This window comes from Hymenobacter properus, from assembly GCF_015694735.1.
GTDB classification, from domain to species: Bacteria; Bacteroidota; Bacteroidia; order Cytophagales; family Hymenobacteraceae; genus Hymenobacter; species Hymenobacter properus.
In genome coordinates this window covers 111,896-168,074 of record NZ_JADQDP010000001.1, presented here as the reverse complement: position 1 = coordinate 168,074, position 56,179 = coordinate 111,896, and the positions used below count along the sequence as shown (strand labels likewise).

The following is a 56,179-nucleotide window of genomic DNA, read 5'->3' as shown; positions in this document are numbered from 1 at the left end:
TACAGCTTCGCTTGCTCCTTCCAACGTAATTGAATCAGGCTGTTATAATCACCGCTCCGTCTTTTGGGAATGGGGTGGAGATAATAACAGCCTGATTCTGTTATGAGCGTGTGGCGGCTGTAGGGCGCAAGTCCTCCTGTTGACGAAGAGATAACCTGAAAATGCTTTGGACTCGCATGTAGTAGTTGTAGCGAAAAACCTTTGCCACTATTCGCCAGGCACGAATCAATACTACTTTGCACCACCAAGTCGTTGAATTGTTGCAAATGCTTTTTTTGCATTTGGACGCTCAGCTCCTTCTGAAACTTTAAGGCTCCGACGAACCCCATATCTGGAAAGCAAGCAATTACGTTTGGTGGCGGTGGCTTGATAATAATTTCCGAAGGCAGAAATTGGTAACCGCTTTTTGCCCAACCGTATCCAGCGCTGATAAAGCCACCGGCAAAACCCAGAATTAATATCAATGGGAACGTTACCCAGTTTGATGTGAGGATTTTTAAATACGGTTCTTGTCGATTCTTCCTTTTCATAACCAAAGCAGGCCAAGCAAATATTACATGGGACGAATTTGGGGTATCATGCTTCAAATCATAGCTATGGCAGCCGTATCAACGTTTGCTTTGTTCTTTGCTGTATTTGTTTATGCCCACGTTTATGGTCCTTATGCCAAACGCAAAGCAGTAGAGCTTCGCATTGAGCAGTTCAAATAGGAAGACGCCGAATCAGATTTATTTGCCTTACATCTCCGGATTCATTCGCATGCTCACCACCCGGAAATACCTGCTCGTCGCAATCGGGCTATTGCTTGTTACGGTAGCCTTGCGGCCCGTGCGGCGCGCCTACAGCCACCGCTTTGGGCAGGCCGCGGCCGACCGCAAGCTGTTCCACGACGGGGACTTAGTTTTTCACACCAGCCGGTCGGAACAGAGCCAGGCCATTCAGCTGGCCACGCACTCGCCCTGGAGCCACTGCGGGCTGCTTTATCAGGACAAAGGGCAGTGGTGGGTGCTGGAAGCCATGCAGCCGGTGAAGGTGACGCCGCTGATGGAGTGGACGGGCCGCGGCCGGGGCGACCACTACGTGGTGAAACGGCTGCGCGACGCGGCTACGGCCCTCACACCTGCCGCCTTGCAGGAAATGAAAACCGTGGGCAAAGGCATGGTCGGCCGCGACTACGACGGCACCTTCGGCTGGTCCGACGACCGGATTTATTGCTCTGAATTGATTTATAAAGTGTACGAGCGCAGCCTGCACCGCCGCCTGGGCACTTTGCAAAAGCTAGGCGACTTCGACCTCAGCCACCCCGCCGTGCAGGCCAAGCTGAAAGAGCGGTACGGCGATAAGCTGCCGCTGAACGAACCGGTGATTTCGCCGGGCAGCATCTTTAATAGCCCCGAACTGGTTACTGTGCTCAGCCGTTGAGAAAGCAGTCGGCTGCAACTTTGGCCGCGCGAGCCGACCTTTAGCGCTGATTCAATCCGATTTCCGTTTGCTGACCACCCAATACTCTCCCTGGCTCATCCTCGTCTGCCTGCTGGTGGGCGCGGGCTACGCCGCCCTGCAATACTCGGCCAAAGCGACCTGGAGCCGGCGCCTGAACTACGCGCTGGCGGCGTTGCGCTTCGCCGTGGTGAGCTTTCTGTGCTACCTGCTGCTTGGGCCGTTCATCAAAAGCACTACCACGCACACCGAGCAGCCCACTGTGGTGCTGGCCGTCGATAACTCGCAGTCGGTGGAGCTGTTCACGCCCAAGGCTGTGCTCGGCCAGGCCACCAGCGGCCTCGCCCGGCTGGCCGAAACGTTGCGCGGTAAGGGTTTCTCCGTCGAAACCCGCACGCTGACCAGCGCACCCAACCGCCCGGCCCGGCTCGATTCGCTGCGCTTCTCGGCCGCCAGCACCGACCTCGACCAGCTGCTTAGCGGCACCCGCGAGGCGTATGATGGCCGCAACCTAGCCGCCACTGTGCTGCTGAGCGACGGACTCGTGAACCAGGGCCGCAGCCCGGCTTACTCCGAGTTCAGCTTCCCGATTTACAGCGTGGCCGTGGGCGACACCGTGCCCAAGAAAGACTTGCGACTCACCGGCCTCACCTACAACCGGGTGGCCTTTAGCGGCAACAAGTTTCCCATTGAGGCCGAGCTGGGCTTTGAGGGCTACGCGGGTGGCGCAGCCACCGTGGAACTGCGCGAGGGCGGCCGGGTGCTCGATTCGCGCCGCGTGGCGCTGCCGGCGGGCCGGCGCCGGGTGCGCACCACTTTCCAGCTCACGGCGCCCGCACCGGGCAAGCGTCGCTACGAGGTGCGCATTACGCCCCAAGTGGGCGAGTTTACGGAGCTGAACAACGCCCGCACGGCATTCATTGAAATTGTGAAGGGCAAGCTGCGCGTGCTACTGGCTGGCGCTGCCCCCCACCCCGACCTCAAGGCCCTGCGCGCCGCCATCCTGGCCAATGACAATTTTGACCTTACGCTAGCCATTTCCGGCGTGCTGCCGCTGAAAGCCGATGCTGATTTCGACGTAGCCATTCTGCACCAGCTGCCGGCCCAGGGCGGGCTAGGCAACGAGATTCTGGCTCAGGTGAAGGCCCGCAAAACGCCTGCCTTCTACATTTTAGGGGCTCAATCGGACCTGGCGGCTTACAACCAGCTCGGTGCCGGCCTCACCATTCAGCCGCGCGGGGCGCAGACCGATGAGGTGACGCCCGTGCCCAACCCCGGCTTTGCCCGCTTTGCTACTGACGAGGAAGCCGCCCGCCGCTATGCCGAGTACCCGCCCGCACCCGTGCCTTTTGGCGACTACCGCCTCGGGGCGGGGGCCGAGGCGGCCCTCTGGCAGCAGGTGGGCCGCGTGCGCACCCAGAAGCCGTTGCTAGTGTTCGGTGGCCCCCAGGACCGGCGGCAGGCCACCCTGCTCACCGATGGCAGCTGGCAGTGGCGCCTGAGCGAGGCCGTGGCCCACGACGACCGGCCCGAAGCCTACGACCGCCTCATCATCCGCACGCTGCAGCTGCTGACCCAAAACGCCAACAAAAAGCGCCTCGACGTGTACCCTACGCAGGACGCTTTCGGCACGCAGGATGACGTGACGCTAGGCGCCGAAACCTACAACGCGGTGTTCGAGCGCCTCTACAACCAGAAAATCGACCTCACCCTGACCGACGCCAAGCAGCAAACCCGCCGCTTTTCGTTCGCTAACGCCGAGGACGGCTCGCCGCTGCACCTGGGCCCGCTGCCGGCGGGGCTTTACAAGTATCAGGCCCGCGCCACTTTGGGCGGCCAGGCTCAGCAGGATGCGGGCGAGCTGCTGGTGCAGGCGCAGCCCCTGGAAGCTCTGGAATCGAAGGCCGACCACAACCTGCTGGCGCAGTTGTCGCGCCGCAGTGGCTCGCGGCTTTACTATCCCTCGCAGCTCGACCAACTGGCGCAGGACATCGAAAAAGCGGACTACAAGCCGGTAATTTCGGCGGAGGAAGACCTGAAGGACCTGATAAATCTGAAGTGGATTTTCTTCGTCATCCTGGCCTTTTTGACGGTGGAGTGGGTCGTGCGGAAGTACTCGGGCAGCGTGTAAGGATAAGAAACTGAAACGTCAAGCCGAGCGCGAGGCATCTCGCCTGCGCCGTTTGTCATCCTGAGCGCAGCGAAGGACCTTCTCACGCTTGAGTTACTTACTCTGACGTGAGAAGGTCCTTCGCTGCGCTCAGGATGACAGGCGAGTGGATTACTAACCCACGCAAGATGCCTCGGCTGCGCTCGGCATGACCTGCTTCTACATGACGTGCTTCTAAACTTATTAGGCCCGAATAATCGGCTCATCCGTAAAGTAGAACCGACGCGAAATCGTCCTCACTGCTACTTTATCGAACCGACCATGAAAATACGAGCCATCATCACGGGCGCCACCGGCATGGTAGGCGAAGGCGTTTTGCTAGAATGCCTGGACAATCCCAACGTGGAACAAGTGCTGGTGCTCACACGCAAGCCCACCGGCCGCACCCACGCCAAAATGCGTGAAATTGTCGTGCCCGATTTGGCCAATCTGAGCGCCGTCGAAAGCCAGCTGACCGGCTACAACGCTTGCTTTTTCTGCGCGGGCATCTCCTCCGTAGGCATTTCCAAGGAAGAATACGAGCGCATCACCCACGACATGACGCTGGCCGTGGCCGAAACCCTCGCCCGCCTCAACCCGGACCTGACGTTCATCTACGTATCGGGCAGTGGCACCAGCAGCACCAGCAGCCAGCATTGGGCCCGCGTGAAGGGCCGCACCGAAACCGAGCTGCTGACCTTGCCCTTCCACGCGGCCTACATGTTCCGGCCGGGCTTTATGAAGGCCACGCCCGGCCAGCGCAATATTCTGAAGTGGTACGGCGCCATTGCCTGGCTCTACCCGCTGGCCCGCAAGGTGACGCCGCAGTACGTAAGCACCATGCAGGAAGTAGGCCGGGCCATGATTAACGCGGCCGATTTTGGCTATTCCAAACCGGTATTGGAAGTGCGCGACATCGTAGCGCTGGCCCGCGCCCGGGCGGTTGAAGGAAGTTCCCTGTCATCCTGAGCGCAGCGAAGGACCTTCTCACGCCAAAAAATTTCAACGTGAGAAGGTCCTTCGCTGCGCTCAGGATGACAACCGATTCTAACTGCCACACCCCCATGCGTAAACCTTTTAAAATCTTCCTCATGACGACTGGCGGCATTCTTGGAACCCTCCTCATTGCGGTAGTGGCTTTCACCAGCCTAAGCCCGCAGTTGGGCGGCAAGCCTACCAAGGTCGATAAGGAGGTTTACATCAAATCGGGCCACTACAACGCGAAAGAGGGCGAGTTCGTGAACCTGATTCCGACTCGGGAGATGACCGGCGGCAGCATGCCTTCGGTGATGTGGAAATTCCTGTTCCACAAGTCGAAGCAGGCTGCACCGCCCGGCCCGCTCCCCACCCAGCCGCTCGATTCGCTGGCCATCACTCAAAAACCGGCCGAAATGGTGCGCGTGACGTGGTTCGGCCACTCGGCCAGCCTGGTAGAAATTGCCGGTCAGAACGTGCTGCTCGACCCCATGCTGAGCGTGGAAATGGGGCCCGTAAGCTGGGCCACGCCCAACCGCTACAACCGCAGCCTGGCCATTGCGCCGGAAAAGCTGCCCCCCATCGCAGCCGTCCTCATCTCACACGACCACTACGACCACCTCGATTACGCCACCGTCCGCAAAATCAAGGACAAGGTGGGCCACTTCTACGTGCCGCTGGGCATAGGGCCGCACCTGCGTCGCTGGGGCGTACCGAATGCGAAAATTGTGGAAATGAACTGGGGCGACAGCGCCCGCGTGGCCAACGGCCTCACGGTGCGCTGCACGCCCAGCCGTCACTTTTCGGGCCGCGGCCTGGGCAACCGCAATTCCACGCTGTGGTGCTCCTGGGTGATGCAGGCGCCCGCCAAGCGCGTGTTCTACACCGGCGACGGCGGCTACGGGCCGCACTTTGCCGCCATCGGCCGGCAGTACGGTCCCTTCGACCTCGCACTGGTGGAGTGCGGGCAATACAACGAAAGCTGGGCCGATATCCACATGAAGCCCGAGCAGAGCGTGCAGGCCGCCCGCGACGTCCGTGCCGCCGTGATGTTGCCCGTGCACTGGGGCGCCTTCACCGAGAGCCTCCACGCCTGGAACGAGCCCGTGACCCGCGCCACCGCCGAAGCCGCGCGCCTGGGCCAGCCCATCACCACGCCGCACCTGGGCGAACCGGTAACTTTGGGCACCGAGCTGCCCAAGTCGCGCTGGTGGGAGTAGTAAATAGAGGAGAAAGGAACGTCATGCTGAGCGCAGCCGAAGCATCTCTCCCGCTGAAGTAATCATTTACTCTCGCGGTAGAGATGCTTCGGCTGCGCTCAGCATGACGTTCTTTTGTATGACGTTCTAAGCTGAAAAATGCGCTATATTCTCCTCAACAAGCCCTACGAAGTCCTCACCCAGTTCACCGACGAGCACGGCCGCGCCACGCTCAAGGATTTTGTGCCCGTGCCCAACGTGTACCCCGTGGGCCGGCTCGATTTCGACAGCGAGGGCCTGCTCCTGCTCACCGACGACAAGCAACTCCAGCACCGCCTCAGCGACCCCAAATTCAAAGTTCCGAAAACCTATTGGGCCCAGGTGGAAGGAACAGTGTCGGAAGCGGCCTTGCAGCACCTGCGCCGCGGCGTGCAGATAAAAGACGGCCTCTGCGACCCCGCCAGCGCCGCCGAAATACCGGAACCATCGGGCCTGTGGCCACGCAACCCGCCCATCCGCTACCGGGCCAGCATCCCCACCACCTGGCTGGAAATCCAGATTTCGCAGGGTATGAACCGCCAGGTGCGCAAGATGTGCGCGGCCGTGGGGCTGCCCTGCCTGCGGTTGGTGCGGGCGGCCATCGGCCCTTTGGAATTGGGCGAGTTGCAGCCCGGCCAATGGCGGGAGCTGGCGGCAGGCGAAGTAATGGAGCTTCGCAAAATAAGCGGCACCATCCGGCGTTTCTAGCCCCTAAATGAAGAAACGTTTCCGCTTTCGTCGCCTTGCTATTCTGCTGCTAACCGGCTTCGTCCTGATGAATGCCGTGGCCTTTTTCCACGCCTGGCGCTTCACCCACTTCGCCAACGAGTCTGGCCTGCACTCGCCCAACCCCGAGCAGCTCAGCCCTGGCCAGAAGCTGTGGCTGCTGCTCACCGGCATCCGCAACCCCAAGCCACAGAACGGCCCCCTACCCGCCTTCCTGGTCAAAACCGTCACCATCAAAAGCCCCAACGGCCCACTCGAAGCCTGGCTGGCCCCGCCCGACAGCGGCCGGGCGCGCGGCACCGTGGCCCTATTCCATGGCTACACCAGCAGCAAATCGCACCTCACCCATGAAGCCGGATACTTCCGCCGCCTGGGCTACAAAGTGCTACTCGTGGACCAGGCCGGCAACGGCAACTCGGCCGGCTTCCGCACCACCGTAGGCTACCGCGAGGCCGAGGACGTTGCGGCAGTATTTCACTGGCTAAATGATTCTACCACTAAATCGTCCGGCTCCCCCTCTCTACCGGAGAGGGGGCCGGGGGGTGAGGCCCAACGTGAGAACGAGCTAATCCTCTACGGCGTCAGCATGGGCGCCGTGGCCATTATGCGAGCCGAGGCCGAATTGGGCGTGCGCCCCACCGCCAACATCCTCGAATGCCCCTACGGCAACATGCGTCAAACGGCCTACAACCGCTTTGCCTCCATGCACGTGCCCGGCTTCCCCATGGCCGATTTGCTGGTGTTCTGGGGCGGCGTGCAAAACGGCTTCTGGGCCTTTGGTCTCAACGCTGAGCACTACGCCAGCCAAATCCATACGCCCACCCTCCTGCTCTGGGGCACTGCCGACCCGCGCGTGACCCGCGCCGAAACCGATGCCATTTTCGCTAATCTGGCTGGACCGAAGGCGCGGCACGATTTCGAGGGCGTGGGCCACGAGCCGTACTGGAAGCGCTACTCGGCGGACTGGGAGCAGCAGATTCAGAGGTTTCTGGGGCGCTACTACATAGCCGTCAATCGTAAGACCATCCTTTATCAATACTGATAACAATTCCAGCAGAATCAAGGCTTACCGAAGAACGGTACCAAGCAAAATCGTTCCAGTTGTTGCTTCCGGCTAATCTTGCAGTAGTGTACAGTTTTCCGTCGTTGGTGTACTCCCAAAGTTTATAAACACGAGTATCGTAATGAGCACGCATGAGATTGTATAGCTGGGCACCCATATCGTGCTTGGCATCGGCCTCACTTGCTATAAGTTCCTCTGCTTCAGTTTTGTAAGGATTTATATTTTCAAAAAGAGGTAATCCCACCAATTGCCGGACGTTGTCTTCGCTCATCCCGATTGTCACTTGTTCAAATTTGTCGGGAGAATAATCCTGCGCAAACTGTGTGTCGATGTATGGAGCAAAAATGTTATAGGATTCACTGGTTAATCCCATCCCCAGCCCGAAAAGAGCCAGAAAGCCCAATGTTCCCACTGGGATTGATGCCCACTGTACTACCTGAGTTTTGTTCATTTCAGCAAAGGCGCTAAACAGCCCCACAAATAGCCCATTAAAACTGCTGCAGTGCCTAAGCTAAAACTCAGGAGCAGTGACTTCAGCCATCTATCGGATGTAGAACCGCGCAACCAAGGCCGCACCCCTAATGCAAGAAGTGCAAGCGGCAACAGTGTAAAAAGTGCTAACATCGACGGTAAATAAATTTTAACAATTGGCAGCTACAACGCCATAGGTATAGAAAATCGTGTGGCCTGCTTATGCTGTTGCAGCCCCTTTCCCGCCCCCTTGTCAGGAAAATTCTGGCCGTTTGCAACAAATCCCGCCACCGCGTCGGATAACCTCCGCCTTGGGCGCCGAATCGGTGACAAACTGTCACCAAAACGGGGCTGGTACGTTGCTTGTAATCCCCGGTCAGCGGCTGCAAAGCTGCTTTCACCTGACATATTCCACTCTCAATCTTAACCAACACACCCCTCCACATGGGCAAAATAATCGGCATTGACCTCGGCACCACCAACTCGTGCGTGGCCGTGATGGAAGGCAACGAACCCGTTGTCATTCCGAACAGCGAAGGCCGCCGCACCACCCCCAGCATCGTCGCATTTCTCGACGGGGGCAAGGGCGAGCGCAAGGTGGGCGACCCCGCCAAGCGCCAGGCCGTGACCAACCCCAAAAACACCATCCAGAGCATCAAGCGCTTCATGGGCCGCCACTTCAACGAAGTGACCGCCGAGCAGAAGCACGTTTCCTACGACGTGGTGGCGGGCCCCAACAACACGGTAGCCGTGAAGATTGGTGACCGCAACTACACCCCGCAGGAAATCTCGGCAATGATTCTGCAAAAGATGAAGCAGACGGCCGAAGACTACCTGGGCACCACCGTATCGGAAGCCGTAATTACGGTGCCTGCTTACTTCAACGACGCCCAGCGTCAGGCCACCAAAGAAGCCGGCGCCATTGCCGGCCTCGACGTGAAGCGCATCATCAACGAGCCCACGGCTGCCGCGCTGGCCTACGGCCTGGATAAGAAGCACAAAGACCAAAAAATCGCTGTGTATGACCTTGGCGGTGGTACGTTCGACATCTCCATCCTGGAGCTCGGCGACGGCGTGTTTGAAGTGCTGAGCACCAACGGCGACACCCACCTCGGTGGTGACGACTTCGACCAGGTGATTATCAACTTCCTGGCCGACCAGTTCAGCAGCGAAAACGAAGGCCTCGACCTGCGCAAGGACCCCATGGCCCTGCAGCGCCTGAAAGAAGCCGCCGAAAAAGCCAAAATCGAGCTGTCGAGCTCGAACGAAACCGAAATCAACCTGCCCTACATCACGGCTACGGCCTCGGGCCCCAAGCACCTGGTGGTGAAGCTGAGCCGCTCGAAGTTTGAGCAGCTGGCCGACGACCTCGTGCGCCGCTCGATGGACCCGGTGAAAAAAGCCATGCAGGACGCCGGCCTGAGCACTTCCGACATCGACGAGGTTATCCTCGTGGGTGGTTCGACCCGCATCCCCCGCATTCAGGAGGAAGTGGAGAAGTTCTTCGGCAAGAAGCCCTCGAAAGGCGTGAACCCCGACGAAGTGGTGGCCATCGGCGCTGCCATCCAAGGCGGTGTGCTGACTGGCGAGGTGAAGGACGTACTGCTGCTCGACGTGACCCCGCTCTCGCTGGGCATCGAGACGATGGGCGGCGTGATGACCAAGCTCATCGAGTCGAACACGACCATCCCGACCAAGAAATCGGAAACCTTCTCCACGGCTTCGGACAACCAGCCCTCGGTGGAAATCCACGTGCTGCAAGGCGAGCGTCCGCTGGCTTCGCAAAACCGCACCATCGGCAAGTTTCACCTCGACAGCATCCCGCCGGCACCGCGCGGCGTGCCGCAAATTGAAGTGACGTTCGACATCGACGCCAACGGCATCCTGAACGTGACGGCCAAGGACAAAGGCACCGGCAAGGAGCAGAAAATCCGCATCGAAGCCAGCTCGGGCCTCAGCGAAGCAGACATCAAGCGCATGCGCGACGAGGCTGCCGCCAACGCCGAAGCTGACAAGGCCGAAACCGAGCGCATCAGCAAGGTGAACGCTGCCGACTCGATGATTTTCCAAACGGAGAAGCAGCTGAAAGAGTACGGCGACAAGCTGAGCGGTGGCAACAAAACCGCCATCGAAGGCGCACTGGCCGACCTCAAATCGGCCCACGAAGCCAAGGACCTCGCCCGCATCGACACCGCCATGGAGGCCATCAACGCCGCTTGGCAGGCTGCCTCGCAGGAGATGTACGCCGCGGGTGGTGCTGACGGCCAGGGCGGCCAGCCCGGCGGGGGCTTCCCCGGCGGCGACGGCGGTGCCCAGGGCGGCCAAGGCCAGCCCGCTGGCGACCACGTGACCGACGTGGACTACGAAGAAGTAGACGGCAAATAATTCCTGATTATTGCCTGATTTGAAAAGGCCGGAAGCAAATGCTTCCGGCCTTTTTTTATGACCAAGCTATTGGTAGCTGTCGTAGCTTTTCGGCAGCCAAGGCAAGCCGTGGCTATTAGTAGCCCCGTTGTTTACCTCTTCGATATAAATAGGCTTGAGGTGCAACTGTAGCTTGCGTGTCCTGGGTTTATAAGTTTCACCGCCAGCGTCTGTAACGACAATTTGCTTACCCGTAAGCAAATTGGTGCTGTAGGAAGCACTCAGCCCGTTTCCATTCGAGTCCACCACTTTCCGCTCCTCGCCAATGAACCGGCAACGCCCGGTTTGCAGCACTATTCGGAATAACTGCGTTCGGGAAACGTAATAGCGGGAGCCGCCGTCCTGCTGAATACGAAGCACTCCTTGCACCACGGAGAGATGCGGGCGGCCGGTTCGGGGCCCGAAATCCGTGGGCTCCATAAGCACGTGCAGAGCATATGCCACCCGCCGCCAGGAGCCATCGGCTTGGCTTAGCAAAACCACCAGGGCCCGGGGCCCACCCGAGAGGTAATCAACTGATTTCCCTTGTTGTAACGCAAGCACTTTGTCCGGACGCTGGTCGCCGTTGAGGTCGGCCGTAACGGCATCCTCCAGCAGCCATCCTCGTGGCACAAAGGAGGAAGGCTGACTGGCCACCAGGGGAATGCTAATCTGAGCGCGCTGAACCTGTTGAGCCTGCACAGGGCCCGCCACCCACAGCACGGCCGCAACTCCGAGCCACCCGGGTGCTTTCATGCTACTAAGTTAAGCTGTGTTTATTCAGCAGCATTGCGTCGGATTTTATGCTTCCTTTGCGCTTTGCAGTAGCTTGCTTACATGCTCGATTTTTTACCCTTTCAGTCGTTTCCGTCAGCCGAGGCGGCGCAGCCCTTGCTGACGCTTTTGCGGCAGCATGAGATTCCCTTTGAAACGGCCACGGATACCGGCGAGCTCGTGTTCAACCCTGCCTTCACATTCCACAACACCTACGCCACCTTCGTGGTGAAGCTGCACGGGGCAGATTTTGAATACGTGCGGCGCTTGCAGGAAGACGCCCACCGCGACGCCCTCGCCGCTCTCAGCCCCGACCATTACCTGTTCAGCTTTACCGACGCCGAGCTGTTCGACCTGCTGGCCAAGCCGGAGGAATGGAGCCCGCTCGACGTGACCTTGGCCGGACAGTTGCTGCGGCAGCGCGGGCGCGACGTGTCTGCCGACGCCATCCGGCTGTTGCGCGAGCACCGCGTGGTGGAGCAAAACAAGCCGGAGCTGAACAACAAAGGCCGCATCCGGCTAGGCTATCTGTTTGCGTTGCTGGGCGGCTTTGGAGCTATTTTTATGGGCTGGGAACTGTATTCGCACAAGAAAACCCTGAACGATGGCCGCCAGATTGCGGGCTATTCGGCCCACGACCGGGTGCACGGCCTGCGCATCATGACGCTCGGCACAGCCAGCTTCATTCTCTGGATTGCAGTGCGCCTGTGGCTGCGGGCGCAGTAGCCCGCCCGGCCTACCTTTGCAGCCATTGGCGCGGCATTCGCGTAAGCAGGCCTCAAGCGGCACACCCCACCTATTTCGACGCTGATTAGTTCTTTTTCACTTATGACTTTCTCTTCCTACCTGGCCCCCGCCCGTGCCCTGGCTTTGGGCTCCCTGCTACTGGCTGCTGCTTCGTGCAGCGTGAGCGAACAGGTGAAAGACAAGCCCACCGGCAAAAATGTCTCGGCCGAAGCCCTCGAAAACGAGGCATACACGTTGATGCAGTACCGCCTCAACTTTATTGACGAAGCGAAATTGGGCGGCCAGGACATCCTGTTCGTGCGCCAGGCTTCGGACATTGCATCGGCCCAGCAGCAACAACTGCAGACGGCCCTGGCAAAAGGCAACCTGCCCCTGCACCTTAAGATGCGCGTGTATGCCAAAAACCCCACCGCCACCAACGTGCAGCTCAAGCAGCTCGACTACAAGCTGCTGCTCGACGGCAAGGAACTGACTACCGGCACCACTGGCGCCAACACTCAGCTCGAAGCCAGCGCCATCGAGACCCTGCCCATCGACGTGGACATAAACGTGAAGCCGGCCCAGCTTAGCGGCAGCACCCCGGCGGCTTTCGCGGCAGGCCTTACCGATTTTACGGCCGCCAACCGCCGCCTGACCGTGCAAATTCGGCCCCAGTACGTAGGCGCCAGCGGCCGCCAGGTGCCGGCGTCCAATTTCGAACCGGTGCAGCTCGTGACGGTGAAAAAGGCTGTCTCGGCGAAATAAGTTGGCCGGGCGACTGGCCCAGAACGGTTATAGCGTAACGTCATGCGGCGCGCCGCCGAAGCATTTCTCCCGCATTAGTAATTGATTTACTACAGCGGTGAAGATACTTCGGTTTCGCTCCGCATGACGTTCTTTTTTGTTGCAAAAGCGAGTTTCACCAGACTCAAAAAGCGCAAGAAACGGGTGGTGAGCGGTGACGGTATGGTGGAAATTTGCATCAAATCAATTCCCTGCCCCATGACCGACTACCAACGCATTGAAGCTGCCCTCATCTACGCCCAGGCGCATTTTCAGCAGCAGCCCGACTTGGAAGCCATGGCCGCTCAGGCGCACTGGAGTCCGTTTTATTTCCAGCGTAAGTTTCAGGAATGGGCGGGCGTGTCGCCTAAGAAATTCCTGCAATACCTTAGCCTCGACCATGCCAAGCTACTGCTGAGCCGGCAAGCCTCAGTAGCAGAGGCGGCCTACGAAACCGGCCTTTCCGGCCCCAGCCGTTTGCACGACCTGTTCGTAACGCTCGAAGCCATGACGCCCGGCGAATACCGGCACGGCGGCGCGGCCCTGACCATTGGCTACAGCTTTGGCGACAGCCCATTTGGCCGCTACCTGGTAGCTTCCACGGCCAAGGGCATCTGCAAGCTGGTGTTTCTGACTGACGAGGAAACCGCATTGCAAGAGCTGCGGCAGGAATGGCCCAACGCCACCCTAGTGGCGGAAGTAGCCGCTGACCACGCGCGAGTAGCGCGGTTTTTCGCCCGCGACTTCACTCCCACCGACCGGCTTCATCTGCATCTGAAAGCCACAGCTTTTCAACTCAAAATCTGGGAGTCGCTGCTGCGCGTGCCGGAGGGGCAGCTACGCACCTACTCGCAGCTGGCTGAGGCGGCCGAAAACGGCGCGGCTGTGCGGGCCGCCGGCACGGCCATCGGGGCCAACCCGGTGGCCTACCTCATCCCCTGCCACCGCGTCATTCGCGGCACCGGCGCGCTGGGGCAATACCGCTGGGGCGCCCCACGCAAGGCCGCGCTGCTGGGCTGGGAGGCGGCGCGGGTAGCTGCAGCAGTTGCGGAAACCCAGGTTGGCTAAAGTACCGTCAGTCGCTTGCTCACAACTACCGCGCCTGCCTGCACGCGCACGTTGTAGATGCCCGGCGCCAGGTCAGTAGTGGGCAAAGGACCGTCAACCAAGCCGCTCTGTACCGTTAGCGACGCCGATGTAACAAATTGGCCTAAAGCATTGAAAATGCTAACGCTTGCTTTGCGGGCATCGGCAGGCACTGGACACCTAATTTGAACCGAAATGTTCTGAAAAGCTGGGTTTGGATAAAACGTGGCCGCGGGGCGCGCCAGCGCCGAAGCAGTGGCCAAGGCCGCGCTGTTTAGTCGCACGCCCACTATTCCCCCTAAGTATTGGGAGGATAGGAAGTCCAGGTCGCCGTCGTTGTCTACATCGGCCAGCGCCATGCTCATTGCCTGAATGCCTGACGGAGAAGCCGGGCCCGCCGTGGGCACCGAGGTGATGCCACCAAAATGGCCAGCGCCATCATTGCGCGCAATATCCATAAACATTGGACTGCCAATTTTCGGAACTAACAGGTCCAGGTCGCCGTCGCCGTCAATGTCGCCCAGGGCCAGGCAAGGGGCGGTGGCTCCAATGGCAATTTCAGTGGTACCCGAGAAATTTCCGTTCCCATCATTCAGGCGCACACTCACCCGGTTGGTGCTTCCAAGCCCAAAATTGACGGTTGCTGCATCCAAGTCGCCATCGCCGTCCAGGTCGCCCAGGGTTAATCCCAAAGGCCCTGAGAAGCTTGGGGTGGAACCCAGGGCAAAACTCCCGTGGCCATTGTTTAACAGCACTCGGCTAGGGGACATGAGGTCCAAATCGCCGTCGCCATCCAAATCACCCATTACACCCGCCGCCGCAGGAAGGGCTACCATTCCCGTAAAGCGGCCGCTGCCATCGTTGAAAGATATCCAGCCGCCGTTTATCACCAAATCTAAGTCAGCATCCCCATCCATGTCCCCTAGAGCCACGCTTACATTGCTCAGCGACAAACCTATATTGATGACGATAGGGATAGCGAAATTGGCGTTGCCGTTGTTTAAGCAAATGTTTACCGTGCTGCCGGCCGTGCCAGCGCAAGGGGCAACAATATCCAAATCACCATCCCCGTCCACATCGGCCAGGGCCACGCCGTTGGGCGCATAGTCCACGATTACATCTGGTGCTGGCGAAAAATTACCGCTGCCATCGTTCAGCCGGACTTTTATTTTATTATCTGCAGAAAAACTAGTGCCCTGCGAATTGGTAACGAAATCTATATCGCCATCGCCATCCAAATCCCCGGCTTTCACATCCGGACCATAGCCGGTTGTGTTTGTTGCCACATCACTCCCCGGCCCAAAGTTTCCGCTTCCTCCCGTGGCTGCCGCCGTGAACTGATATACCTGCGGCACCGCCCCGGCACCTGCCGTGCTCTGCACCGTCGCCGGCACGGTCACCGTCACGGTTTCGCCTGGGCTGAAAGCGGCCGCCTGCCCGGCGGGTGTCGTGGGCGTCAGCGTGACGATGCTACCGCTGGTGCTAACCGTGGCAGTGCGCCGCCCGCGGCTCTGCGATGCATGGATTTTGATATTGTCCGCCGTGGAGGGGTTGAGAGTCTGTGAGAAGGGAATAACAACTGGAGCAGTGCGCGGCGCGGCCACAGCATTTCGGGCTGGGCTGAGGCCAGCGCTTACCACGGCGGGGCTTTGCGCCATGGTAACGGTGCTGCCAAAGCAGCCGGCCAGAAGAAGGTAGTGGAAAGGGCGCTGGGAGAAGTGCGTCATGGAAGGCAAAAGCATTTGCAATTCAGGCAAATGTAATGGCATGAAGCGGGTTATCTTGTCTTTAAAACCAAACGCCCCGCCTGGCAAAACCAAACGGGGCGCGGGCTATTCAACGCGAAGCTTTCGCTACGAAATCCACTTGAATTTGTATTCCAGCTTGGGCACGGGCATGCGGTCGGCCACGCGGCGCAGGCGGTTGGGCAAGGCCATGATGTAATCACGGGCGCGCTCGGCCTCGCCGTTCAGGTCTTTGATGTGCTCGATGTCCCACTCCTTGATGAGCGAGTCGAGGATGTCGGTGTAGTCGGCGCTGGTGTACACGCCGATGCGCTGGGCGGCGTCGGTGAAGTGGCCGAAGGTTTTGCCCATTTCCACGCCCATTTCGCGCATGTAGTGGGCCGGCATCACAATTTTCTTGCGCATCATGTCCTCAAAGGCCAGCATCATTTCCGAGGGGTCGAGCTCGAAAATCTTGCTCACGAAGGCCTTGTACACGCGGGCGTGGCGGGTTTCGTCGCCGGCAATCATGCCGCAGATTTTGGAGAGTTGGTCGTCGCCGGCTTTGCGGGCGAGCTGGCCCACGCGGCGGTGCGAGATGTTGGTGGCCTGCTCCTGGTAGCTCGTGTACACGAAGGCGCGGTAAGGGTCGTTGGCCGTGCCCAGGTCGAAGGCGTCGTTGATGAGGTACTGGGTGCTCACCTCGAACTCGCGCATGTTCACGCGGCCCGAGAGGTAGAGGTAGCGGTTGAGCAGGTCGCCGTGGCGGTTTTCCTCAGCCGTCCAGCCCCGAATCCACTCGGCCCAGCCGTTGTTGCGGTCGCGGTTGATGTTATCAAGCTCGTGGAACCATGCCTCGTAATTGGGCAGCGCTTCTTCGGTGATGGTGTCGCCGATGAGCACGGCCAGCAGGTCGTAGCTCAGGCTGGCGGCCTTCTCACGCAACTCCTTCACCTCGTCGAAAAACGTGTCGCGGCGCGAGTCGGGCAGGTAGTCGGCCGGCTGCCAGCTGTCTTCCACACTTTTGAGGAAGGTGCTCATGTTTTCTTTCAGGTAGCCCTCCATTTGCTGGAGGACTTCGCCGCGGGTAATCGAGATGGACGTTTGCATGGGGTGTGGCGAAAAGCGTGAAGGGGTGATGAAAGAACGCCTTTCGCGCAACAAAGGTCCGGCCGAACCGTAGGGGGCCGGGTATAAGATTATGGCATTGGCAGTGGTAAAACCCTAAAAAGAGGGCTTGATGGGCTGCTAAATCATTGTTTGGGCTGCGGCACGATGCAGTAATAACGCACCATGCCGCGTGGGGTGTACGGAAGCATAGCAGCATCTTGGGCGAGTTGTACGCCGGCATTGGCGAGGCGAAAGCGCCGGTTGAGCCACTGGGCGGCTTCGGGCGTCAGCAGCCACTGTACCTGCGGCTGCGGGCCTTTGCATGGCCGCTGGGCCAACCGGCGGAGGCACTCGGTTTGGTCGGCGGCCCCTGTTAGCGCCTGGCGTAGCTGCGTCTGAGAGGCATCGGACGCAGGCCAACCCGTGAGTTGCAGCACGGGGCCCGGGCCAAGGGAATAAGTGCGAAACGGTGAGAGGCTTTTCAGCCAGTCGTTGGTGCCAGCTAGCACGCGCACCGGCCGTCCCAGCCGGCTCCGATGTTGAAATAGGCTTATTGTCATGCTATTGCGGGCTTTCTCACCTTGCAATACCTTTTGGCGATGCCCGGTTTTGGCCGCATACAGAAACACAACGAGCAGCAAAGCCGCGACGCCAAGCCCGCGCGCCCACGGCTGCATCAGTGGCTTAAGATGCCTACTGGTTTGGGTGGGGGGGTCATTCGGCGTGGCGGTTTGCAGCGGTTTCAGCCAGAAAACCGCGTTGGTCAACAGCCAAAAATCCAGCAGCGGCAGGGCCACGCGAGGCGGCAATTTGAACAAGCCCGCCAGCAGCAGCAGTCCGCCCACAAAGCCGCCCTGCACCAACCAGAACCAACGGTTTCGGCTTCGGCGCTGCACCGCCACGACCGATGCGGCCAGCGCCAGCCACAGCGGGAAGTAGTCGCGTAGCATTTGCCCTGCTCGCAGGGCCAGCTTGGCAGGCATTTCCCGGCCGAAGAAATGCCCGGCATCAAACTGATAAGCCCGTTGAAGTAGCCCTTCGTTCACCACGGTGGAGTCGCCCAGCAGCCAGAGGTCCACGGCGGCAGTGCCGAGGCTATCGGCCGGCGTGCGGGGCCGGGGCTGCAACTGCCCATAATCGAGGATTCGGGTCAGCGCCGCGTCCCGACGCCGGGCTGCGGCTTCGGCAGGCGTCTGCTGCCAGTGCAGCAGGCCGGTGGCCAAAAGCAGCCCCAACGCTGCGCTGCCCAATACCGGCGCGGCCTGCCGCCAGCCACCGGCCAGCAGCAAAGCGGCCGGCACCACCGCAACAGCTCCCAGCACCGCCAAACCGGGCCGCACCAGCCAGGCCGCACCCAGCACCAGCAGCCCCAACGCCAGTGCCCCACCCCGCCCCGGCCGCTGGGCAGCAAAGAGCACGCCCGCCCCGGCCAGCAGCAGCGCCACCCGCGCGTGGCTAAACCATAGCCAATGCTCCAGCCAGGCCAGGCCGAAAAACAGCGTCAGCACCAAAACCAACAGCGCCGGCCGCAGGTGCGGCCGCAATAGCCGGTCGAGCACCGCGAAAACCAGCCCGGTTGCCATTGCCAGCAGCACCCCCAATAGCACGCCCAGCCAGCACACAGCCGCCCCATCCGCATAGAAGGCCGCCAGCAGATGCCCGTAGCCATGCATGTACAAAGGAACCGAGGTGATGGGCTTAACCGCCAACACGCCCGAGAACAGCCAGGCCAGGGTTTGGTCGTCGCTGGTTTCGGTGTAGCTGCCGAGGCACCGCACCGTAGCCGCTATAAGCAGCAAGGGCAGCAGAACGACGCGTGCGGCTTGGCCAGAAAACCAGTTCATGGGCGCAAGAACGGGATGGTTAGCGGTTAGTGGTCAGCGTTCAGTGGTCAGTCCCCTTATAAGCACCTGACGGCCAAACCGCAACTAACTGTTAGCCACTGACCACTACCCCAGCGGCAGACGCGCCAGCAGCCCCAGCAGGCGGTCGAAGGGGCGCCGGTGTCCGCTCAGGCCCAGCAGCGCGTACAGTTCGCGGCCCTGCGCGGCGTGGCGGTGCCGCAGAGCTTGGCGCAGCTCCCAGCGCAGGCGCACGGCCAGCGCCTCACGCTCAGCAGAGGTGCGGCACAGGTCCAGGGCTTTATCGCACACGCGGATGGTGGAAGCCAGGAAGGGGTCGTGACGGCGGTAGGCTTTGGCGCTCATGCTGCGCGGATGCTTGCGCTTGCGCGTGGTCACGGCGTCGAGGTACAGAAACTGCCAGTCGCGGCTGGCACGCACCCAGAAGTCGAAGTCCTCGTAGGTCAGCGTTTCATCGTAGCCGCCCAGCGCCTCCAAACAGGCGCGGCGCATCATCATCGTAGGCGTGCTAATGAAGTAACGCCGCAGCACCTCGGCAAATACCCAGCCGCTGGCCGGCGTGGGCCGGCGGTTGGTGGCATCGAGCTGCTGGTGGTGATACCCGATAAGCTTACCGTCTTCCGTAATAAGCTCCGCATCGGAATACACCATGCCCACCTCAGTGGGCGCGCTTTGGAAAGCCTGTACTTGCTGGGCCACGCGGGCAGGCAGCAGCACATCGTCGGTGGCGAAGTCGATGACAAATTCGCCCCGGCTCTGGCGGAAGGCCTGGTTGAAGGCACGGCAGTTGCCTACGTTTTCAGGTAGCAACAGCAGGTGCCAGGCGGGGTTTTGGGCGGCGTATTCCTGCAGGATGGCCGGGCTGCCGTCAGTGCTGGCGTCGTCGACCAGCCACACTTCCAGATGCGGGTAGGTTTGGGCCAGAATGGAATCCAGGGCCTCACGCAGGAAGGGCGCGTGGTTGTGGCACAGGGCCACGATGGTGACCAGCGGCGCAGGGGCTGCGCTTGCGGACGCACTGTTCAACGTGGCACGCGGGACTAAAACTGAAGAATCGGGCATAACAGAGGCGAGCATGCAAAGCTATATTCTTCAATCGTCCTTCCTTCTTCGCAATTGTACGGCCACGCACGCGGCCAGCACCAGCCCATAGCGGGCGGCGTGCGCTAGCACCGCTCCTTCCAGCCCGTAGCGGGGCAGCAGTGCCGCCAGAAGTGCAGCCAGTGCGGCCGCCGAGGCCGCCTGCACGGCGATGTAGGGCCCGGTGCGGGCCCGAGCCATGAGCTGGAAGATGAACAGCCAGCTCAGAAACTTGGCCCAGTCGCCCAGCAGCTGGGGCGCCAGCAGCGCCCGGGCCGCCAGCAACCGTGGGGCAAACAGCAGCGGCAGCAACCAGTCGCGGCACACCCACAGCAGCCCCAACCCCACGGCTAACAGCGGCGCCAGTAGCGTCAGCACGCCGCGCAGGTAGCGCCGGGCCTCGCGGGGCTGGCCCGCCAGCGCCGCCAGCCGGGGGTAAAACACGCTACTCATCAGCGCGCTGAACACCATGGTATAGTTGTCCGACAGCTTAGCCACGGCTTGCCAAAGGTCGGTAGGCCCCGGCCCGAAAGCCCGCAGCAAGTAACTGCGCAGCGCGTAGTCCACAGCTTTGCCAAACAGCAGCGTGCTCACGGCCATGAGCAGAAACCGCCCCAGGCCGCGCAAAGCCACCCGGCTGATGGGCGCCCGCAGGCGCAGGCCCTGCAGCAGCCCCGCCCGCGCCGCCAGCGCTGCAGCAGGCACCAGCGTGAGGCCCTGTGCCACCAGGTAGGCCAGCAGCACCGTCGGCAGGGCATACTCAAACCACAGAGCTGCAGCCACAGCGGCCGTGCCCAGCACCGCCAGCGTTACCGACAAGCCGATGTAGGCACGCAGGCGCCCGGCGGCCAGCAGCGCGGCGCCCAGCAGCCCCTGCCCGGTGAGTAGCGCAATGCCCAGCCCAAATACCGCCAAGCTGCCCCAGTTCCAGGGTAGCAGCCCCTTGGTGGCCAGCACGGCGGCCCCCTGCAGCAAACCGACGGCATTCAGCGCCGTGGCAGCGCCCAGCCAGGTGCGGTAGCGCGGGCTGCCCGGCCGCAGCGGGGCCAGGTATTTCACCAGGCCCACGTGCACGCCGTCGTTGGGCAGGGTGGTGAGCAGGGCCATCAGGTTCTGGAATTGCGCCAGCAGCGTGAGGCCACCGGCCGGCGCGTAGAGGGCAAAGAGCTTGTTGACAATCAGCGAGCCTGCCGCCCGCGCCGCAACGGCCACGCCCGTGCCCAACGAGCCCCGCACGAAGCTGCGAATGGACGAAGCGGGCGGCGAAGCGGCTGGCTGAGTAGGCATGGAACTGCAAAGAACGCCATACTCCTACTGTAAAAGGTTAGCAGGCCCAGCTTTCCCACTCCCTGCCTTCCCATCTCCCCGTCTCCCCTTACAACTCCTTTTCCCAGCTCAGGCGCAGGCCGGCCACACCGCCCAGATGGCGCTTGAAGCGCAGCAGCGAGGCGTTGGGGCCGGTGTCGAGGGTGCTCGTGCCGAGGTCGAGCACGGCCAGGGCGCTGGCCCTCGCAAAGGCGTGCAGGCCTTCGTTCAGCATCACCACCGGGCTCAGGGCGTTGCAGCGCAGCGGGCTGGCGGGGTAGAAATTATACAGCACCCGCTCGCTCACCCGAATGGCCACCGTGAGGGCGGCCCATTCGCCGTCGGGCTGGCGCACCGAAAACAGAAAATGCTCGCGCGGAAATGCCCGGAACAGTTCCTGCACCCGCTCCAACGACAGAGACAGCGCCTGCCCCCGCTCCTGCCGGCAGGCTTGTATAAACTCGTAAGCCATTGGCAGCAAAAAAGGGGGCTCCTGCTCGAAGTGCAGGCCGTGGCGGCGGCACTTGTGCAGGCGCCGCCGCTCCGAGGGGTGCAGATGCGCCTCGTAAGCGCGGGCGGGGTCGAGGTGATAGTTCTGCTCGGCCAGGGCCACACGGTAACCGCGCTGACGCAGGGCCTCGGCCAGGGTGGCCGCACCGGCGGGGTCGTAGGCGAAAGGGTAGCCGCGCAGCGCCAGCCGGTGTACGCCCCGGCGCCGAAGCTCTGCTTCCGCCGCATCCAGCAGCCGGTGCAGCGCGGGCACGGACAAGCCCGCGGCCAGCTGCACGGCCCCAAACGGCGCCTGGGCGGGGCTGTGGGCCGTGGCGGTAGCCTCGTTCAGGGCCACGTGCAGCTGGGCCACGGTGCGGCCAGCGGCCACATCTTCCAGATAAAAGCTCAGCACCGGGCCTGCCCCGGCCTGCAAACGCTGGTGCTCGGGGCGCAAATACAGAAATGACTCAAACGCCAGTGGCAGCCGCGGCGCCGCGGGTCCGCTGTCGGCCATCCACACAGCCAGGGATGCCGGGCCTGGCAGGGCGGCGGCATCAGGAGCAAGGACGGATTGAGGGATTTTCAAATGCGGGTGGCGTGGTGGGCAGGGCAAAGTACGGCACGGATTGGCCGTCGGCGGCGCGCGGGCGGGTGCCATTTTCTAGGGTTAAGCTTATCGCGGCACATCTTCATGAGGCCGCCATGCGTAGGCTGCCACATTGCGCCTTTGCATTCAACCATTTCTGTTGCCTGCCCCATGAACCCGCTCAGCTCGTCATCGTCGGCCGCACCCAACCGCTCGCCCACGCTGGCCGAAGCGCCCGGCGCCGGGCCCATATCCATCACCGACCGCGAGGCCACCCGGCAGGCGCGCTACCAGCAGGTGGGCCAGCGCCCTGGCACGCTCAACATCCGCGAAGGCGCCCTCAAGCCACGCCTGTTTTTGGTGTCGTACAACGATGAAGTGTGCGCCGAGGACGAGTATACCGACCGCTACGACGACCTGCTCGAGCACCTGCGCCAACACCCCGAGCTCAAGCACTGGATTGACGTGCGCGGCTACGGCGACCTCCCCCTCATGGAGCGCCTGATGCAAGACTTCGGCCTGCACCCCCTGCAGATGGAAGACGTGCTAAATGACTACCAGCGGGCCAAAATTGAGGTTTTCGACGACCACCGCCTGTTCATGGTTTCGCGCATGACCGATTTTACGGCCCTGCTCGAAATCGACGACGACCAGCTGTCCATCTTCACCGGCCCGAACTACGTGCTCACGTTTCAGGATGACTACGACGACTGCCTCGACACGCTGCGGGTGCGTATTCGGGCCAATTTCAGCACCCTGCGCCGCCACCCCTCGCTCTACCTGGCCTACGCCCTCACCGACGTGGTGCTCGACCACTACTACCCCACCATGGCCGCCATCGGCGACTACATCGAGGAGCTCGAAGAAGCCATTTTCGCTGACAAGCGCCCGCGCCGCCTCCTCAACCGCATCCTGCGCATCAAGAAAGACGTGGTGCGCTTCCGCCGGCTGGTATACCCCGAGCGCGATAAGATTGCCGAAATCCTGCGTCTGCCCGAGGAAATCATGCCTGAAACGCTGAAAATCTTCTACCGCGACGCCTACGACCACGCCATTCAGGCCCTCGACCTGGCCGAAAGCTACCGTGACAACATTTCCTCCCTCACCGACTTATACCTCTCTGACCAAAGCAACCGCATGAACGAGGTGATGAAGGTGCTCACCATCATCAGCACCATTTTCATCCCGCTGAGTTTCGTGGTCGGCCTCTATGGCATGAACTTCCAGCGCCATGATGACCACGGCCACTTCCTGGCCTTCAACATGCCCGAGCTTTACAGCCCCTGGGGATACCCCATGGTGCTGGGCATCATGGCCCTGGTGGTAGGCACGCAGCTGTACTACTTCTACCGCAAGGGCTGGCTCACGAACCGGTGAGCCCCGCGGGCTGCCGGCTACCAGCCGGCTGTTCGCCCCAGCTCCGCCTGCACCTGCGCCACCCGCTCGGCCACCGTGCCTTCTACCAGCGTGTACGGGATGCCGAAGTAGTCTAGCTGCATCAGTATCATGCCGTGCTGGAAGCTGCGCAGGGCCTCAGGGCCGCGCCAGCCGTCTTGCTCAAAGGGCACGGTGGGGGCGCACACGAAGGTGTGGGCGTAGCGCTTCCCGCACACGGCAGCCATAGCCTGCAGGGCCGGGTCGCAGCGGTGGAAATAGTAGTAGGAATAAAGAGCCGTGGTGGCCGCGTTGGTGTCGCAGAAAAGCACGCCACGGGACTGCGCGGCGGCTTCGTCCTCCAGCTCGGCGTGGCGGCGGGCAATGTATAGCAGGTCGTCGTAGTCGAGGTTGCCGTTTTTCTGCTCGTGCAGGGTACGGCCGTATTCCGGCACCCAGACGGTACCACAGGCCTCAGCCAGCGCCGCGCAAAGCGTCGACTTACCGCTGCTTTCCGCCCCCAGAAAGACTACGCGCGGCACCGACGCGGGCGGCACCACGCCCAGCTGCGCCGCCACCAGAGGGTGCAGGTATGGGGCGTAGGCGGATGGATTACCGCGCATCTGGGTGCCGGAAATCGGCACTTGGCGGCGCGACTCATCCACGGTTACGTGCGGCACGCCTAAGTGCTGGGCGAAGCCTGGTCCGTATGCCTCGCTGCTGAAAATGACATCGACCCGGATGCCCTGCCGCGCCAGCCACTGCCGCACAAATTCGCGGTGCGTGTGGTCGTCGGCTGCATCGGGCGGCACTCCATCGGTAGCAGAGAGGGCGAAAATGCGCAGCGGCGTGTGCCCAATGTGCGGCCCGGCGGCGCCCTCGTCGCCACGGTAAAGCATCCGCAGCCATTCGGCGCGCACGGCCGCGGGGTGGCTGGGCGAATCAGGGTTGGCGTACACCAGCACCACCAGCTCGGCTACTTGAGCAGCGGCCGTTTCGAGGAGCAGCTGGTGGCCCCGGTGCGGTGGCCAAAATTTACCCACTACAAGGCCGGTGCGAGGAGGAATGGTCATGGATTGGCGGGCTGGTGGATTAGCGGATTGGTGGGCTAACAGGTTAGTGTGATAATAGAACTGTCATGCCGAGCGCAGCTGAGGCATTCCGTATGCTGATATAATTGTAATCGTTGTTGACGAAGGGAGAAATCTTCCTCCATTGTGCTCGGCATGACGGTTTTGACGATCCACTTATCCACTCTTACGCCAATGCACCTACTGCTGCCCTACGCGCAGCTCGGTACGGCGCATCTCGCGGCCCACAATGCGGACGAGCTGATATGTAGCCGTCGTCGCATCATAAGTTAGCCCTACACCGGTGCCGGAGCTGGGCAGGGCCTCACCGCCCAGCAGCTGGCCCTGGCCATTGTACAGAAACACCTGGCCCGGGCCGGGCTCCGTAATGGCCACCAGGCGGCGGTTGTTGCCGAAATCGAAGAACTGTACGGCTTTCGTGCCCGAAGTCACGAAGCGCTGGGTGATGAGCGGGGCGGCCTGCGTGGGCCAGTACACATCCAGTTGGTTGCCGTCTTCGCGCGTGAGCACAAAGCTGCGGCCGTGCTCATCGGGCACCAGGCGAAAGCGGGCAGTGCGGCTCCAGGTGGCGATGCGGCGGCGGCTGAGCACGTCGCCGCTCAGGTTGAAGCTCACCAGCTCGCCGTGTTGGTTTATCATGGTGAGGCGGGTGCGGGCCAGGGTGCTGCTGGCTTGCACCAGCACATCGCCCGCCAGCCGCGCGCCCATGCTCAGGGGGAAGCCCGGCAGCAGCGCGCCCTCGCCATCGAAGGCATACACGTAACCGTTTTGCAGCGGGGCCACCACCACGTCGCGCCCGCCCACGCCCAGCACTGCCGGCTTTCCGGCCAAGGGGAAATCGAGCCGCTTGGGTTTCCAGCCGGGGTATTGGCGCCCTTTGGCATCCAGCAACGTCAGCGCGTTGCCGGCCGTCACGGCCAGCAGGCGGGCGGGGGCGCCGGGGTTGCCGGCCGCGGCCAGCAGGGCCGCTACGCGCACGGTATCGGGCAGGTTCAGGGGGAAAGGCAGCACCTCACCGCCGTCGTTGGCCAGCAGGTGCACGCGGTGGCCGGCGGCCAGCAGCAGGCCGCCCGGCACGCCCCCGGCCGCCGGCAGCAGGCTGGCACCCACCGCCGGCCCGGCCAGCGTATCGGACCACAGCACGGCGTTTTCGGCGCTTACGTAGTGCAGGGCGTGCAGCGAATCCTGCACCACCACGGCCGGCACCCGCGTGCCCAGGGCCGGCAGCAAAGCGGGCGTGCCGGTCAGGCTGTGCTTGAAAGCGAGCACGCGGCCGTTGGCCGCGGCGGCGCCCGCCTGCGCGGTGGCCGGCCCCAGGTTGGGACGGTGCAACAGCAACTGGGTGAAGTACTGGGCCTCCGGAGCGGCTTCGTTTTCGGGCGGTACCAGCTGCAGGGCCATTTGGGGGAAGCGCTTGAACAAGGCTTCGTTGCGCAGCAGGCCGGCCCGGCGGTCTTCGGTGAGCACGCCCAGTAGGGCGTTCCAGCTGTTGCGCGTGTCGATGAACACGCTCAGACGGGCCCGGGGCAGCGTTTCCTGCAAAAAGGAAACCTGCGCCGGCGTCTGGGCCCAGGTATTGCCGGCCACCACGTCGGCCAGGTAGGCGTTCAGGGTTTGCTCGTCGGAGAGCACCAGGTAATCATCGACCAGCACCCCGGCGCCGGCCACGGCTTCCACGGCGTAGGGCCGGTCGGGGGCCAGCAATGGCCCCAGCGCCGATGCCTCGGTGAAGCCGGTGGGGTGAATTTCGTAGCGCCCCACGCGGGTGAAGGCCGGCGAGTTGCCCTGCAGCCGGCGCAGCCGGGCCAGCCAGTTGGCCGTGCGGGCCGGCGCCGGGCAGCGCACAAACGCCAGCCGCCCCGGCCGGCTGCCGGGCGCGGCGGTAGCCAGGTAGGCCACGGCCATCTCGCCCCCGAAGGTGGCCCGCAGGCTGTCGAGGGCGCCGGCAATACCCAGCGAATCGGCTGCGCTACCAGGCGCGGCGGGCCAGGTGCGGCGGGAGTTGGCCGCCAAATGCAGCAGCAGGGCCGTGCGTGTGCTCAGCAGGCCGGTGAGGCCCAGGGGCAGGGCCGGCTGCCCGCGCAGGCGCTGCTGCAGCGTTCCCTTGGCCGTTTCGGGGTTGGAAAAACCCTGGAACACCGACTCTCGGCCGGCCAGCTTCACCCCGAGCAGCCCTTGCGATACCAGCCCGGTGAGAATATCAAATTGCCCGTGTGCATCGCGTCGAAACAACACATCCAGAAACTGCGGCAGCCTTCGATAATTAATTAGCACCGAAGCATCTATCCCCTTTAGCTTCAACAAATCGGTGGAGTTGAAGGCAGCCAGTACCGTGGGGGCATCGGGGTGGGCCAGCCGCCGCACGGCGGCCTCCACCAGGCTGGGGTTGGCGCTTACCAGCAGGTGGTTGCGGTAGTTGAGCAGGGTGATGCTGAGCTCGCTGCGCTGCTCGGTTAGCACGGTCAGCTCCTGGTCCTGGTAGTCGCGGGTGCTGAGGCGGTAGCGGGCGTCGCGGCCCAGGGTTTCAAGCAGGCTGCGGACCTGCCGGTACTCGCTCACCCGGTTCAGCGGAATCTGGTAAAGCACGTCAAACTCGCCCGGCCCCGTCACGTGCAGGGAGGTGATGACCAGCTTGCGGCCCAGCAGGCTGAGCAGGCCGTTGCGGCGGCGGGCGTTGCTGCCAGCCAGGCTGTCGGCCAGGGCCAGGTGGCCTGCTGCCTGCTGGAAATAGCGCACGGCCGTCAGGTTGTCCCACAGCTCAGTTTCCTGCAGGTGGCGCACCAGGGCGGGGTGGTCGTGAGTGCTGAGCACCAGCACGGCATCGTCGGGCACCAGGGCGTAGGGGTCGACGGGCACGGCCGCCAGCGTGCGGCGGTAGTACACGTAGGTGGCCAGCGTGAGCAGCAAAACAAGAGCCGTGAGCAGCGCCAGAAGCTTGCGGGACATGCGGAAAGAAGCGGATGACGGGCGACGAAAGTACGGCCCCCGGCGCGGCCCGCCAGCAAAAGCGGCCGTATCTTTCGGTTCAACCCCAAGCCTGGCAAACGGTGATGAAGCTCCGGCATAGAAATTTGAAAGGCCTGCCCCGAACCCGCGGCCGCGTGCTGCTGCCGCTGCTGAGCCTGCTGGCCCTGCCCGCCTGTTTTCAGCTGCGCGAGCCCGAGCCGGCAGCGGCGGGCAGCGAATGGGTGCAGCCTACCCAGATTGACATCCTGCTCAACAACTTCATCACCGCCGTGCAGCGCGTGAACGTGGCCAACTACGAGCGCACCTTCAGCGGCCCCAACTACCGCTTCGTGCCCGACCCCACCAGCGCCGGCTCCTCGCCCGCCCTCTTCGCCAACTGGAGCGTGCCGGAGGAAACCACCTACTTCAGCAGCCTGCGCCGCCGCACCGCCACCAACACCAATAACACCCTCACCCTCAGCGACCGGCGCGACCAGCTTTATACTGCCGATTCAGTAGAAGTTTCGGCTCTGTACCAGCTCAAAATCACACAGCAGGACACGGCCTTTCATGCCGGCACGCTGCAAGGCAACATCCGCCTCATCCTGCGCCGCCGCAACAACGAGTGGCGCATTGTGGCCTGGCGCGACCAGCGCACCACCCCCGGCTTATGCTGGACGGATTTGAAAAAATACTTCAGCTCGCATTGAGGCGTGGGGGTGGGCTTGGCTGAGTAGAGACAACTGAACAAGTTGTCATCCGGAGCGCAGCGAAGGACCTTAACACGACACCACAGACCGCTCATATAATTTACTGCAAGTCGTTCGTTGGTGAGAAGTTCCTTCGCTGCGCTCAGGATGACGGAACCACTTAATTCTTCGTTATTTATTAGCCAACCCGTATATTTCGGCTCATGAAGCTCGGGCGTCCGTCGTATCCTGTTTTGCTGCTGGCTGGCATTGGGCTGGTGCTCACGGTGCCGGCCTGCAATCCGTTTGCGCCGGCCCTAGACGAAGTGCCCACCGACCAGAACGCGCTGCTGGGCAACCCCGTGACGGTGCGCGGCTTCTTCGACCGGTTCCGGGCATCGTATCAATTGCGGGATTCCACGCTGTACGGGCAGTTGCTGTCGCCCAAGTTCAAGTTTACCTACCGCGACTTCGCCGCCAACGTGGACCGCACCTGGACCCGCGACGTGGACGCCAACACCACTTACCGCCTGTTCAAAGCCGCCCGCTCCACCAATTTGCAGTGGACGCAGTACATGCCCAGCTCCGATACCCTGTCGTCGGACACGCTGGCCAATGTGGAACGCTCTTTCCTGCTCACCATTGAGCAACGCGATGACCAACGGTTTTCGGGCTCGGGCACGGCGCGCATCGTGCTGGTGCGCAAAAACCGCAACGACCCCTGGCGCATGCGCAGCTGGTACGACCGCAGCGAGTTTTAGCTGCTTATTACCATCATATTTTCAAGGCCTGCCGGTTTCGGCGGGCCTTTTCGTTTTCTTTGGCAAAATTCTCACCTCGCTCTATGACCGAACCTCAACCCGACCAGCCGCATTTTAAGCGCGCCATCAATCTTTTCGACGCCATTATGCTCGTCACGGGCAGCATGATTGGCTCGGGCATCTTCATCGTTTCGGCCGACATCTCGCGGCAGGTGGGCAGCGCGGGCTGGCTCCTGGTGGTGTGGCTGCTCACCGGCTTCATCACCATGGCCGGGGCCATCAGCTACGGCGAGCTGGCCAGCATGTTCCCCAAAGTGGGCGGGCAGTACGTGTACCTGCGCGAAGCCTTCGGGCGCCTCACGGCCTTTCTCTACGGCTGGACGCTGTTCCTCGTCATCCAAACCGGCGTTATCGCGGCCGTGGCCGTGGCATTTGCCAAATTCACCGGCGTGCTGCAGCCCTGGTTCAGCGTCAAGAACATTCTGTTTGAAACGAATATTGGCAGCTGGCATTTCACTTTTTCCTCGGTGCAGTTGCTGGCCATTTTGCTCATTGTGGGCATCACGGCGCTCAATGCCCAGGGTGTGCGCACCGGCAAGCTCATCCAGAACGTGCTGGGCAGCACTAAGCTGGTGGCGCTGGCGCTGCTCATCCTGTTCGGCCTAGCCCTTGGGCTCAACCACGAAGCCATTCAGGCCAACTTCGCCGATATGTGGGCGGCCATGCGCTACCCGGCCCCGGGCGTGAGCGCCGCGCCCCTGCCCATTGGGGGCGGTGCTTTGCTCATTGCCATCGGCATGGCCATGACGGGCTCGTTGTTCTCGTCCGATTCGTGGAACAACATCGGCTTCGCGGGCGAGGAAATCCAGAACCCCGAGCGCACGCTGGTGCGCAGCATGGCCATCGGCACGGCCATCGTCACGGGCCTCTACATCCTCATCAACGTGGTGTACTTGCTGGTGCTGCCCCTGCACGGCTCGCCCGAAGCCGCCACCGTGGCCGGCCGCGGCATCCAATACGCCACCGACGACCGGGTGGCCACCGCCGTGGCCGAGTCGGTGCTCGGCCAGAGCGGGGCCTACGTCATGGCCGTGCTCATCATGCTCAGCACCTTCGGGGCCAACAACGGCATCATTCTCAGCGGGGCGCGGGCCTACTTCGCCATGGCCAAAGACGGCCTGTTCTTTCCCAGCCTGGCCCGCCTGAACCGCGCCAACGTGCCCGGCCGCGCGCTGTGGGCCCAGTGCTTCTGGGCCTGCGTGCTCTGCCTCAGCGGCAAGTACGGCGACCTGCTCAACTACGTGATGTTCGCCGTGATTCTGTTTTACGTCGTCACCATCATCGGCATTTTCGTGCTGCGCCGCACCCGTCCCGAGGCGCCCCGCCCCTACCGCGCCTGGGGCTACCCGCTGGTGCCGGGCCTCTACATCCTGCTGGCTACTACGTTCTGCATCATCCTGCTCATCGCCCCCGATACCGCCGAGTTCTCGCAGCGCGGCCTGCTGCTGATGGCGCTGGGCCTGCCGGTGTACTTCCTGTTTGGCCGACGGTTTGGGCGCACGGCAGGCTAGCCTGGATTCATAAACAGCAAAAAAAGCGCCCGGACTTACAGGAAGTCCGGGCGCTTTGGCGTTGTATACAGCCGGGGTTAGCGGCGTTTCTTCTTGGCGCGGGGCGTGAGGGTTACATCCACAGGCTGGCTTCCGCGGCTGTGCACCTCCTGGTCCTCGTAGCCGCCGTAGCCGTAGATGAGCGTGTTGTCGCTACCAGCGGGCACCTCCATGCTGTAGTTGCCATTGGCATCGGTGCTGGTGCCCTTGCTGCTGCCCTTCAGCAGCACCGTGGCGCCCACCAGAGGTTTGCCGTTTTCGTCTTCAATTTTGCCCGACATGGTGACGGACGCGGGCGCAGCCGGGGCCGCGGCGGGCGCCGGAGCCGGAGCTTCGGCAGTTGCAACAGGAGCAGTAGCCGGTGCAGCTGCTGGAGCCGCTGCGGCCACAGGGGCCGCGGCCACTGTTGCTGTGGAATTTGCCGGGCGGGTTGTGGTGGTCTTGGCGGCGGCTTTTTCCTCCCTTACATAAGCGTCTTCTTGGTCGGCGGCCGGGGCGGCTTTGAGGCCAGCGGCAATGCTGTCCTCTGCCGTGGGAACCTTGGCGGTCACGGCCGCATCATCGAGCATGAAAGAGGGCGTGACGGAAGACAGGCCGCTGCCATGCCCCTTGGGCAGGGCGACGTAGCCCACCACCAAGGCCAGAATCACGCCCACCAGAATATAAGTCAGGCGGTTGTTGCCGCCCGAGGTCACGTCCTCGTCCTGCGCCTCCAGGTTGGGGTCGTAAGGCTGCTCTTCGGCTTTGGGTAAATTTTCCGGATTCATCGGCAATTGCGTTAAATAAAGTGGGTGGGGAAAGAAGTAGAACAGCCGCGCGTGGTATTCCGGCGGCCCTGGTTATGCCCGGCAAGTTAATGATTTAGCTCAGCATCGCGCAGCAAGCCCTTATTTTTTTGAATATATCGGGGAAGTAACGGGCCCGGGTGCGCCATCGGACCAAATAAAAGCGGGGCCAGCGCCTTCCGCCTGGAAGTGCACTGGCCCCGCAATGAGGCAGCTACGTTGGGCCAGGTCCGCGCCTAGTCGTCGCTGATGGTTTCGTTTTTGCCGGCCGGGGTGGCGGGGCCACTGGGAGCTTTCTCGCCAAATTCTTGGTCGCGGGTGCGCAGGTTGTGGTCGAGCTCGTAGCTGCCCTCGGCCTCGAAGCCCGGGCCCTGGGCCTGCTCGCCGGCGTTGGTGTGGTTGTTACCGCCCTGCGGGCTGGTTTCGGAGCCGCCAATGTGCAGGTTGTCGAGCTGGTCTTTCTGGTTGTCGCGTTGGGTGTAGCCGTTGGCGCCGGTGTAGCGCGCGGCGGTGGGGTCGCTGCTGGCTTTGTTGTTGCTCTGGTCCTGCTGGTACTCCTTCTCCTTTTCCAGCTGTTCGTTTTTCACGAAGTTCTTGTTTTCGGTAATGCCGGCGTTTTCGCCTTCATTGGGGTCGGTGCCGTCGCCGGAAATGTTGTCGGGAATCATGGGTTGAAAGGCTTGAGGTGAAAAGTAACTGGGCTTACGCAGGGCCCGGCATTCCGTTTCCCTTTGAGCGGTTCGGCGCCGCGTGGGCTACATTTGGTTTCAGCTTCGGCTTCAGCTTTTCGATTATGCATCTGGTCATTGTAGGCAACGGCATCACCGGCGTCACGTGCGCCCTCACCGTGCGGCGCCTGCGCCCCGATGCCCGCATCACGCTGGTGGAAGGCGAGAGTGCCCACCACTACGCCCGCACCGCGCTGATGTACGTGTACATGGGCCACCTGCGCCCGTCCGACATCAAGCCTTACGAAGACTGGTTTTGGGCTGAAAACCGCCTGGAGCTGGTGCACGCCACCGCCACGGCCCTGCACACCGCCGACAACCTGCTCGTCCTCGACAACGGCGCCACCCTCGCCTACGACCAACTGCTGCTCGCCACCGGCTCCGAAAGCCGCCGCCCGGCCTGGCCCGGCCAGCATCTGGCCGGCGTGCAGGGCCTGTACGGCCTGCCCGACCTCGAAGCCATGGCGCGCGACACCCACGGCATTGCGCGCGGCGTGGTGGTGGGCGGCGGCCTCATTGGCGTTGAGCTAGCCGAAATGCTGCATTCGCGCGGCATCGAGCCGGTGGTGCTGGTGCGCGACGGGCACTACTGGGCCTCGGTGCTCCCGCCCGAGGAAGCACACCTGGTTGACCTTCAGTTTGAGGAAAACGGCGTGCCGGTGCGCTACCACACCGAACTGGCCGAGATTTTGGGCGATGCCCACGGCCGGGTGCGGGCCGTGCGCACCACGCGTGGCGAGGAAATCGCCTGCCAATGGGTGGGCATTGCCACCGGCGTAGCGCCAAACCTCACGCTGGCCCAAACCTCGGCCGTGGAAACCGACCGTGGCATTCTGGTGGATGAGTTGCTGCGCACCAATGTGCCCAACGTGTACGCCGCCGGCGACTGCGCTCAGTTCCGCCGGCCAGCCGCGGGCGAGGTGCCCATCGAGCAGCTCTGGTACACCGGCCGCATGCAGGGCGAAACAGTGGCCCACACCCTGTGCGGGCAGCCCACGCCCTACCGGCGCGGCGTGTGGTTCAATTCGGCCAAGTTCTTCAACCTCGAATACCAAACCTACGGCCAGGCGCCGGCCGGCCCCACCCCCGGTCTGAACAGCTTCTACTGGGAACATTTGGGTAGCCGCGCGGCTTTCCGCGTCTACTTCCGGGCCGAGGCGCCGCACGCTGTGGTAGGCTTCAATGCCCTGGGCCTGCGCCTGCGCCAGGCCGTGTGCGAGCAGTGGATTCGGCAGCAGGCGCCGGTAGCCGCGGTGCTGGCCGGGTTGGGGGCGGCTAACTTTGACGCGGAGTTTGCGCCGCAACACGAGGCCGCCATCGTGGCCGCCTTCAACCGGCAGTTTCCGCAGCAGCCGGTGGCGCTGGCGCGGCGCAGGGGGCTGTTTGCCCGGTTTTAGATTTCCCGCTTAACCTGCTTATCCTGTGGATTTTTCCAAGCTATACCGCCCATCGGCCCTCAACAGCTTCCAGTTCATCGCCCTCACCGGCCTGCTGATGAGCGCCGGCGCCCACCTGATTCTTTACTTTTTTGTGGGCCGCATTCCTGCGGGCTTCAATTGGCTTTACGTGTGCTGGACGGTGTTTTACATCTTGGGCACGCTCATCAACTACTTCGGCAAACCCAACGACGGCCACCATCACCACCATCATTGATTGGAATGGAACAACTATCCGACCGTCATGCTGACCGTTTCATTCAGGATTGTTCTCTTCTATTCCCATGACTTTTTCCCCCGCGGCCCCGCCTCTGCCCGCCACTCCAGCCACTGAGAAGCTCACATTGGCGGCGGTGGCTGGCGGCTTGCTGGCCCTGCTGCTGGCCCTGGCCGATGCCGACGCCAGCCGCCAGCGGCTGTGGTTCTGGGCGGCCTTGGCGCTCATTGGCAGCGGCACGCTGGCCTGGAGCTGGCTGAAATTCGGCACCCACCCGGCCGGGGTGCAGCACGACAACCTGTGGCGCCGCGCCAGCACCAGCCGGGGCGCCGTGGCCTGGGCCACGGGCCTGGCGCTCACCGGCTTTTATGTAGTGCTCTACTGGTTCAGCGCCGACGACGGCCACGGCCACTTCGGGCTGCTCGACCACCTGGTGCACCCGCTCGACGGCTTCAGCCAAGCCCTACGCGGCCGGCCGGCCGACCAGTGGTTCCTCTACGGCACCTTCTACACACTGGCCGTGCTGCTGATGGGCGCCCGGGCCCTGTGGAAGTACCGGCACTCGCGCTACCACCTCATCCGCACCGCTTCGGTGATGTTTTTTCAGCTGGGCTTTGCGTTTTTGCTGCCGGGGCTGCTCCAGTTTTTTCAGCAGCCTGAGTATTATTTCAGCTACTTCTGGCCGCTCAAGTACGATTACCTATTTCCCGGCACGGTAACCTCGTTGCTGAAAAACGGGGGGCTGGGCGTGTTTATGGTGTTCTGGGGCGCGGTGATGTCGTTTCTAGCCACGCCGGTGCTCACGTATTTTTTTGGCAAGCGCTGGTACTGCTCCTGGGTGTGCGGCTGCGGCGGACTGGCCGAAACGGCCGGCGACCCCTACCGCCACCTCTCCGACAAAAGCCGCGCTGCCTGGCGCTGGGAAGTGCGCCTGATTTACCCCATTCTGGCCATTATTGTGGCCATCACGGCGCTGCTGTGGGTGCATTTTGCCACCGGCAGCACGCTACTGGGCGAAGCCGGCGGCGCGGCGGCCAAGTGGTACGGCTTTGCCATCGGGGCGGTGTTCTCGGGCGTGGTGGGGGTGGGCTTCTACCCTATTCTGGGTTCGCGGGTGTGGTGCCGTTTCGGCTGCCCCATGGCGGCCTACCTGGGCCTGCTGCAAAAGCATTTCTCGCGTTTCCGCATCAGCACCAACGGCGGGCAGTGCATTAGCTGCGGCAACTGCTCCAACGTCTGCGAAATGGGCATCGACGTGAAGCAGTACGCCCAGCGCGGTGAGCCCATCATTCGGGCGGCCTGCGTGGGCTGCGGCATGTGCAGCACCGCCTGCCCCCGCGGCGTGCTCAACCTGGAAAATGGCCCGCGCGAAGGGCGCTACCAGGCCTCGCCGCTCATCCACGCCGATTCGCTGCGGATACTGGATTGATAATGCACAACATAATGACCATGAATGCTGCTGCAAAATCGTCGCTCTGTTTCCTTGTCTTAGCAGTGCTGGCTTCGTGCAACTCTCTTAAGGGAGTAAGCCGCCTTTGCCCCAACAGCAGCAGGGCCAACGCCTATAGCTCCGTTTCGGCGTTGCCGCTGTATCCAACGGAACGGTATTGGGACCGGCCGTTTGTATTCGAGAGCTACCCCAAAGGCTTCAATGAAACGCGAGCCTTCCGCTATGAAAGCTGCCCGGATACAGCCGAACAGGCTTTTCAGCGGCTGCCTCCGCTGCCTAAGCAAGAGAAAGCCCAGCGTCTGGTCACGGGGCCTGGTACCATTTTCATTACCGGGAAAAACTTTGAGATGGACGAGGTTGAGATTTCCAACAAAGAGTGGCAGCACTTTTTAAACTGCATTCACACCGATTCGGCGGAAGAAATTTACCAATTCTTTCTCCCCCATACAGCAGCGCTTCCGGTTGCTGATTATTTCACCAATTCCTTTTACCAGCATTTTCCGGTAGTGGGCATATCCTACGCGCAAGCAGTAGGATTTTGCCAATGGCGCAGCCGCACGGTCACCGAGCGCTACAACAGCGGCAATCTGCCTCGCGCCAAGTATCAGCGCTTTACCTACCGGCTACCCACCGAGCAGGAATGGGAATGGGCCGCGGGCAATTTCGTCAGCCGGAACTACGGCACGCCCTGCACAAGCAGGCGGCTTTACGTAAATCCCAAAGCCTCTGCTTATCTGCAAAAGCGCGCCGGGTCTGCCGTGGCCGTCGACCAGATTGCGCAGGACATTGCCCAATTTAATGCGGCTGGCACTTCGCTCGTCTGGTTCAACTGCCAACGCGAGCTGCCTTATTTTCTTCGCTCTGCTACGCCGGATTACACCTATAGCACTTTACCGAATGCCTTTGGACTTTACCACATGATTGGCAACGTGGCCGAGCTTGTGCAGGAAACCGGCATCACCAAAGGCGGCAGCTACCGCGACCCCCTTGTGGCCTGCACCATCGCAAGCCGTGGCGTGTTCAGCGGCCCGGCGCCGACTGTGGGCTTCCGTTGCGTGTGCGATATAGCCTTTCTGCCATAGTTCAGGTGCCTCAACCCAAAAAAGCCAGCAGCGCCTTGTAAAACTGCGCTGGCACCTCCAGGTGCGGAATGTGGCCCACGTTGGGTAGCTCCACCAGCTTGGCGCCTTTGATTTGGGCGGCGGTGCGGCGGCCTAACGCGGGGTATTGGCCCATTTGAGCCATCGTTTTGGGGTCTTTGATTAAGGCTTTGCCCACCACCGTGCGGTCGGCCTGGCCGATAATGAGTAGCGTCGGCACGGCCACCCGGCCGAACTCGTAGCTCACGGGCTGCTGGTAAATCATGTCATAGGTCAGTGCATTGGCGCGGGCTACTTTGGCAAAGTCGGGGCTGCGCGTTTGGGAGGCCAGGGGCAGCAGCCACTGGTCGTGGGCGGCCGGGTAGCCGTTGGGGTAGTACGTCGCGTGGTATTTGCGGATGCTGGCCTCGGTGCTTTTGCGCTCGGTGGCTTCGGCCTGCGCCACAGGCTGGAAGGGCACGCCCACGCGGTAGTCCTCCAGGCCAATGGAGTTTTCGAGCACCAGTTTTTCGGTGGCTTCCGGGTACATCAGCGCGAAGCGAGTGGCCAGCATGCCGCCCATGCTGTGGCCCACAATGGCCGCTTTTGCCACGCCCAGCGTGTCGAGCAAATGCTTGGTGTTCTGCGCCAGCTGATGAAAGGAATAGTGAATATCGGCCTTGTCAGACTTGCCGAAGCCAATTTGGTCGGGTACTACCACCCGAAAGCCCGCGGCGGTTAGCGTCCGAATGGTTTCGCGCCAGTAGGCGCCGAAGAAGTTTTTGCCGTGCAGCAGCACCACCGTGCGGCCGTTGGCTTTGGCGGTGGGCGCCACGTCCATATAAGCCATGCGTAGTGCCTGTCCCTCAATTTTGAGCGGCAGCGTTTTGACCGGAAACGGGTAATCATAGCCGTCCAGCGTGGCGTTGAGCGGTGCCGTTTGGGCCGAAGCACATGTGGTCGCCAGCAGCAACGGCAGCAGAAACAGCAAAAGAAAGCGAGGCATATAAAGGCAGAATGGTACAACCACGCTTACGCAAAAGCTAAGGCCGCTGCTCAAGCTGCTGCTTCAACATGGCATTCCGGAGCCGTAAAAAATTACTCAGGTAGCGGGTCAGGAATAGCCTGTCGAACCAACGGCCCACGACGCCTGCCGGGCTGCAGAATTCAAACACGTCGCGCATCATCGTTCCACCCGGCACGGCCTCGAAATAATGGTCGTGTCGCAGAGTTTTGAATGCGCCGCGTACCAGCTCGTCCCGAAAATGATGGGGCGGGCTGGCCGCCGTGATGCGCACTGTGAGCCGCTGCCGGAAGCCCAGGTGCCGGGCTTCCCAGGTCACCACGTCGCCCAGCGCCAGCTGGCCATTGGCGGGACCAGCCAGCACTTTCTCACCGGTTTGCAAGGTCGAGTCGAGGTGTGCCTGCACGTTGAGGGCCAGCGCGTAGCAGGCGGCCGGCGGCGCCAGTATCAACGTTTCCAACTCGATGCGCGCCATCGGATTGGACTATGCCGGTAGCCCCGACAGCACCTTTTTCGCATTGCTGACGTGGTCGGTGGCCCCGCTCAGCGAGTTGAAGATGTATTGAATAACACCTTCTTTGTCAATCACAAACGTGACGCGGCCGGGCAGCAGGCCCAGCAGGGCGCGTGGCACCTCGTAGAGCTTGCGCACCTGCCCGTCGGTATCGGCCAGCAGTTCGAAGGGCAAGCGGTGCTTCTGAGTGAACTTCTGGTGCGAGGCCTCGCTGTCGGAGCTCACGCCCACCACTTCGGCGCCGAGGTCTTTGAAGTCCTCGTACTGGTCGCGGAACGAGCAGGCTTCGGCCGTGCAGCCGGGCGTGTCGTCTTTGGGGTAGAAATATAGTACCACGTGGCGCCCGCGCTGGTCAGACAGGCGGAAAGGGGCGCCGGATGTGGTTTTAAGCGTGAAGTCGGGGGCAGGTTGGCCTACTTGAAGCATAAGAATCGGGGTTAAACGGAAGCCGAGGCGCGCGGCCGTGCAGTGCGCTTTCCGGCGGCGGCGGCATCTTTGCAGTGCATATAGTGGCAGCCGGCCTTTTTTGTTTGGCTCTGCCACTTGCTGCACTTCTTCAGACTATGCCCCAGCCCCGCGTCAGCGTCATTATTCCGGCTCACAACGAAGCCGGTGCCATTGCCCTCGTGCTCGGCGAAATACCGGCCGGCCTGGTGGAGGAAGTCATCGTGGTCGACAACAACTCGACCGACGACACCGGCGCCATTGCCCGGGCCTGCGGGGCCACGGTGCTGCGCGAGCCCCGCCCCGGCTACGGCTACGCCTGCCTGGCGGGCATGGCCCACGCCTTCGGCCGGCCGCAATCCGAGTGGCCCGACCTCGTCGTATTTCTCGACGGCGACCATTCCGATTACCCCGAACAAATGCCCGAACTTCTGGCCCCGCTCCTGCGCGGCGACGCCGACCTAGTGATTGGCTCGCGGGCCCTGGGCGAACGTGAAAAAGGTGCCCTGCTGCCCCAGCAGCGGTTTGGCAACTGGCTGGCGGCGCGCCTGCTCAATCTCCGCTACAAGGGCAACGTCACCGACCTCGGGCCGTTTCGCGCCATCCGCGCCACGGCCCTGCAGGCCATCGGCATGGAAGATAAAACCTACGGCTGGACGGTGGAAATGCAGGTGAAAGCCTTTCGCCAGGGCCTGCGCGTGGTTGAAGTACCGGTGCGTTACCGCCGCCGCATCGGCACCAGCAAGGTGTCGGGCACGGTGCGGGGCACGCTGGGCGCCGGCTACAAGATTCTCTGGACCATTTTCCGGTATTGGTAATGCGCTACGACAACGCCTGTCATCCTGAGTGTAGCGAAGGACATTCTCACGGCTGAACACTACCCTAATTATTGGCGCAGGCGTGAGAAGGTCCTGCGTCCTCTGCTTGATGCGCAGAATGCTCAGGATGACAGACATTTTTACATTGCTTTTCCAACGCTTCCTTTTTTGCTGATGCCGGTTCTGCCCCTTTTGCTTGTGGCGGTTTACGGCCTTTGCCTGCTGTTCATTCTGGGGTTCAGCCTGGGACAGTGGCAGCTCACGCGGCGGGGCCGGCGCGCGTATGCGGCCCCGCCCACTCCGCCCCCCCCGGTGCCAGCCGCGTGGCCGCGCGTCACGGTGCAGTTGCCGCTTTACAACGAGCAAAACGTGGTGGAGCGCGTCATCGACGCCACCGCCGCCCTCGATTATCCGACTGAGCTACTGCACATTCAGGTGCTCGACGATTCCACCGACGCCACCGTGGCGCTTGCCGCTGCCCGCGTGGAGCACCATGCAGCCTGTGGCCTGCGCATCAGCCACGTGCGCCGACCCAACCGCGAGGGCTACAAGGCCGGTGCTCTGCGCCACGGCCTGGAAGAAACCGACGGAGAATACGTGGCCATTTTTGACGCTGATTTCGTGCCCGAAGCCGATTTTCTGCGGCGCACCATTCCCTATTTCCTACAGGATGAACAGGTGGGTGTGGTGCAAACCCGCTGGGGCCACCTCAATGAGAACGAGTCGCTGCTCACGCGCCTGCAGGCTTTCGGGCTCGATGCCCACTTTCTCATCGAGCAGGTGGGCCGCTCCTTTGCCGGCTATTTCCTCAATTTCAACGGCACGGGCGGGGTGTGGCGCCGCGCCTGCATCGACGATGCCGGCGGCTGGCATACCGACACCCTCACCGAAGACCTCGACCTGAGCTACCGCGCCCAGCTGCGCGGCTGGCGCTTCGTGTACCGCCCCGAAATTGTGGCCCCCGCCGAGCTGCCCGCCGCCATGGACGCCCTCAAGTCGCAGCAGTTCCGCTGGACCAAAGGTGCCGCCGAAACTGCCCACAAGCATCTCGGCCCCGTGTGGCGCTCGCAGCAGCCACTGGCCGTGAAGCTGCAGGCCAGCTTCCACCTGCTCAACAGCAGTGTGTACGTCGTCATCATGCTCATGGCCCTGCTGAGTGTGCCGCTGGTGTTTGTGCGGGCCCGGTTTGCCGAGTACAAGGTGGTATTTCAGCTGGCGTCCATTTTCCTTTTTGGGTTCACGCCACTCATCTACTACTACTATTCGGCCTGGCGGCGGGCCCACCCCGACCGGCCGCTGGGGCGCTACCCGGTTTTCTTTCTGCTGTTTTTATCGGTATCGATGGGGCTGGCGCTGCACAATGCCCGGGCCGTGCTGCTGGGCTGGCAGGGCCGCCGCACGCCTTTCGTGCGCACGCCCAAGGCCGGCACAGCCCCGGTGGCCCGGCGCCGGCGCTACCGCACGGGCGGCGTAGGCCCGCTGGTGGCACTGGAAGGACTGCTGGCGGCGTATTTCGCTTTTGGACTCGGTGCCGGCCTTTATTTTGATGACTTCGGGCTGCTGCCCTTCCACACCTTGCTCACAGTGGGGTTCGCAGCGGTTTTTTACTACTCGCTGCGCCATGCCCGCTAAGCTTCCTTCGCTTTCGCAATGCGCGGCCCTGCTGCTGTCGGGCGCAGCCTACGCTGCCCTGGCCTATGCCACGCCGCGGGTGCAGTTTGGGCAGCTGGTGGGGCTGTTTGCAGCGGCCGGACTGGCCTATTGGTGGCTGCTGCGCACGCAATTGCCGCTGCGCTGGGGCCTGGCCGCCGCCCTGGCCTTTCGGTTGCTGTGGCTGCCCGCCGCGCCGGCCCTGTCCGACGATGTGTACCGCTTCCGCTGGGATGGCCTGCTGGTGGCCCACGGCGTGAACCCCTTCCGCTTTCGGCCCGACGAGTTGATTGCCGACGGTGCCCGCGCCGCCCTGCCCGACGTAGGCGCTCGCGCCGCCGTGCTGCCCGAGCTGCAGCAGCTGTACCGGCAGCTCAACTCGCCCCACTACTACTCGGTGTATCCGCCCATCTGCCAGTTTGTGTTTGGCGCCAGTGCCCGGCTGTTTCCGAGTTCCGAGGCAGGCTTTGCGGCCTGCCTTCGCGTGGTCATTCTGGCGGCCGAGGCTGGCACGGCGTGGCTGCTGCTGGCCCTGCTGCCGGCGCTGGGCTGGCCGGCCCGGCGCGCGCTCAGCTACCTGCTGCACCCGCTCGTCATTGTCGAACTCACCGGCAACCTCCATTTTGAGGGCCTCGTGTTCGGTTTCATTCTGTTAGCCATCTGGCAGCTGAGCCGGCAAAAATGGGCGGCCTCGGCCGGGGCGCTAGGGCTGGGCGTGGCCACCAAGCTGCTGCCGCTGCTCGTGCTGCCGCTGCTGGTGCGGCGGCTGGGCGGGCGCCGCTTTCTGGCATACACCGCCCTCTGCCTGGGCACGGCGCTACTGTTGTTTGGCCCGTTCTTATCGGTTGATTTATTTGTCAATATCGCCCGCAGCCTCAAGCTTTACTTCCGCAACTTCGAGTTCAACGCCAGCCTCTACTACCTGCTGCGGCCCATTGGCATCTGGCTCACCACCTACAATCAAATTGCCATCATCGGCCCCAGTCTGGCGGTGCTAAGTGGCCTCGTGGGCCTCGCGCTGGCGTGGCGCGAGCGGCGGCCGGACCTGGCTTCGTTGCCGCCCACCCTGTTGCTCATGCTCACGGCCTACTACGCCGCGGCCACCACCGTGCACCCCTGGTACCTCACACTGCCGCTGGGCCTGAGCACGCTCACGCGTTTCCGCTTTGCCCGGGTGTGGGGCGGGCTGGCCATTCTCTCCTACGCCGCCTACCAGACGGCGGCCTACACCGAAAACCTGTGGCTGGTGGCCCTGGAGTACGCCGGTATGTATGCAGTGCTCGTTTGGGAGCTGCGCGCTACTTCGGCCAGTACGCGTACCGACGGTGCGCTTTAAGCTGCAGGGTGCGGCCATCCCAGGTGGCCTGGCGCAGCAGCATGTTGGGGTATTCCTTGGCAAACACGTAGGTACTCTGCTTGTCCGGCGCCAGCTGCAGGGTTACGCGCCAGGCGGCCGGGTTGAGGGCGTCGGCGGGGGCCTCGGCCGTGGTCAGGTGGGCCTGGTAATACACGGGGGGCTTGGCCCGGTTGGTTTGCTGCAGGTCGAGCACCGTGAGGTCGAATGCTGGTTTTTGGTCGAACTTCAGGCTGCGCAGCGTGTAAGGAAGGGCGTCTTCCAGAAACACGTCGCGGCGCAGGTCGCGGCTGTTGCTGCCCTCCCCGTCCCAGTACGAATGGTACCACATTTCGAAGTTCACGCCGTCGTCGATGATGGACTTGAACGTGTTGCCGCACCACTCCTGCGACGAGGTGGTCATCTTATAAAGCGCCACCGGTTGGTCGCGCCGGAAAAACAGCGATGTGAGGTAATGGTACGGGTACTCGTCGGCCTGAATGGAGCAAAACTGGTTGATTTTCATCACCGGAAACAAATCATCCCGCTGGTAGTCGTCGGTCTTGACGTTGTACTGCTGGTTGAATTCTTCCTTCACCGTAATCATGGTGTACTCGAACGCGCGCTTCTTCTTGTAAATCATGCGTTCGGCCGCGTAGGTGGCCACTTCGGCCTGGCCGTCTTCCCACAGCTTGTTCATGGCCCAGCCCTGGTCGAAGTACGGCAGCACGGCCTGAAGGGCCTGGGCCGAAGCGGGGGCTCTTCCTTTGGCCTGCTCTTTTTCGGGGGTATTGCAGCCCAGCAGCGACGCACTCAGTAGCAGCGGAAGCAGGGCAGTTCGAAGAGGAGAACGAGGCATAAGAGCAGTTGGAATACGCCGTAAAGGTACCGGCCCGTCCGTATTAAAAAATTTAATGCGACGCGGCATGCTGTTCCATACGAGGAATAGCCCCTACCAAGATTGCCGTCAACCCAAATCCAATTGGTGCGGCTACTTGTAAGCCTTCCGGCCACGCTTCAGCCAGGCACCCCACAGGGCTGAGTACGGGTGCACGTTTGCCGTGGGGCCGGCTGCGTTTTCCACCGGGTAGCCCTCGTTCACCCACTCAAAAAGGCCGCCGTAGAGGTTGCGCACGTGGGCGAACCCCAGCGCCCACAGCCGGTCGCCCAGCCGTTCGCTGCGGTAGCCCACCGAGCAATACACCACCACGGGCCGGCGGCGGTCCACGCCCGGAAACTCGGCGGTGGGCACCGAGTCGTAAGGCACTAGTTCGGCACCGCGCAGGTGGCTCACGGCGTACTCGGCCGGAGTGCGGGCGTCGAGCAACAAGGGCGCGGTGGGCGCGCTCAGCTCATGCGCCAGCGTGGCCGGGGCCACCGTGGGCACCGTGTGCTTATAGAGCAGCCGCAGCATGTGGTCGTAGGCCGACGACGAGCCGGCCGGGCGGCTGGTTTCGCCGGAGCCGCAGCTGCTCAGGCCAAACATGCCCAGGCACAGGCAGGAACAGGCAATCAGGGGTAGATACATACCAAAAAGGCGGGCGAGGCGGGGGCCGGCCTCGCCCGCCGGCTTACATCGACAGTTCTTTGGCTTTGTTCATCATCATGGTGGCGTGCACCAGCGTGGCTCCGCCCTTGATGGCCGCGCCCACATGCACGGCTTCCATCATCTCGGCTTCGTCCACGCCTTTTTGCAGGGCGTCGGAAGTATAGGCGTCGATGCAATACGGGCACTGCACCACGTGGGCCACGGCCAGCGCAATCAAGGATTTTTCGCGCTCCGAAAGCGCGCCCTCTTTGAAAACCTCGCCGTAATAATCGAAGAATTTGCGGCCCATTTCGGGCTGCCAGTCGCTGATTTTACCAAATTTGGCCAGGTCGGCAGGGTTGTAGTAAGAGCTCATGAGCAGTGGGAGTTGAGATAAATGTTGACAGCAAAAAACATCAGGGGGCGAACCCAGGCTAGCGGCGGCGCACGTGGATACGCACCCGCTGGCCGTCCTCGGCGGTGGTAGGCAGCACGTCGATGCGGTCGGCTTCGTCGAAGTAAGTGGCCAGGCCCCGTACGATGCCCACCGCCAGCCCGCCCATGCGGCGCGGCGACACGTAGTCGATGTACAACTCGTTGGGGCCGATGCGGGTCACGTCGAGCACGGGCGGAGCATTTTCGGCGTGCTCGGCCCGCACTTGCTTGTGCATGGTCAGCTCGGTGTGCTCCAGCATGTCGAGGGTTTTCCACTCGGGCTTCACCAGCTTTTGGTACATGTACATGAGGTCAGGCACGAGGTATTCGCCAAACTTTTCGTGCAGCTCGCCGGCCGGGATGCCGGTCATCTCGGCCGCGTGGCCCACCAGGGCATACACGTGCGCGTCGGGATACACCGTTTTGTGGTCGAACTCCACGTTTTCGAGCCCCGAAAGCTCCATGAGCTTCACCCAGGTGCTGTGGTCGTATTGCGATTGCACGTAGCGCTTCAGCAAGGTAAGGATGGTTCCGTGCATGTGGTCAGAATGTTAAAAGGCATTTAAAGCAATTACCGCCCCTCGGCCGGGCGGGCCAACGGGCGGTAAAGGCGAGGCAGCGGCGCGGGACTGGTGGCAAGCTGCTTACCGCTTTGCCCCGCACAAGGTTTAGTTGTTAAATATTGCCCACCACCGTCATGGTGCTCAGCGTAGGGTTCACACTGCCGCCTTCGGGCTCCACGGTCATGGCAAAGGTTTGGGCACTGGCAATGTCTTTCATTGACTGCAGGCCCTGGCCGGTGGCCGTGGCAGCCGTGAGCACGCCGGCATCAATCGGCTTGCCTTTGTCGAGGGCCCACAGCTGGTATTGCTTGCCGGCGGGCAGCGCAGGCAGGCTGCGCACGTCCACAAACACCTTATGGGTGGCCGGGTTGAACAGCACGCGGGCATGGGCCGAAGGCGCGGTTTTGGTACCCGCCAGCGCTACGGCCTTGAACTCGTCGGAGCGCAGCACCTGGTTTTCCTGCTTCAGCTCGCCCAGCTGGCGCTGCACCACCTGCGTGGTGGTGGCAAAACGGGCCTGCTCGCTCTGCAAGGCCACGAGCTCAGAGCTGGCGTCTTTCCAGCGCGAATACAGCAAGGCGTTTACGCCCAGGCTCAGCAGCAAGGCCACCGAGGCCGCCATGGCCCACATCGAGCGCGCCGGTGCCGGCGCTTCGGCCGCAGGCGTGAAGGGCCGTACCACGGCTTCGCCAGGAGTCGGCTGAGCCGCGGTGGCTCGGGGGCCCTGGGCTACGGCATCCACGTCGGCGCGCAAGGAGCTGTTGGGGGTGGCAGTGGTAGCGGGCGCGGCAATCTGGGTCATTACGTTGCCAAGCACCCGCTCGCGCAGGCCGGCCGGGGGCGTGATGGCGTGGGCTTCGGCATAAATCCCGAGGGCTTGCTGCACCTGGGCCAACTCTTCGCCAACCGCCGGGTGCCGGGCAGCCATGGCTTCCACGGCGGCCTGCTCGGCCGGCGAAAGCTCTCCGAGAGCGTACTGCTCCAGAATGCCCGATTCAATATATTCTTGGATGTTTTCCACGACTGAGTTAGCGAATAAGTTTGCTGAGAACTTTGATGGCGGTACGGGCACGCGTCTTCACCGTGCCCAAGGGAATGTTGAGCTCTTCCGCCACCTCACTTTGGGTGAAGCCCTCGAAATAAAGCAGGTCAATAATCTGCCGTTGTTCAGGAACGAGTTGTTTAGTAATTTCCTGGAGGCCAATGTGCTCGGGGCGAAATTCTGTGGGCGCTGCCTGGCGTTGCGCCGTGAGACTGTCGTCCAGTCCCTGAGTGCGGCTACCTACGCGGTGCTGCCGCGAGCGGATTTTGTCGATGCTTAGATTTCGACAAATATTTAGCACCCAAGTGAAAAGCCGGCCCTTGCTGGGGTCGTAGCTGGCAAAGGCGTGCCATATTTTGACCAGGGCTTCCTGCAACACGTCCTCGGCCTCGTCTTCGGCCTTCACGATGCGGAAGATGACGCCGTAGAGCGCGGCCGAATATCGGTCGTAGAACAGCGTCATGGCCGATTCGTCGCGCGCCTGCAGGCGCCGGACGAGCTCCGCCTCGGCGGCGGGCGGCAGGGAGATAATAGATGTATCCGACACGGGAGTGACTGAAAGTGAGAAATGAAGCCAGCGCGGGCGTCAGCAAGGCGCACGAAAGTACGGCGGTGCCTGCAATTGCCCGCCGCCGTATACGTAACCCAACGGCCCGCTGCCGGGTTGAGCTATTCAGACGGCACCCCACCTCGGGGATAGGGAATCAGGGAAAGGGTCCTGTTCCTTATTCCCTATTCCTTTTCCCCTATGCCCATCGAATCCTTCAACCCCCACACCGGCCGCGTGCTGCGCCGCTTCAAAGCCTTTAGCTGGGTTAAAACCGAGCGCATCCTCGCCCAAGCGCACCGCGCGGCGGCCGAATGGCGCACCATCACATTTGCGCACCGGGCTGGCATCCTGCGCCGCGCCGCCGCCCTGCTGCGCGCGCGCCAAGACGAGCTGGCCCGCCTCATGGCTCTGGAAATGGGCAAACCCGTGACCGACGGCCGCGCCGAAGCCCTAAAATGCGCCACCTGCTGCGACTTCTACGCCGAGCGCGCCGAAGGCTTCCTGGCCGATGAGCTGATTGAAACCGACGCCGGCCGCAGCTTCATCAGCTACCAGCCGCTGGGCGTGGTGCTGGCCATCATGCCCTGGAATTTTCCGCTCTGGCAGGTGGTGCGCTTCGCCGCCCCGGCCCTCATGGCCGGCAACGTGGGTTTGCTTAAGCACGCCTCCAACGTGCCGCAGTGCGCCCTGGCGCTGGAAAAAATATTCCACGACGCGGGCCTGCCGCCGGCCTGCTTTCGCACGCTGCTCATCGGGACCGACCAGGTGGAGAAGCTGCTAGCCGACGACCGGGTGCGGGCCGCCACGCTCACCGGCAGCGAAGGCGCGGGCGCCTCGGTGGGCGCCCTGGCCGGGCAGCACATCAAGAAAATGGTGCTGGAGCTGGGCGGGTCCGACCCGTTCATTGTGCTGGCCGATGCCGACGTGGCGCTAGCCGCCAAAACCGCCGCGCAGAGCCGCATGATAAACAGCGGGCAGAGCTGCATTGCGGCCAAGCGCTTCATCGTGGAAAAGCCGGTGCTCAAAGACTTTCTCAACCAGCTGAAAACCCACCTCCTCGCCTTCCGTCCCGGCGACCCGCTGGACCCGGCCACCCAATATGGCCCCCTGGCCCGCCCCGACCTGGCCGATGAGCTCACCCAGCAGGTAGAAGACTCGGTGGCCCAGGGCGCTAAAGTGGAACTGCACGGCGGCCAGGCCAAGCCCGGCACCGCCCTGTTCCGACCCATGATTTTATCCAACGTCAAACCCGGGCAGCGCGCCTACAGCGAAGAATTTTTTGGCCCCGTAGCCTTGGTGCTCGAAGCCAAAAACGCCGATGATGCCGTGCGCCTGGCCAATGACTCGCGCTTCGGCCTGGGCGCCGCGGTGTGGACCCAGAACGCCAAAAAGGGTGAGGCCATGGCCCGCCAGATTGAAAGCGGTGCCGTATTTGTGAATGGGTTGGTGAAATCTATGCCGGAGCTGCCGTTTGGCGGCGTGAAGAAATCGGGCTATGGCCGGGAGCTTTCCTACCTGGGCATCCGGGAGTTTGTGAACCAGAAGTCAGTTTGGATTGGGAAGGAAGCTGTGCCGACGGCTAAGACGGAGTAATCCAGCATATCTGTCATCCTGAGCGCAGCGAAGGACCTTATCACGTATGAATTTTAATCCTAACGTGATAAGGTCCTTCGCTGCGCTCAGGATGACAGCCCCATTGGGCTGTGCACCATTAAATAAATCATTCTCTACAAATATCCCATCACCTTGTACGTCAGCCAGCCCGTTACTTCGTGCACCAGCAAGCTCAGGTTTTCCATAGCGCCGGGGTTGGGCACCAGCCAATAGCCGGGCGACCAGCTGCGGTCGGTGCTACGGTAGCCCGCGGGGAAAGCTATGGGCTGCAGGCCCACTTTGCGGAAGCAGCCCAGCGCCCGCCGTTCGTGGAAGGCCGAGGTGACCAGGATGAGCGTATCGGTGCCGGGGTAGCGGGACAATAGTCGCTTGGTATAGAGTGCGTTTTCGCGGGTGTTGCGGCTGCTGTCTTCCACGATGATGGCCGAATTGGGTACGCCGGCCAGGCGCAGCAGCGTGGCCAGGTCGGAAGCCTCGGTGTGGGCTTTGGCCAGCACCGCGCCCGAGCCGCCCGACACGATGATGCGCCGCACGCGCCGGGCCCGGTACAGCCACAGCGCATTGGTGAAACGGTCGGCCCCGTTGCCGAGGTAGGCCCGGTCGTGCGGCGACTTGTCGACCTGGGTGATGCCGGTGAGCAGCACGGCGGCATCGGCGTGGGCGGGCAGGGCAGCTAGCGGCACGGGCGGCAACTCCCAGGCCAGCAGGGCCTCGTTGGTAAGGGCGGGATTGGTGGCCAGCAGGGCGAGCGCAACGGCTGCTACCAGCCACTGCCGCTTCCGGCGTGGCTGCCGGGCCACCAGGGCGCCGAGCAGCAGCACCAGCAGCCACACGGTGGGTAGTAAAACGAGGTCGAGGAGCTTGGAGAGGATAAAAAACATGCCCAAAGGTAGCCTGCCTGAGCGGCGGCCTACCTTTGGGCAGTAGTGCAAATTTTGGAATTCCTGATACCGAGTCTATTCGGTGTGGGGCATGAAAGCCCGCAGCCGGGCCAGCTGAGCCTGCACGGCAGCTTCGGTGGTGAGGTTGTCGCACTCCAGCATGCGGCCCTGGCAATAGCTCACGAAGAAGGGAGCCACCTTTTCCTGCATCAGCTTCTTAGCCACGGGGTTCTCATCAGAATTAAGGCGCACGAAGAGAATGCCTTCGTTGCCGGGGGCGTCCACGAATTTAGCAAAGGGCGGGGCCAGGGCCTGGCAAATGGCGCAATTCTCGGAGGTGAACTTAGCAAACACCTTCATGTGCTCGTGCGTGAGGCGCCGCAGGTGCTCGTCGTCGGTATCCACCACGTGCTTGCGTTCTTCTTCAGTCATAGAAAACAGGGTTGAGCTTCCTTAAACTCCATCCCGTTTCCGAGGGTTGCTGGCGGCTATTTGCGCAGTAGCAGCTCGCGGATGTATTTCACCGGCGCGCTGCCGTAGCTGAGGAAGTTTTCGTTGAAGGCCTTCAAATCGAAATCCTTGCCGGCTTTCTGCTTCAGCTCCTGGCGCAGGGCATAAATCTCGGTGTAGCCGGTGAAGTAGCTGCTGAGCTGCACCTGGCTCAGGGTGGCGCGCAGCCACTTACCGCGGGCCTCGGCTTCTTCCTGGAAGCCTTCGCGGCGCAGCATCTTCACCACGTCTTGCTCGCTCAGGTTGTCCACTTGTATGGCGTGGTCGATGACGGCGTTGAGCGTGGAGCGCATGTTCCACTTGTCCCACAGCAGCCACATTTCGTCGGAATTGTTGCCGTAGCCGTTTTCCAGCATCATGCGTTCGGCATACACGGCCCAGCCCTCAATCATAGCGCCGTTGCCAAAGATGCTTTTCACCAGCGAGGGCGAGCGGTTGGCGTACACCAGCTGCGTATAGTGGCCCGGAATGGCCTCGTGGATGTTAAGAATCTGCAGGGTGTAGTCGTTGTATTCGCGCAGGTAGCTTTCGGCCTGGGCGGGTGTCCAGTCGGCCGGAATGGGCTCCACGTTGTAGTAGGTATTAGCGCCCTTGTCGTAGGGCCCGGGGGCCGAGACGCTGGCGCCCGCACCGCTGCCGCGCATGTAAAGCGGTGTTTCGCGCACCACCAGCGGCTTGCTGGGGTCCTGCGTCAGGAGTTTTTTCTCGTTCACGAAAGCCACCAGCGTCGGAATCTGGCGCTTCACCGCATCCACAAAGCCGTCGCGCGGGGCGTGCTTGAGCGTGAGTTGGTTGACAACGGCCGTAATCAAAGCTAGCGTGTCGGCGGGGGCTTTTTGACCGGGCAGGTACTTGGGATAGAGGCGCGCGGCGCGGCGGCCCATGTCGTGCAGCAGCTCGGCCTTGTGCTTTTGGGCTTCCTGGTAAAGCTCGGCCGCCGAAAAGCGCGACTGAATGTCGTAGGCAAACTTCTGCTCAAACAGCTCCTTGCCAATGCGGAACGAGCGGAACCGGCCTTTGGGCAAAATGTCGTTTTTCAGGAAATCCAGGTAGCCCTGCACGGCTGCGCTCGCCCCGGCAATGCGGGCCGTCAGGGTCTGTTTCTCGGCTTCGCTCAGGCCAGATTTCTTCACCGAATCGGCCAGGCTGGCCCCAAATACGGCCAGCCCGCCAGCGTTTTGCTTCAGGGCCAGCTCGGTGTGCTCCTTGGTGGGGTTGCTGATATTGGCCTGCGCTGCGGCGTAATATTCGGCGGCGTGGCTGATTTTATCGGAGATGTTGCGCAGGCGGCGGTCCAGGGGGTAATGGCGGCCGTTGAGCAGGTCGCCCACGCTGGCTCCGAGGTTGTAGCTGGCGGGGTTCCACTGCCAGCTCTTTAGCGTGTCGGCGTACCAGCGCTCGGCGCGCAGTTCGTTGCGCAGCAGGCGCAGGTCAATCTGGTTGTTGGGCGAGAGGCTGTCGGCCGAAAACTTGCCCAGCGCGGCCAGGTATTTCTGCGCAAAAGCGTCGTCGCTCTGCCGCTGGGCGGCGTTGGGTATCACCAGCAGCGAGTCGTACTTGTGGTAGCCCTGGCTGCTGGCGTAGTCGGGGTTTTGCCGCCACAGGGCTTCGATGAACTGGTTTTTGAAGGTGTCGAAGCGGGCGTCGGCGCCACTGCTGACGGTGTCCGATTTTTTAGATTGGGAACAGCCGGCGAGGGCAAGGGCCAGCAAGGATAGGTAGCGGAGTTTCATAGGCAGGTTTAAATGTTAGAGAAGAACGTCATGCAGAGGGCAGCGAAGCATCTTTACCTCAATAGTAATCCAGTTGATTGGATTGCATCGCGCGGTGAAGATGCTTCACTGCCCTCTGCATGGCGTTCTGGTTGCGTAAAACCCGCCGCGTTGCAATGCGCTGCCGTAGGTTTGTCCCGGCTTGCGGCCTTTCCGTACAAGCCCAACCTCCTCCACCCAAAATTCCCGCATGAACTCCCGCATCGAACACGACTTTCTGGGCGAGCGCAGCCTGCCCGATACCGCCTACTACGGCATCCAGACGCTGCGCGCCCTCGAAAACTTCGCCATTACTGGCATCCCCATCAAAGCCGAGCCGCTGTTTGTGCAGGCCCTGGCCTATGTAAAAAAAGGCGCCGCCCTGGCCAACAAAGACCTGGGCGTGCTGCCCGCCAACATTGCCGACGCCATTGCCGCTGCCTGCGACCGGGTGGCCACCGGCGAGTTCGACAACCAGTTCCTCACCGACATGATTCAGGGCGGCGCCGGCACGTCGGTGAACATGAACGCCAACGAGGTCATTGCCAACGTGGCCCTCGAAATGATGGGCCACCAGAAGGGCGAGTACCAGTACTGCCACCCCAACAACCACGTCAACTGCTCGCAGAGCACCAACGACGCCTACCCCACTGCCTTCCGCATCGCCCTCAACAACAAGCTGGTGGGCTACCGCGAAACTCTGGTGGCCCTGGCCGACGCCTTCGCCCAAAAAGCTGAGGAATTCCGCGACATTCTCAAAATGGGGCGCACCCAGCTGCAGGACGCCGTGCCCATGAGCATGGGCGACGAGTTCCGGGCTTTCGCCACCAACCTGCGCGAGGAGCTGCTGCGCATCGACGACTCGCGCCGCTTGATTGACGAAATCAACATGGGTGCCACCGCCATTGGCTCGCGCGTGAACGCCCCCACCGGCTACCCCGAGCTCGTAACCGAGCACCTGCGCCGCATCACGGGCCTCAACCTGAGTTTGGCCGGCGACTTGTTCGAGGCCACTTACGACACCGGCGCCTACGTGCAACTCTCGGGCGTGCTGAAGCGCACGGCCGTGAAGCTGAGCAAAATCTGCAACGACCTGCGTCTGCTCTCGTCGGGGCCGCGTACGGGCATCAACGAAATCAACCTGCCGCCCTTGCAGCCGGGCTCCAGCATCATGCCCGGCAAGGTGAACCCCGTGGTGCCCGAGGTGGTGAACCAGACGGCGTTTTACGTCATCGGGGCCGACCTCACGGTGACCATGGCCGCCGAAGCCGGCCAGCTCCAGCTCAACGTGATGGAGCCGGTTATCAGCTTCGCGCTGTTCACCTCGATTTCCTACATGACCAACGCCTGCCGCACCCTGCGCGACAAGTGCGTCATCGGCATCACGGCCAACAAGTACCACGCCGAAAACCTGGTGCGCAACAGCATCGGCATCGTCACGCAGCTCAACCCGCTAATCGGTTACGAAGCCTCGGCCGAAATCGCCAAGGAGGCGCTAAAAACCGGCAAGTCGGTACACGACATTGCGGTGGTTGAACGCGGGCTGCTGACGCAGCAAAAGTGGGACGAGATTTTCACGTTTGAGAACCTGATTCGTCCGGTGTTTAAGCAGTAGCGCCGCCTAGCTTTAAAAGCGTCATGCTGAGCGCAGCCGAAGCATCTCTACCGCAAGAGTAAATAAATTACTTGCGCGGTAGAGATGCTTCGGCTGCGCTCAGCATGACGTTCTGGCTTTTGTTCTTTATTCCGCCATTCCCGCCCTATGCGTTCCCTCCTACTCCTCGCCTGCCTGCTGCTCGCTACTTCCGCCGCTCACGCCGCCCGGGTCGACACCCTCAGCATTCCCAGCGCGGCCATGCAAAAAACCTACCGCGCCGCCGTGGTGCTGCCCGCCTCCTACGCCAAGAACAAAAAGGCCAATTACCCCGTGCTCTACCTGCTGCACGGGGCCTGGGGCCACTTCAATAACTGGCTGAGCAAGACGCCCGACAAGCAACTGCTGCACCGCCTCGCCGACCAGTACAACCTGATTATTGTGAACCCCGAGGGCGAAACCTTCAGCTTCTACCTCGACAGCCCGGTGAAGGCCGACAGCCAGTTCGAAACCTACCTCACTAAGGAAGTCATTCCGGCCATCGACCAAGCCTACCGCACCGTGCGCGACCGCAAGGGCCGCCTCATCACCGGCCTCTCAATGGGCGGCTTCGGAGCCATGTACCTCTCGGCCCGCCACCCCGACTTGTACGGCGCGGCCGGCAGCATGAGCGGCGCCCTGGAGCTGAGCAGCGCCAACCGTAAAGCCACGCCCGATGAAATTGCCTGGCGCAACAAGAACCTGACGCCCATCATCGGCTCGGAAGAGCAAAACCCCGCGTTTTTCAGCGCCAATTCCGTGGTGAACATGGCCGACCAGATTCACAAAAACGGCCTGCCTATCATTTTCGACTGCGGCGTGGACGACGGCCTCATCGAAATCAACCGCGAGATGCACCGCCGGCTGGTGTACAACCACACGCCGCATGACTACACCGAGCGCCCCGGCGCCCACACCTGGGAATACTGGCAAACGGCCCTGCCCTATCAGGTGCTTTTTTTTGGCCAGGTGCTAAAGGCCAACGGCGTGGCCGTGCCCTAAGCAAGGGGGTGCGTTAACAAAAAGGGGCAGGACCGGTTCTATGCCGCACCCTTTCCCAAAACATCCCTTATGAGATACCACCTGCTGGGCCGCACCGGCCTGAAAGTTTCCGAGCTTTGCCTCGGCACCATGACGTTTGGCGCCGTGGGCGGCCGCTTTGCCGCCATCAATGGCGTGGACCAGGCCGGGGCCGATGCGCTGATGAAACGCGCGGTGGAAGCCGGCATCAACTTCATCGACACGGCCAACATCTACACCGAAGGCCAGTCGGAAGAAATTACCGGCCAAGCCCTGCACAACCTCGGGCTGCGGCGCGATTCGCTCATTCTGGCCACCAAGGTGCGCGGCAAAATGGGCGACGGCCCCAACGACGCCGGCCTTACCCGCCAGCACATCATGGCCCAGGTAGAGGGTTCGCTCAAGCGCCTCAAGACCGACTACATCGACCTCTACCAAACCCATTCCTACGACCCGCTCACGCCCTTGGAGGAAACCCTGCGCGCCCTCGACGACCTCGTGCGCCAGGGCAAGGTGCGCTACATCGGGGCCAGCAACGTGGCCGCCTGGCAGCTGATGAAGGCCCTCGGCATCTCGGAGCGCCAGCACCTGGAGCGCTACCAGAGCCTGCAGGCCTACTACACCATCGCGGGGCGCGACCTGGAACGTGAGCTGGTGCCCCTGCTCCAGGACCAGCAGCTGGGCCTAATGGTGTGGAGCCCTCTGGCCGGCGGTTTCCTATCGGGCAAGTACACCCGCGAAAACCCCACCGGCGAAGGCCGTCGTAGCAATTTTGACTTCCCGCCCGTGAACAAGGAGCTAGCCTTCGACATCATTGACCGGCTACGCCCCATGGCCGAGGCCAAAAACACGACCGTGGCCGCCCTGGCGCTGGCTTGGCTGCTGCACCAGCCGGTGGTGAGCACCGTCATTATTGGCGCCAAAAAGATGGACCAGCTCGAAGACAACCTCAAGGCGGTTGACGTTCAGCTCACCCCCGACGAGCTCAAGCAACTGGACGAAGTGAGCAAGCTCGCGCCCGAATACCCTGGCTGGATGCTAACCATGACCGGCGCCGACCGGCAGGCATAATCTCTGGCCAGCAAGAAAAAAGGCTCCCTGAATAATCAGGGAGCCTTTTTCTTGCCTCATAGTGTGCAGCCTGCGCCCGTCCATGTTTTGCGCTGGCCCACCCGGTTCAACGATGGCCCGCCTCCGTGTCGTTCTGCCTTACCGATGCGCTACGCTGTCGTGTATGATATCTTCGCCTTCATGCACATTTCGGCTTATTTCTCCCCCTTGGCACTGGTGGCCCTGCTGGCCTGCTCGCAGCAGTCGCCCGAATCGGCCACCACGCGCGTTTCCCAGGCACCGGCCGCCCAGACGCCGGCCAACAGCCCCTTTCCCGAAACCTTCGAAGCGGGCAGCAAAGGCTCCTATGAAGAAGCCGATGAGCCGCTGGCTACCGGTCTGTGGCACTTCCAGGATGCCCTCATCGGCAGTAGTGCGCAAGACCACAAGAACGGGGCCCGCGCGGTGCGTTTGCGCAATTTGGGCCGCATCTCCATGCGTTTCAACGCGGTGGCGGGCGTGCGACGCATCACCATCTCGGCGGCGGCCTATGGCCAGGACGGGCCCAGCACCTGGGAACTGTGGCTGAGCCGCGACGGGGGCCGCACTTATTCTCGCACGGGTTCGCCCATCACCACAAGCGGCCCCAAGCTGGTGCCCCACGTTTTCGCGGGCCTGGCCAATGAGCCCCTGCGCCTGGAAATTCGCAAAACCAGCGGCCCCAATAACCGGCTCGACCTCGACGACATTGTGCTCGAAACCGCTACCGGCGCTGCCGTGGCGGTGGGCGCGGGCGTGACTGGCGGCTATTTCGAAAACCGCAACCAGGCACCGACTTCCTCTACTCAAAACCCAATGCCCAACGCCCCCGCCCAGCAGCCCGCGGCCGGCACGGGCACCGGCGTGGCACAAGACCCCAACGACGCCAACCTGGCCTTGGGCAACCCCAGCGGCGCCACCTCCGACCCCGCCAACGCCACCAACTACCTCCTGGTGCACCCCGAATTTACCATCGGCTACAACGCCAACCGCGGCATTCCTACCTGGGTGAGTTGGCACATCGACAAGGCCGACCTTGGCGAAGCCCCGCGCCAGAACAACTTCCGGCCTGACGCGGCCCTGCCCCGTCAGTTCTACCAGGTAACGCCCGCCAGCTACGCCCGCTCCGGCTTCGACAAGGGGCATAACTGCCCCAGCGGCGACCGCACCGCCGACCTCGACGCCAACGCCAATACCTTCCTGATGACCAACATGGTGCCCCAGGCGCCTAAAAACAACCAGCAAGCCTGGGCCCACCTCGAAGAATACGGCCGCAGCCAAGTGCAGCGCGGACAGGAAATCTACGTCATCATGGGCAGCTACGGGCGTGGCGGCACCGGCGCCAACGGCTTCGCCCAGACCCTCGACCAGGGCCGCGTGACCGTGCCCGCCCGCATCTGGAAAGTCATGGTCATCCTGCCCGACGGCACCAACGACCTGCAACGCATCGCCACCGACCCCAGCGTGCGCGTGCTGGCCGTCGACACGCCCAACGACAACGGCATCAGCCCCGACTGGCGGCAGTACCTGACTTCCGTCGATAAAATCGAAGCCGCTTCGGGCCTTGATTTGCTTTCAGCTCTGCCCCGCCCCGTGCAGGCCCGCCTGCAAAAGCTGGTCG

General features: G+C 62.3%; 52 protein-coding genes (2 of these 52 cut by a window edge). 27 read left to right on the top strand and 25 right to left on the bottom strand.

All coding sequences use genetic code 11. The features are described 5' to 3' along the window. Positions 1-530 carry the 5' portion of a hypothetical protein gene (locus I2I01_RS00795; protein WP_196284523.1) on the bottom strand. Its footprint begins 1 nt before the window's first position, so only the first 530 of its 531 coding nucleotides appear in the window; it begins with the start codon at positions 528-530; the stop codon is cut by the window's left edge — 2 of its three bases fall inside, at positions 1-2. A gap of 48 nt (positions 531-578) precedes the next feature. On the opposite strand from I2I01_RS00795, the gene I2I01_RS23385 reads away from it, so the two are divergent. The 7 genes from I2I01_RS23385 (at position 579) to I2I01_RS00765 (ending at position 7,570) form a co-directional block, all read left to right on the top strand. Further along, positions 579-710: a hypothetical protein gene (locus tag I2I01_RS23385; RefSeq protein WP_262895423.1), complete on the top strand. Its 132-nt coding sequence runs from the start codon at positions 579-581 to the stop codon at positions 708-710. 49 nt (positions 711-759) lie between these two features. Next, complete coding sequence (locus I2I01_RS00790; protein ID WP_196284522.1) at positions 760-1,422, top strand: YiiX family permuted papain-like enzyme; 663 nt, start codon at positions 760-762, stop codon at positions 1,420-1,422. A gap of 67 nt (positions 1,423-1,489) precedes the next feature. After that, positions 1,490-3,571, top strand: coding sequence for a hypothetical protein (locus I2I01_RS00785; RefSeq protein WP_211537747.1), 2,082 nt, complete (start codon positions 1,490-1,492; stop codon positions 3,569-3,571). 300 nt (positions 3,572-3,871) lie between these two features. After that, positions 3,872-4,558, top strand: coding sequence for an NAD-dependent epimerase/dehydratase family protein (locus I2I01_RS00780; protein WP_196284521.1), 687 nt, complete (start codon positions 3,872-3,874; stop codon positions 4,556-4,558). A 95-nt stretch (positions 4,559-4,653) separates the two neighbouring features. After that, entirely contained in the window at positions 4,654-5,784 is a 1,131-nt protein-coding gene (locus tag I2I01_RS00775) for an MBL fold metallo-hydrolase (protein WP_196284520.1), read from the top strand. A gap of 138 nt (positions 5,785-5,922) precedes the next feature. Further along, entirely contained in the window at positions 5,923-6,510 is a 588-nt protein-coding gene (locus tag I2I01_RS00770; protein ID WP_196284519.1) for a pseudouridine synthase, read from the top strand. Between the two features lie 7 nt (positions 6,511-6,517). Continuing rightward, complete coding sequence (locus I2I01_RS00765; RefSeq protein WP_196284518.1) at positions 6,518-7,570, top strand: alpha/beta hydrolase; 1,053 nt, start codon at positions 6,518-6,520, stop codon at positions 7,568-7,570. Here I2I01_RS00765 and I2I01_RS00760 read toward each other — a convergent pair. Then, entirely contained in the window at positions 7,539-8,042 is a 504-nt protein-coding gene (locus I2I01_RS00760) for a hypothetical protein (protein WP_196284517.1), read from the bottom strand. The genes I2I01_RS00765 and I2I01_RS00760 overlap by 32 nt on opposite strands. A gap of 464 nt (positions 8,043-8,506) precedes the next feature. Here I2I01_RS00760 and dnaK point away from each other — a divergent pair, with 464 nt between their 5' ends. Beyond that, positions 8,507-10,447 (top strand): molecular chaperone DnaK, encoded by a 1,941-nt coding sequence (gene dnaK / locus I2I01_RS00755; protein WP_196284516.1) that lies wholly within the window; start codon positions 8,507-8,509, stop codon positions 10,445-10,447. A 66-nt stretch (positions 10,448-10,513) separates the two neighbouring features. Here the strand turns inward: dnaK and I2I01_RS00750 are convergent, their stop codons facing one another. Then, complete coding sequence (locus I2I01_RS00750) at positions 10,514-11,122, bottom strand: hypothetical protein (RefSeq protein ID WP_196284515.1); 609 nt, start codon at positions 11,120-11,122, stop codon at positions 10,514-10,516. A 180-nt stretch (positions 11,123-11,302) separates the two neighbouring features. Between I2I01_RS00750 and I2I01_RS00745 the strand changes: the two genes are divergently transcribed. The 3 genes from I2I01_RS00745 (at position 11,303) to I2I01_RS00735 (ending at position 13,816) form a co-directional block, all read left to right on the top strand. Further along, positions 11,303-11,965, top strand: a complete 663-nt coding sequence (locus I2I01_RS00745) for a hypothetical protein (protein WP_196284514.1) — start codon at positions 11,303-11,305, stop codon at positions 11,963-11,965. A 102-nt stretch (positions 11,966-12,067) separates the two neighbouring features. Continuing rightward, complete coding sequence (locus I2I01_RS00740) at positions 12,068-12,730, top strand: hypothetical protein (protein ID WP_196284513.1); 663 nt, start codon at positions 12,068-12,070, stop codon at positions 12,728-12,730. Between the two features lie 237 nt (positions 12,731-12,967). After that, entirely contained in the window at positions 12,968-13,816 is an 849-nt protein-coding gene (locus tag I2I01_RS00735) for a bifunctional transcriptional activator/DNA repair enzyme AdaA (protein WP_196284512.1), read from the top strand. On the opposite strand, the gene I2I01_RS00730 is transcribed toward I2I01_RS00735, so the two are convergent. The 6 genes from I2I01_RS00730 to I2I01_RS00705 all read right to left on the bottom strand — a co-directional run bounded on the left by I2I01_RS00730 (position 13,813) and on the right by I2I01_RS00705 (position 21,993). Next, entirely contained in the window at positions 13,813-15,654 is a 1,842-nt protein-coding gene (locus I2I01_RS00730; protein ID WP_196284511.1) for an FG-GAP-like repeat-containing protein, read from the bottom strand. The two genes, I2I01_RS00735 and I2I01_RS00730, sit on opposite strands and share 4 nt — an antisense overlap. Before the next feature lie 33 nt (positions 15,655-15,687). Continuing rightward, the gene (locus I2I01_RS00725) at positions 15,688-16,668 is read right to left on the bottom strand and encodes an acyl-ACP desaturase (RefSeq protein WP_196284510.1); all 981 of its coding nucleotides are present in this window, start codon (positions 16,666-16,668) and stop codon (positions 15,688-15,690) included. 143 nt (positions 16,669-16,811) lie between these two features. After that, positions 16,812-18,512, bottom strand: coding sequence for a hypothetical protein (locus tag I2I01_RS00720; RefSeq protein WP_196284509.1), 1,701 nt, complete (start codon positions 18,510-18,512; stop codon positions 16,812-16,814). Positions 18,513-18,617: 105 nt separating this feature from the next. After that, positions 18,618-19,592, bottom strand: coding sequence for a glycosyltransferase (locus tag I2I01_RS00715; RefSeq protein ID WP_196284508.1), 975 nt, complete (start codon positions 19,590-19,592; stop codon positions 18,618-18,620). Between the two features lie 30 nt (positions 19,593-19,622). Further along, a complete protein-coding gene (locus I2I01_RS00710) occupies positions 19,623-20,897 on the bottom strand; it encodes an MATE family efflux transporter (RefSeq protein WP_196284507.1) in 1,275 nt (424 codons plus the stop codon). A gap of 88 nt (positions 20,898-20,985) precedes the next feature. Then, complete coding sequence (locus I2I01_RS00705; protein ID WP_196284506.1) at positions 20,986-21,993, bottom strand: hypothetical protein; 1,008 nt, start codon at positions 21,991-21,993, stop codon at positions 20,986-20,988. Between the two features lie 171 nt (positions 21,994-22,164). On the opposite strand from I2I01_RS00705, the gene corA reads away from it, so the two are divergent. Then, on the top strand, positions 22,165-23,370 hold the full coding sequence (corA, locus tag I2I01_RS00700) for a magnesium/cobalt transporter CorA (protein WP_196284505.1): 1,206 nt from the start codon (positions 22,165-22,167) through the stop codon (positions 23,368-23,370). A 17-nt stretch (positions 23,371-23,387) separates the two neighbouring features. Here the strand turns inward: corA and I2I01_RS00695 are convergent, their stop codons facing one another. After that, positions 23,388-24,440 carry an AAA family ATPase gene (locus I2I01_RS00695; RefSeq protein ID WP_196284504.1) on the bottom strand — a complete coding sequence of 351 codons (1,053 nt, stop codon included), beginning with the start codon at positions 24,438-24,440 and terminating at the stop codon, positions 23,388-23,390. Positions 24,441-24,638: 198 nt separating this feature from the next. Then, on the bottom strand, positions 24,639-27,404 hold the full coding sequence (locus I2I01_RS00690; protein ID WP_196284503.1) for a hypothetical protein: 2,766 nt from the start codon (positions 27,402-27,404) through the stop codon (positions 24,639-24,641). A gap of 104 nt (positions 27,405-27,508) precedes the next feature. Between I2I01_RS00690 and I2I01_RS00685 the strand changes: the two genes are divergently transcribed. The 3 genes from I2I01_RS00685 to I2I01_RS00675 all read left to right on the top strand — a co-directional run bounded on the left by I2I01_RS00685 (position 27,509) and on the right by I2I01_RS00675 (position 30,425). After that, a complete protein-coding gene (locus tag I2I01_RS00685; protein WP_196284502.1) occupies positions 27,509-28,114 on the top strand; it encodes a hypothetical protein in 606 nt (201 codons plus the stop codon). A 203-nt stretch (positions 28,115-28,317) separates the two neighbouring features. Next, the gene (locus tag I2I01_RS00680; RefSeq protein ID WP_196284501.1) at positions 28,318-28,854 is read left to right on the top strand and encodes a hypothetical protein; all 537 of its coding nucleotides are present in this window, start codon (positions 28,318-28,320) and stop codon (positions 28,852-28,854) included. An 83-nt stretch (positions 28,855-28,937) separates the two neighbouring features. Continuing rightward, positions 28,938-30,425, top strand: a complete 1,488-nt coding sequence (locus tag I2I01_RS00675; RefSeq protein ID WP_196284500.1) for an APC family permease — start codon at positions 28,938-28,940, stop codon at positions 30,423-30,425. A gap of 77 nt (positions 30,426-30,502) precedes the next feature. On the opposite strand, the gene I2I01_RS00670 is transcribed toward I2I01_RS00675, so the two are convergent. Both I2I01_RS00670 and I2I01_RS00665 read right to left on the bottom strand, forming a co-directional pair. Next, a complete protein-coding gene (locus I2I01_RS00670) occupies positions 30,503-31,231 on the bottom strand; it encodes a carboxypeptidase-like regulatory domain-containing protein (protein ID WP_196284499.1) in 729 nt (242 codons plus the stop codon). 254 nt (positions 31,232-31,485) lie between these two features. Then, on the bottom strand, positions 31,486-31,917 hold the full coding sequence (locus I2I01_RS00665; RefSeq protein ID WP_196284498.1) for a hypothetical protein: 432 nt from the start codon (positions 31,915-31,917) through the stop codon (positions 31,486-31,488). A gap of 125 nt (positions 31,918-32,042) precedes the next feature. Here I2I01_RS00665 and I2I01_RS00660 point away from each other — a divergent pair, with 125 nt between their 5' ends. From I2I01_RS00660 to I2I01_RS00645, 4 genes are all read left to right on the top strand, one after another. Further along, entirely contained in the window at positions 32,043-33,374 is a 1,332-nt protein-coding gene (locus tag I2I01_RS00660) for an NAD(P)/FAD-dependent oxidoreductase (protein WP_211537744.1), read from the top strand. Positions 33,375-33,399: 25 nt separating this feature from the next. Beyond that, complete coding sequence (locus I2I01_RS00655; RefSeq protein ID WP_196284497.1) at positions 33,400-33,630, top strand: hypothetical protein; 231 nt, start codon at positions 33,400-33,402, stop codon at positions 33,628-33,630. A 67-nt stretch (positions 33,631-33,697) separates the two neighbouring features. After that, positions 33,698-35,059, top strand: coding sequence for a 4Fe-4S binding protein (locus tag I2I01_RS00650; RefSeq protein WP_196284496.1), 1,362 nt, complete (start codon positions 33,698-33,700; stop codon positions 35,057-35,059). Positions 35,060-35,073: 14 nt separating this feature from the next. Further along, complete coding sequence (locus I2I01_RS00645; protein ID WP_196284495.1) at positions 35,074-36,162, top strand: formylglycine-generating enzyme family protein; 1,089 nt, start codon at positions 35,074-35,076, stop codon at positions 36,160-36,162. A gap of 10 nt (positions 36,163-36,172) precedes the next feature. On the opposite strand, the gene I2I01_RS00640 is transcribed toward I2I01_RS00645, so the two are convergent. Genes I2I01_RS00640 through I2I01_RS00630 form a run of 3 tightly spaced genes read right to left on the bottom strand, consistent with a single transcriptional unit; the run spans position 36,173 to position 38,123 of the window. Continuing rightward, positions 36,173-37,165 (bottom strand): alpha/beta fold hydrolase, encoded by a 993-nt coding sequence (locus I2I01_RS00640; protein ID WP_196284494.1) that lies wholly within the window; start codon positions 37,163-37,165, stop codon positions 36,173-36,175. Positions 37,166-37,202: 37 nt separating this feature from the next. Continuing rightward, the gene (locus tag I2I01_RS00635; protein WP_196284493.1) at positions 37,203-37,658 is read right to left on the bottom strand and encodes an SRPBCC family protein; all 456 of its coding nucleotides are present in this window, start codon (positions 37,656-37,658) and stop codon (positions 37,203-37,205) included. A gap of 9 nt (positions 37,659-37,667) precedes the next feature. Beyond that, positions 37,668-38,123, bottom strand: a complete 456-nt coding sequence (locus tag I2I01_RS00630; protein ID WP_196284492.1) for a peroxiredoxin — start codon at positions 38,121-38,123, stop codon at positions 37,668-37,670. Between the two features lie 137 nt (positions 38,124-38,260). Between I2I01_RS00630 and I2I01_RS00625 the strand changes: the two genes are divergently transcribed. The 3 genes from I2I01_RS00625 to I2I01_RS00615 all read left to right on the top strand — a co-directional run bounded on the left by I2I01_RS00625 (position 38,261) and on the right by I2I01_RS00615 (position 41,945). After that, complete coding sequence (locus tag I2I01_RS00625) at positions 38,261-38,959, top strand: glycosyltransferase family 2 protein (RefSeq protein ID WP_196284491.1); 699 nt, start codon at positions 38,261-38,263, stop codon at positions 38,957-38,959. A gap of 174 nt (positions 38,960-39,133) precedes the next feature. Then, positions 39,134-40,591, top strand: a complete 1,458-nt coding sequence (locus I2I01_RS00620; protein WP_196284490.1) for a cellulose synthase family protein — start codon at positions 39,134-39,136, stop codon at positions 40,589-40,591. Then, the gene (locus I2I01_RS00615; RefSeq protein WP_196284489.1) at positions 40,581-41,945 is read left to right on the top strand and encodes a glycosyltransferase 87 family protein; all 1,365 of its coding nucleotides are present in this window, start codon (positions 40,581-40,583) and stop codon (positions 41,943-41,945) included. Before I2I01_RS00620 ends, I2I01_RS00615 begins: the two co-directional genes overlap by 11 nt. Here I2I01_RS00615 and I2I01_RS00610 read toward each other — a convergent pair. From I2I01_RS00610 to I2I01_RS00585, 6 genes are all read right to left on the bottom strand, one after another. Continuing rightward, complete coding sequence (locus I2I01_RS00610) at positions 41,908-42,801, bottom strand: hypothetical protein (protein ID WP_196284488.1); 894 nt, start codon at positions 42,799-42,801, stop codon at positions 41,908-41,910. The genes I2I01_RS00615 and I2I01_RS00610 overlap by 38 nt on opposite strands. A 132-nt stretch (positions 42,802-42,933) precedes the next feature. Further along, positions 42,934-43,470, bottom strand: a complete 537-nt coding sequence (locus I2I01_RS00605) for a rhodanese-like domain-containing protein (protein ID WP_196284487.1) — start codon at positions 43,468-43,470, stop codon at positions 42,934-42,936. A 43-nt stretch (positions 43,471-43,513) separates the two neighbouring features. Beyond that, positions 43,514-43,846, bottom strand: coding sequence for an arsenosugar biosynthesis-associated peroxidase-like protein (locus tag I2I01_RS00600; RefSeq protein ID WP_196284486.1), 333 nt, complete (start codon positions 43,844-43,846; stop codon positions 43,514-43,516). A 58-nt stretch (positions 43,847-43,904) separates the two neighbouring features. After that, entirely contained in the window at positions 43,905-44,444 is a 540-nt protein-coding gene (locus I2I01_RS00595) for a heme NO-binding domain-containing protein (RefSeq protein ID WP_196284485.1), read from the bottom strand. 136 nt (positions 44,445-44,580) lie between these two features. Next, the gene (locus tag I2I01_RS00590; protein ID WP_196284484.1) at positions 44,581-45,489 is read right to left on the bottom strand and encodes an anti-sigma factor; all 909 of its coding nucleotides are present in this window, start codon (positions 45,487-45,489) and stop codon (positions 44,581-44,583) included. 7 nt (positions 45,490-45,496) lie between these two features. Then, positions 45,497-46,057 (bottom strand): sigma-70 family RNA polymerase sigma factor, encoded by a 561-nt coding sequence (locus I2I01_RS00585; RefSeq protein WP_211537743.1) that lies wholly within the window; start codon positions 46,055-46,057, stop codon positions 45,497-45,499. Between the two features lie 201 nt (positions 46,058-46,258). Between I2I01_RS00585 and I2I01_RS00580 the strand changes: the two genes are divergently transcribed. Then, complete coding sequence (locus tag I2I01_RS00580; protein ID WP_196284483.1) at positions 46,259-47,653, top strand: NAD-dependent succinate-semialdehyde dehydrogenase; 1,395 nt, start codon at positions 46,259-46,261, stop codon at positions 47,651-47,653. A 134-nt stretch (positions 47,654-47,787) separates the two neighbouring features. Here I2I01_RS00580 and I2I01_RS00575 read toward each other — a convergent pair whose 3' ends face one another. The 3 genes from I2I01_RS00575 to I2I01_RS00565 form a co-directional block, all read right to left on the bottom strand. Further along, positions 47,788-48,555, bottom strand: a complete 768-nt coding sequence (locus tag I2I01_RS00575; protein WP_196284482.1) for a YdcF family protein — start codon at positions 48,553-48,555, stop codon at positions 47,788-47,790. A gap of 75 nt (positions 48,556-48,630) precedes the next feature. Next, entirely contained in the window at positions 48,631-48,987 is a 357-nt protein-coding gene (locus I2I01_RS00570) for a thioredoxin family protein (protein ID WP_196284481.1), read from the bottom strand. Between the two features lie 56 nt (positions 48,988-49,043). Further along, a complete protein-coding gene (locus I2I01_RS00565; protein WP_196284480.1) occupies positions 49,044-50,798 on the bottom strand; it encodes a DUF885 domain-containing protein in 1,755 nt (584 codons plus the stop codon). Positions 50,799-51,027: 229 nt separating this feature from the next. On the opposite strand from I2I01_RS00565, the gene aspA reads away from it, so the two are divergent. The 4 genes from aspA to I2I01_RS00545 all read left to right on the top strand — a co-directional run. After that, positions 51,028-52,431 (top strand): aspartate ammonia-lyase, encoded by a 1,404-nt coding sequence (gene aspA / locus I2I01_RS00560; RefSeq protein ID WP_196284479.1) that lies wholly within the window; start codon positions 51,028-51,030, stop codon positions 52,429-52,431. A 147-nt stretch (positions 52,432-52,578) separates the two neighbouring features. Next, positions 52,579-53,451 carry an alpha/beta hydrolase gene (locus tag I2I01_RS00555; RefSeq protein WP_196284478.1) on the top strand — a complete coding sequence of 291 codons (873 nt, stop codon included), beginning with the start codon at positions 52,579-52,581 and terminating at the stop codon, positions 53,449-53,451. Positions 53,452-53,520: 69 nt separating this feature from the next. After that, the gene (locus tag I2I01_RS00550) at positions 53,521-54,540 is read left to right on the top strand and encodes an aldo/keto reductase (RefSeq protein ID WP_196284477.1); all 1,020 of its coding nucleotides are present in this window, start codon (positions 53,521-53,523) and stop codon (positions 54,538-54,540) included. 144 nt (positions 54,541-54,684) lie between these two features. Beyond that, positions 54,685-56,179 carry the 5' portion of a DNA/RNA non-specific endonuclease gene (locus tag I2I01_RS00545; protein WP_196284476.1) on the top strand. The gene runs 20 nt beyond the window's last position, so only the first 1,495 of its 1,515 coding nucleotides appear in the window; the start codon lies at positions 54,685-54,687; its stop codon lies beyond the right edge, outside the window.

What these genes read in the sequence shown, in the direction of transcription:
- I2I01_RS23385 (WP_262895423.1), top strand. Translation starts at nt 579, where the DNA reads ATGCTTCAAATCATAGCTATGGCAGCCGTATCAACGTTTGCTTTGTTC.
- I2I01_RS00790 (WP_196284522.1), top strand. Translation starts at nt 760, where the DNA reads ATGCTCACCACCCGGAAATACCTGCTCGTCGCAATCGGGCTATTGCTT.
- I2I01_RS00780 (WP_196284521.1), top strand. Translation starts at nt 3,872, where the DNA reads ATGAAAATACGAGCCATCATCACGGGCGCCACCGGCATGGTAGGCGAA.
- I2I01_RS00775 (WP_196284520.1), top strand. Translation starts at nt 4,654, where the DNA reads ATGCGTAAACCTTTTAAAATCTTCCTCATGACGACTGGCGGCATTCTT.
- I2I01_RS00770 (WP_196284519.1), top strand. Translation starts at nt 5,923, where the DNA reads ATGCGCTATATTCTCCTCAACAAGCCCTACGAAGTCCTCACCCAGTTC.
- I2I01_RS00765 (WP_196284518.1), top strand. Translation starts at nt 6,518, where the DNA reads ATGAAGAAACGTTTCCGCTTTCGTCGCCTTGCTATTCTGCTGCTAACC.
- I2I01_RS00760 (WP_196284517.1), bottom strand. Translation starts at nt 8,042, where the DNA reads ATGAACAAAACTCAGGTAGTACAGTGGGCATCAATCCCAGTGGGAACA.
- dnaK (WP_196284516.1), top strand. Translation starts at nt 8,507, where the DNA reads ATGGGCAAAATAATCGGCATTGACCTCGGCACCACCAACTCGTGCGTG.
- I2I01_RS00745 (WP_196284514.1), top strand. Translation starts at nt 11,303, where the DNA reads ATGCTCGATTTTTTACCCTTTCAGTCGTTTCCGTCAGCCGAGGCGGCG.
- I2I01_RS00740 (WP_196284513.1), top strand. Translation starts at nt 12,068, where the DNA reads ATGACTTTCTCTTCCTACCTGGCCCCCGCCCGTGCCCTGGCTTTGGGC.
- I2I01_RS00735 (WP_196284512.1), top strand. Translation starts at nt 12,968, where the DNA reads ATGACCGACTACCAACGCATTGAAGCTGCCCTCATCTACGCCCAGGCG.
- I2I01_RS00725 (WP_196284510.1), bottom strand. Translation starts at nt 16,668, where the DNA reads ATGCAAACGTCCATCTCGATTACCCGCGGCGAAGTCCTCCAGCAAATG.
- I2I01_RS00720 (WP_196284509.1), bottom strand. Translation starts at nt 18,512, where the DNA reads ATGAACTGGTTTTCTGGCCAAGCCGCACGCGTCGTTCTGCTGCCCTTG.
- I2I01_RS00715 (WP_196284508.1), bottom strand. Translation starts at nt 19,592, where the DNA reads ATGCCCGATTCTTCAGTTTTAGTCCCGCGTGCCACGTTGAACAGTGCG.
- I2I01_RS00710 (WP_196284507.1), bottom strand. Translation starts at nt 20,897, where the DNA reads ATGCCTACTCAGCCAGCCGCTTCGCCGCCCGCTTCGTCCATTCGCAGC.
- corA (WP_196284505.1), top strand. Translation starts at nt 22,165, where the DNA reads ATGAACCCGCTCAGCTCGTCATCGTCGGCCGCACCCAACCGCTCGCCC.
- I2I01_RS00695 (WP_196284504.1), bottom strand. Translation starts at nt 24,440, where the DNA reads ATGACCATTCCTCCTCGCACCGGCCTTGTAGTGGGTAAATTTTGGCCA.
- I2I01_RS00690 (WP_196284503.1), bottom strand. Translation starts at nt 27,404, where the DNA reads ATGTCCCGCAAGCTTCTGGCGCTGCTCACGGCTCTTGTTTTGCTGCTC.
- I2I01_RS00685 (WP_196284502.1), top strand. Translation starts at nt 27,509, where the DNA reads ATGAAGCTCCGGCATAGAAATTTGAAAGGCCTGCCCCGAACCCGCGGC.
- I2I01_RS00680 (WP_196284501.1), top strand. Translation starts at nt 28,318, where the DNA reads ATGAAGCTCGGGCGTCCGTCGTATCCTGTTTTGCTGCTGGCTGGCATT.
- I2I01_RS00675 (WP_196284500.1), top strand. Translation starts at nt 28,938, where the DNA reads ATGACCGAACCTCAACCCGACCAGCCGCATTTTAAGCGCGCCATCAAT.
- I2I01_RS00670 (WP_196284499.1), bottom strand. Translation starts at nt 31,231, where the DNA reads ATGAATCCGGAAAATTTACCCAAAGCCGAAGAGCAGCCTTACGACCCC.
- I2I01_RS00665 (WP_196284498.1), bottom strand. Translation starts at nt 31,917, where the DNA reads ATGATTCCCGACAACATTTCCGGCGACGGCACCGACCCCAATGAAGGC.
- I2I01_RS00660 (WP_211537744.1), top strand. Translation starts at nt 32,043, where the DNA reads ATGCATCTGGTCATTGTAGGCAACGGCATCACCGGCGTCACGTGCGCC.
- I2I01_RS00650 (WP_196284496.1), top strand. Translation starts at nt 33,698, where the DNA reads ATGACTTTTTCCCCCGCGGCCCCGCCTCTGCCCGCCACTCCAGCCACT.
- I2I01_RS00645 (WP_196284495.1), top strand. Translation starts at nt 35,074, where the DNA reads ATGACCATGAATGCTGCTGCAAAATCGTCGCTCTGTTTCCTTGTCTTA.
- I2I01_RS00640 (WP_196284494.1), bottom strand. Translation starts at nt 37,165, where the DNA reads ATGCCTCGCTTTCTTTTGCTGTTTCTGCTGCCGTTGCTGCTGGCGACC.
- I2I01_RS00635 (WP_196284493.1), bottom strand. Translation starts at nt 37,658, where the DNA reads ATGGCGCGCATCGAGTTGGAAACGTTGATACTGGCGCCGCCGGCCGCC.
- I2I01_RS00630 (WP_196284492.1), bottom strand. Translation starts at nt 38,123, where the DNA reads ATGCTTCAAGTAGGCCAACCTGCCCCCGACTTCACGCTTAAAACCACA.
- I2I01_RS00625 (WP_196284491.1), top strand. Translation starts at nt 38,261, where the DNA reads ATGCCCCAGCCCCGCGTCAGCGTCATTATTCCGGCTCACAACGAAGCC.
- I2I01_RS00620 (WP_196284490.1), top strand. Translation starts at nt 39,134, where the DNA reads ATGCCGGTTCTGCCCCTTTTGCTTGTGGCGGTTTACGGCCTTTGCCTG.
- I2I01_RS00615 (WP_196284489.1), top strand. Translation starts at nt 40,581, where the DNA reads ATGCCCGCTAAGCTTCCTTCGCTTTCGCAATGCGCGGCCCTGCTGCTG.
- I2I01_RS00610 (WP_196284488.1), bottom strand. Translation starts at nt 42,801, where the DNA reads ATGCCTCGTTCTCCTCTTCGAACTGCCCTGCTTCCGCTGCTACTGAGT.
- I2I01_RS00605 (WP_196284487.1), bottom strand. Translation starts at nt 43,470, where the DNA reads ATGTATCTACCCCTGATTGCCTGTTCCTGCCTGTGCCTGGGCATGTTT.
- I2I01_RS00600 (WP_196284486.1), bottom strand. Translation starts at nt 43,846, where the DNA reads ATGAGCTCTTACTACAACCCTGCCGACCTGGCCAAATTTGGTAAAATC.
- I2I01_RS00595 (WP_196284485.1), bottom strand. Translation starts at nt 44,444, where the DNA reads ATGCACGGAACCATCCTTACCTTGCTGAAGCGCTACGTGCAATCGCAA.
- I2I01_RS00580 (WP_196284483.1), top strand. Translation starts at nt 46,259, where the DNA reads ATGCCCATCGAATCCTTCAACCCCCACACCGGCCGCGTGCTGCGCCGC.
- I2I01_RS00575 (WP_196284482.1), bottom strand. Translation starts at nt 48,555, where the DNA reads ATGTTTTTTATCCTCTCCAAGCTCCTCGACCTCGTTTTACTACCCACC.
- I2I01_RS00570 (WP_196284481.1), bottom strand. Translation starts at nt 48,987, where the DNA reads ATGACTGAAGAAGAACGCAAGCACGTGGTGGATACCGACGACGAGCAC.
- I2I01_RS00565 (WP_196284480.1), bottom strand. Translation starts at nt 50,798, where the DNA reads ATGAAACTCCGCTACCTATCCTTGCTGGCCCTTGCCCTCGCCGGCTGT.
- aspA (WP_196284479.1), top strand. Translation starts at nt 51,028, where the DNA reads ATGAACTCCCGCATCGAACACGACTTTCTGGGCGAGCGCAGCCTGCCC.
- I2I01_RS00555 (WP_196284478.1), top strand. Translation starts at nt 52,579, where the DNA reads ATGCGTTCCCTCCTACTCCTCGCCTGCCTGCTGCTCGCTACTTCCGCC.
- I2I01_RS00550 (WP_196284477.1), top strand. Translation starts at nt 53,521, where the DNA reads ATGAGATACCACCTGCTGGGCCGCACCGGCCTGAAAGTTTCCGAGCTT.